Source organism: Rhizobium leguminosarum (assembly GCF_002953715.1).
Lineage (GTDB): Bacteria > Pseudomonadota > Alphaproteobacteria > Rhizobiales > Rhizobiaceae > Rhizobium > Rhizobium leguminosarum_V.
The window spans coordinates 4,305,549-4,363,219 of the sequence record NZ_CP025012.1; the positions used below are offsets into that span (position 1 = coordinate 4,305,549).

The following is a 57,671-nucleotide window of genomic DNA, read 5'->3' on the forward strand; positions in this document are numbered from 1 at the left end:
ACAGGTTGTAGAGCCCGTTGGGGCTGGCAAAGGGCAGGCCTTTTAAGCCAGGGTCATACCGCCATCGACATGAAGCTCGATCCCGTTGACAAAGCTTCCTGCATCGGAGGCGAGGAAGAGTGCGGCGCGCGCCAACTCTTCCGGTCGGCCGAGACGGCCGGCAGGGATCAGGGAAGCCATGTAATCTTCGAATGCCGGCCGCTCGGCCTCCGATACGCCCAGCTTGGCGAGGATTTCCGTCTCGACCGGTCCCGGGCTCAGGATGTTGACGCGGATCCGCCGCGACTTGAATTCGATCGCCCAGTTTTTCGCAAAGGCGGCGGTTGCTGCCTTTGAACCGGCATAGACGGTATGGTCCGGGAGGACCTTCGTGGCCGCGAGCGAGCTCGTGACGATGATGTTTCCGCCATCGCGGATCAGAGGGGCGATCGTCTGCACGCCGAAGAACACGCCGCGCGTATTGATTGCGAAATGCCGGTCGTAGTCTGCCGGAGTCACCTCGGCGGAGGTGGTGAGATTGATGATCCCAGCATTGGCCATGTAGATGTCGAGCCCGCCGAAGCGGCTCTTCACGGTGTCCGCCAGCCTGCGATGATCTTCCAGGTCGGCGGCATCACCCACGAAGCCGATGGCCGACGGACCGATTTCTTGCACGGCTCGGTCGACAGCATCCTGCCGGCGCCCGGAAATGATGACCTGCGCTCCTTCTTCCGCGAACAGCCGAGCAGTCGCCTTGCCGATGCCGCTATTGCCGCCGGTGATGACGGCGACCTTGTCTTTGAGGTGTTGCATTGTTTATCTCCTTTCAACGAGAAATTAGATAAACGCTGCCACCCTTCGTCATTAGATCATGGGCGGGCACATGATCTGTGCCGCGGAGGTGCAAATGCCGAATCTGCTCAACGAGATGCCCGGATTGATGGCTTTTGTGCGGACGGTAGAGGCCGGATCGTTCAGCGCCGCGGCCCGCGATCTGGCGACGACACCGTCAGCGGTGTCGAAGAGCGTGGCGCGGCTGGAAAAGAAGATTGGCGCCCGGCTGTTCCTGCGCTCCACGCGCGCCCTGACGCTTACCCAGGACGGGCAACTTTTCTTCGACCGCGTTGCACCGCTGTTGCGGGACCTGGATGCAAGTGAAGAGGCGATCAGGTCCGACGTTGCGCCCTCGGGTCGCTTGCGCATCAGCATGCCTAGCGAAATGGCGCCTCTACTGCTGCCGCGCCTCTTCGGAAGCTTTGCAGCCGACTATCCGAACCTGCATCTCGAAGTCGGACTCACGGATCGGTTCGTCGATCTGATCAGGGAGGACTACGACGTTGTGCTGCGCGTTGGAAATCCCGCGCCGGGGGACCTCATGGTTCGTCACCTGGCCGACCTGCCGATGGCGATCGTCGGGTCTCCGGCCTTTCTGAAGACCTGGGGCAATCCTGCAACTGCCGAAGCGCTGGCGGCTCTGCCCTTTGCCCGCTATGCACTGGGTGGTATCACGCAGCCTCTGCGCCTGCCGGACGGGACGAGCTTCATTCCCTTGGGGCGCGTCGATTGCGACTCAGGGGCCGCACTCATTCAGGCTGCGCTGAGTGGGCTGGGAGCGGCCTATCTTCTGCGATGTCTGGTCGCGAAAGACCTGGCAGACGGCACGCTTGTTACACTCGCGGCGGGGTTTGCGTTCCCTAGCGCTCCCTTTAATGCACTGCACGCCTTTGGCCGCACCGTGCCGTTGCGCGTAAAACTGGTCTGCGATTTCATCGCCCGCGAGGCAAAAGCTCTCGAAGCCATCTGAGCACCTGATGTTGGGGTTGGTCAGAATCCCGGTCCGCCGGTCTCGTGCATCGTCGGGGTAAGGTCTCCCATGCCCCGATCAGCTCACCGACGGACCGGATATATCGGATGCCGACCCTAAGGTCGAAGCAGTCGAGAACCACGTAAACGACGATCCCGAAGGCCAGGATGTCCTTGAGGATCATTGCGGGACGTTTCTCTCGCGGCTGCATCCAACAAATCGGCGAAACCCCGGGCGATTGCCGCATGCGCATGCGTCAACAGCAATTGCTCTGCAGCGGCAGCAATCGTTCTGGCGCAGCCGCAGATCGGTTTCGCTAGATCATTAGAGGACACGCCAGCAGTGAGTGTGTCGCCGATCGCTAAAGACTTCACCGCATTGACCGCGCCTCCCGCCCAGGAAGCGTAAGCCAACCAGGATTAGCACCAGGATAGAACACAGGAGTTTTCAAAGATGAACCAGATGATCAACAACACTCAGGAGGCAAGCATGAAACTGGACAACACCTCACATCCCAGTAGACCGGCACCCGAAGAACTGGTTCCGTCGCGCTACGCGGTGCGGATCGGCGAGATTGACGTGCTGGTGATCAGCGATGGCGTGCTACCGCTCCCAACCGCGATGTTGGGACACAACGCCGAGCCGGCCGCCCGGGCCGCCTGGCTGGGCGACATGTTCCTGCCGCCGGACGCCTTCGACTGGGCACTGAACGTGGTCGTGGTGCGCAGCGGCGGGCAGACCATCCTTATCGACGCTGGGCTGGGATTGGACCCGGACTTGAACTTGCCGCGGGCCGGGCAGTTGATGAAGCGACTGGAGGCCGCCGGCATCGATCTTGGATCCGTGACCGACGTGGTTCTTACACACATGCACATGGACCACGTTGGCGGGCTGCTCGTCGACGGGGTGAAGGACCAACTGCGTCCGGACCTGCGGATCCATGTGGCCGCTGCCGAGGTCAAATTTTGGGAGTCGCCCGATTTCTCCCACGTCTCGATGCCGGCGGGCTTCCCCGACGCGCTTCGGGCGGCCGCCAAGCGGTTCGCCAAAGAGTATCGCAGCCATCTCAGGCTGTTCGATGACGAGTACGAGGTGGCGCCGGGCGTGGTCGTCTCTCGTACCGGCGGGCACACCCCTGGGCACAGCGTGGTCCGCGTGGCCTCAGGCAACGACCGTCTGATGTTTGCCGGCGACGCGGTATTCGCGGTCGGGTTCGACCACCCCGACTGGTTCAACGGCTTCGAACATGACCCCGAGGAGGCTGCCCGCGTTCGGGTCCGGCTTTTGCGGGAGCTTGCGGCGACCGGCGAACTGCTGGTGGCAACGCATATGCCGTTTCCTTCCGTTGGCCATGTCGCGGTCGACGGCGACGCCTTTCGTTGGGTCCCGGTCTTCTGGGACTACTGACCGCTTGTCGAATTAAGGCCGAACCAAAGCGTGCATCCTTGAAGGCCGTGCTCGGCCTTCAAGCCCGAGCTTCAACCAGGCCTTCGCCTATCAACCTATTCAACCACGCGCACCGCATGGGCGCGCAGCAAATGGAGCGTCTTATGAAAATCGTGATTATCGGCGGAACCGGCCTGATCGGCTCCAAGACCGCAGAGCGCCTGCGCAAGAAAGGGCATGAGGTCATTGCCGCTGCCCCGAAAACCGGCGTCAATACCCTTACCGGAGAGGGCTTGGCGGAAGCACTGAAGAATACCGACGTGGTGATCGACCTCGCGAACTCGCCATCCTTCGAGGATAAGGCCGTGCTTGAGTTCTTTCAGACGGCGGGCAAGAACCTGATGGCAGCGGAAATTGAGGCCGGCGTGAAACACCACATCGCGCTTTCCATCGTCGGCACGGATCGGCTGCCGGATAGCGGCTATCTTCGAGCCAAGGTCGCCCAGGAAAAGATCATCCGGGAAGCCGGCACTCCCTACACCATCGTGCGTTCCACACAGTTCATGGAATTTCTCGGCGGCATCGCCCAGGAGGGCACGGTTGGCGACACGGCCCGCTTGTCGACAGGTTCCCTGCAGCCGATCGCGTCCGACGACGTCGCCGATTTCGTGACTGACGCGGCGCTTGCCGCGCCGGTTAACGGCATTATCGAAATCTGCGGCCCTGAGCGCGCGCGTCTCTGCGATTTCGCCGCGCGCTACCTCAAGGCGATCGGAGATTCCCGCACCGTTGTCGCAGATCCGGATGCCCGCTATTTCGGCACCAAACTGGAAGACGGTTCACTCGTCTCCGACAATCATCCTCGCATCGGCCGCATCGGTTTCGACGATTGGTTTGCGACTACGCCGAGAAAATAACGAGTTGCGCATGGGCCGCCTGATAAGCGGCCCATGCGCCTGTAGCTTTACATTTTGATGGCTACGCCAAACATATAAAAGATATATAAAACAATACGTTATATAGAAACTGCGATCGACTCCAAGTCATGAAAGGACGATAGACATGATCAAGTCATTGGCTTTTGCCGTCGCATTGGCGGCTCTGCTGTCAGGTTCGGCTCTTGCGCATGATGCGCCGGGTGGCGGGGAGGGCGCAAAGGTTACGCTGGTCTATGACCACAAACTGCCGAACGTCCCCGGCAAGAGCATGAAGGGCGTTCTCGTCGAATATGCTCCGGGCGGTTTCTCGGAGGGCCATACACATCCAGCATCCGCCTTCATATACGCGACCGTTCTCGAAGGCGCGATCCGCAGTCAGGTCAACGATGGCCCCGTCACTGTCTATAGCGCCGGTGAAAGCTTTTCGGAATTTCCGGGCGATCGCCACGGTGTCAGCGAGAACGCCAGCAAGACTAAGCCGGCAAAGCTCCTCGCTGTCTTCGTGGTCGATACCGCTGAGCAGGAACTGACCTTCCCGATCAAGAAATAGGCGATCTGGCCGGGCACACGATGCCGTGCCCGGCAGTTCATTGACACAAACCATGATCGGTGAACCCAGCTATGTCAGATGATGACAACTTCCTGCAGCTTGCCCTCATCAACACTCTGGGAATTGCCGGGATCGTCGTGTGGCACATGCAGGGCGGAAACCGTCCGACAGGCCGCCTGATCGTCCAGATCCTTTTCTTTACCGGCATGAGTCTCGTGCCTTTTATGGCAAGCATCGCGCCGCACCAGCCCGATGGTACCAGGGCGCGAGAGCCATCCGGGGCCACGGCATGCGCGAGCGCGCGCATCGGTCTGCCTGGCAGCGGCAGCGAACTGCTCGGCTCCGAGGTCACCAGTCAGCTTCGCGCTGATAGCATAGAGTTCTCTTACCACTTTCTGAACCCTATCTCTCCGACCATCGGATGATGGAGTCACGGGGCTTCGGCCTCAACCGGCTTACAGAAATAGCAGCGGACTTTCGCGATACCGGGACAATGCAACGCTTGTTTTGAGCAAATAGGGAGACCATCACGGTTCCGGTGAGAACCAGGCGGCCTGCTCCTTGCGGCACGCCTTCAAAGATTGCTTACGAGCCGAAAGCGCTCGGGAAGAAATAATCGATGAAAGATGAGTTGGGTCAGGAACAAGCCGGAATATGGCAAGCTGCGCTCTTATTCAGAGCGCAGCCTCATCTCGGGATCCGATCACAGTTTGGTCACGTGCTCCGGATCAGCTGAGGCCAGCGCAGCGGCGCGCTCGGGCTTCGGTGGATAGATCCAGACGGTGTTGATCTCCTGCTTGGTCGCCTTCGCTTTCTCGCCGACCATCTCCACCTTGCGATCCCATCCTCGCGTAAAGAGGGCTCCGGCATCGCCGAGGTCGAGGCAGGTGACATAGGCTTCCTGATGATATTGCCGTGCTGGCACGCCCAACAGTTCAGCGGCGGCATTGTTGCCCGCGAAGGCGCCCATGCGTGTGGCGTGCTGGCACGACATCAGTGCGTAGTTGCCGCAGTCGTCGCAAGCGGCGCGCGCCGCATCCCCTGTGGCAAAGACGCCGGGTACGGACGGCACGCGCAGGCAGCCATCGACCAGCAGCCGGTCGAACTTGTCACGCTCGCCGGGAATTTTGGTGGTCAGCGGATTGGCCCGTATGCCTGCCGCCCAGATCACGGTCATGGTTTCGATATGCTCGCCGGTACTCAGCGTAACTCCGGATTTATCCAGCGATGAAACGCCGGCATTGAGCCGCGTTTCCACGCCGAGCTTGCGAAGTGCTTCCTCGATGATCGGGCGCGGACCTTCGCCCATGTCGGGGGCTACCGCGCTGCTGCGGTCGACGATAATGACACGCGGATTGGCGGTTTTGTCGAACAGGGTCCGCAGCCGCGAAGGCATCTCGGTCGCCGCCTCGATACCAGTGAAACCGGCGCCGGCAACAACGATTGTGTCGCGCGCAGCCGAGGCCGGCATCTTCGCAAGCTCGTGCAGGTGGCGATCAAGGGCAATGGCGTCATCGAGGTTATCGACGCTGAAGGCGTATTCGGCGAGGCCGGGAATATTCGGACGGAACAGCCGGCTGCCGGTGGCGAGCACGAGGCGATGATACTGAAGGGACCTTCGTTCGCCCTTGGCATTGACGACGTCTACGGTGCAGGCCTTCGTGTCGACGGCTTCAACACTGCCCTGCACGTAGGCGACATCGACGGCATCAAATACATCCTGCAAAGGTGCCGTCAGGCTCTCGGGCTTCGGCTCGTAGAGCCGGGGGCGGATGACGAGCGTCGGTTCCGGGGACACCAGTGCGATTTCGAGCTCTTCGGGCGAAACGCCTTCGATATCGCGCAGGCGGGCTGCGGAAAGAGCGGCGTACATGCCGGCGAACCCGGCGCCTACAATCACAAGTCTCATGTTATTCACTCCGTGGTTTGTAGTTTCAAAGGGGCCGCGCGTCACCGTTGCCGCTCCCGATGGGCGGCGAGATGGTCGGTAACGATGGCGCGCGGATTGGTGAAGCGACGTCGCTCAGGCGGTGATGAAGGCCAGCATGTCGGCATTGACGACATCTGCATGGGTCGTGCACAGCCCATGCGGCAGTTTCTCGTAGATTTTCAGCGTGCCGGCCTGCAGGAGCTTCGCCGACAATGGAGCGGCAGCACCGATGGGAACGATCTGGTCGTCATCGCCATGCAGCACCAGCGTCGGCACGGTGATGCCCTTCAGGTCCTCGGTGAAATCCGTCTCCGAGAATGCCTTGATGCCTTCGTAATGCGCTTTCGCGCCGCCCATCATGCCCTGACGCCACCAATTTGAGATGACCGCCTGCGACGGCTCGGCACCCGGGCGGTTGTAGCCGTAGAAGGGGCCGCTCGGAAAATCGCGATAGAACTGCGAACGGTTGGCAGCGAGCTGGCTGCGCAATCCGTCGAATGCCTCGATCGGCAAACCGCCGGGATTGGCGCCGGTCTTCAACATCAATGGCGGCACGGCCGCAATCAGGATCAGTTTGGCAACGCGACCTTTGCCGTACCGCGCGACATACCGCGCGGCTTCACCGCCGCCGGTAGAGTGGCCGACATGGATCGCGTTGCGAAGATCGAGGTAGTCGATCATTGCGGCAACATCGGAGGCGTAGTGATCCATGTCATGCCCGTCGCTCACCTGGCTCGATCGGCCGTGGCCGCGGCGATCATGAGCGATCACGCGAAAGCCTTTGCCGAGGAAGAAGAGCATTTGATTGTCCCAATCGTCGGAGCTGAGGGGCCAGCCATGGTGAAAGACGATCGGCTGAGCGGACTTCGGTCCCCAGTCCTTGTAAAAAAGCTGAACACCGTCGCTGGTTGTAATGGAGGTCATTGTGCTGATCCTTTGGAGAATATTTGTTTCGGCGCCCGTCATCGCCGGACGGACAGTTGCTAAAATCGGATATACAAGCCGCTACGGGTCGCTTCCTTGCGACCGACCCGTAATCGGTGTCCCAGACCATCCTTTGTCTCCGCAGGATCCATTGGTATGGGCGCAATGGTGGTTTAGCGAAACACGTCTACGGCTGCGCCAGAGGGATTGGCGCCGTTGCAGAGCAATTGCGGTTTAGCGGGTGCGCCGCAGTTCGTCGCCCGGCGTTTTACCGGTCAGCTTCGGCAATGTGGCGGCCAAGGCTGTTTGCGAGGCGCAGTCACGTGAGGCTGCGACCAACGCCATGTCAGGGGGATTGCGCGGCATGGTCGTCGCGTAGTCGAGCCGATGGCGTGGAAGCGAAGAACGGGACCGTCCGGAATCTGAGACGAGGGCGAAAGGAGAACGCGGTCAGCCGTGGCGGCGGCGCCAATCAGTCGGTGTTTCACCGGTCAATTTTCGGAATGCAGCTGCAAATGCTGTTTGCGAGGCATAGCCGAGGGAGGCTGCGATCAACGCGATCGAATTTTGAGGATCGCGCAGCATGTTTATGGCTTGCTCGAGCCGATATTGACGCAGCCAGTTGTGAGGTGAAAGGCCCGTGCTTTCCTTGAAAGCGCGACAGAAATGAAAACGCGACAGCCCTGAATCGGCAGCGAGGGCCGCGAGGGAGACGTCCGCGTCGGCGTCCGACCGCAATCGTTCGATGGCCCGGCGCAGCACGCTCGGCGCGAGGCCGCCGAGCGCCGGCTGATAGCTCGGTGCCTTGCCTGTGTGCGCGGCCAGCAGGCGCGTGGCCAGAAGGTCGGTCAACTGCTGCCTGAACAGTGTATCCAGTGCCGTATTGCCTTCCAGGACATCGGCTGCGCTCAGGAGCAATCGGGATGTAATGAGGTCCGGATGCGCCGTTCGCTCCAAGAGATCGGTCGGCGTGAAAGTATCGGTTTCGTCGGCGATGCGCGTCAGTGTCGAGCGGGGAAGATAGAGCTGAACGACATCAACCGGTTTTGGAATATCCCATCGGGAGCTTGATCCAGCCGGGATGATGATCACAACCCCGCGACGAAACGTTCCGCTCTCGATCGATCTTCCGGACCGCCGTTCCATGCGCTGTATCGCGCCGTTATAAGCCATGATGACGTGGTCGGTCATCGGCTCGACGACATCATGCAAGGGGCCGTGATTCCAGTGGGCGATTGCACCGCCGGAGGGGTCTGCAGCAAGATGAATTGGCGCAGTCCTCAGAACGCGCGACATCTCGTTTGCAGGATTGTGGTCAGCAGCCGGCATTTCGTCCCGGCGAGCCTCGATTGCCTCATCCGGCGAGCTCTCGAGAGGATCGCTGGAGCAAGGCAAGCTCATGGTTGCGCGCTCGTTGACAGGCGCTGCCTATGTGCGGTCCCGACAACAATCGCGGGCTCATTGAGCATCCGCCTATGGTGGCCGACGTTGTCAGTCCTACTACCCATGACATGCCCCAATGTCGCGAGCGATTTCGCCGTGCTTTTGATTATTCGCGATGTGCGATGCAGGGTAAATATCAAGAACTTTCGAGGGCAAAAACCTATTCTCTAGGATAGGTTGCCTTCGCAACCGGACCTCGTTCTCACCCGATAAAATTAAATCTTTGCATAGCGCCGCGATTGACGCCCTTGCACCAACGCACGGCAAGGGACCGTTTGGGTTCCGAAACTCATGTGGAGTGGGTGGGCGCATCGACTTCCTGTTCGGCGAACCTGTCGAGCGCTTCGCTGAATTCATCAGCCAGCCGGACCCCCACCATAATCTATATAGCACTTCGGAATCCCGAAATTGGTTGCGGTATTGAAATCATTGGATGTTTCCCCGCGGCAACACCGCCCAAAACGCGACGAATTTCGGAATCCCGAAGCGGGGGGATTTCGGGATCCCGAAGTGGGATTTTTCTTCGTGGCGACGCTGACGCGTTTGTCGGCAGCAATCGGACCGCGGCATCCGACGGAAGAAACCGAGTCGGTCGGTGGCTCACCGATTACGGCACCTTCCACCTCGACGCCGGCTTAGAAGATCAAGATTGCAATTTATTTTGGTTGATTGGTTCGTTTGTAAACTTATTGTTGAGGCAAAAGGACGCGTCCTCGGATCGAATCCCGAATGTTCAGTTTATCGCAGCACAAACTCCGTCGACCGACACATATCCGCACCCGGCGCGTCGATACCGGCGCTGGAGCCGGGTTGCCAGCATCGCCCGTAACTTCCTGACTGCTCCCAACATCAACTGAGGTTTCCCATGCGCATCGCCGTCGGTGGCATTCATACCGAATGCAGCACATACAATCCCGTTCTGAACGAGGAAAAGGATTTCCGCGTCGTGCGTGGGGAGGCGCTACTGGCGTCTCCCTATTTCGCCTTCCTCAAGGATTATGACGCCGAATTTCTGCCGACGATCCATGCGCGCGCCATTGCGGGTGGCCCGGTTTCGCGTGCCACCTACGAGGCCTTCAAGGGTGAATTCCTCGAGCGGCTGAAGCCGATGCTGCCGCTTGACGGTCTCTATCTCGCCATGCATGGCGCCATGTATGTCGAGGGCATGGAGGATGCCGAAGGGGACTGGATCAGTGCGGCCCGTGCGCTGGTCGGCAAGGATTGCACGGTTTCGGCAAGCTACGACCTGCACGGCAACGTCACGCAACGCATCATCGATGCGCTCGACATCTATTCCACCTATCGTACTGCGCCGCATATCGATGTCGAGGAGACGATGCGCCGCTCCGTCTCCATGCTGGTGAAGAGCCTGAAAACCGGCGAGAGGCCGATCGTTCTCTGGGCGCCGATTCCCGTCGTGCTGCCCGGCGAGCGCACCAGCACCGTCGATGAGCCGGCAAAGGGCCTCTATGACATGCTGCCTGGGATCGATGCGATCGACGGCGTCTGGGATGCATCGCTGATGGTCGGCTATGTCTGGGCCGACGAACCGCGCGCCACCGCCGCCGCGATCATGACCGGCAGCGACCGCGCCGTGCTGGAGCGCGAGGCCAAACGCCTCGCCAAGGCCTATTGGGATGCACGGCAAGACTTTGTCTTCGGCTGCGAGACCGGCTCGGTCGAAGAATGCGTCGCCAGGGCGATCGCAAGCCCGACCGCGCCAGTGGTGCTTGCCGAATCCGGCGACAACCCGACTGGCGGCGGCGTTGGGGACCGGGCCGATGTACTGGCAGAACTGATCGCCCGGGGTGCCACGGGCGTCGTCTTTGCCGGCATTGCGGACAAGGCGGCGACCGCGGCCTGTTATGCCGCCGGCATCGGCGCGGAACTGGAGCTCAGCGTCGGCGCCTCGCTCGACACCAAGGGTAGCAAGCCCGTTCACGGCCGCTTCACCGTCAAATTCCTGCATGAGACATCAGATCCCACTGACCGCCAGGCGGTGGTTTCGATCAGTGGCATCGATCTGGTGCTTTCCGCCAAGCGTCGGCCCTATCACAACATCGCCGATTTCACCCGGCTCGGCCTCGACCCGCACCAAGCGAAGATCATCGTCGTCAAATCGGGCTATCTCTCGCCGGAACTGGCGCCGATCGCCAATCCGAACCTGATGGCGCTATCAACAGGTGTCGTCGACCAGTTCGTCGAGCGCCTGCCGCGGCTGCGCAAGCAGCATCCGACCTACCCCTTCGACAAGGATTTTGCCTTCGAGCCGCAGGTCTTTCTCTCCGCACGCTCGACGCCAGCCTGAGTTTCACCTGAACCAATTGCGTTTTTTGGGATGATATTGTCGATCGCGGCGCCGCCCTGTCGCTGCGATCGACTGCTTTCCCGTATCGCGGCAATGGCGGGATTTGAGCAAAAAACGGGCAGATTTGGATTTGCACAAAAAAGCGCTTGACGGTCGCCGCGATTTGGTTTGCACTGAACCAATAGAAAATTGGTACGGACCATTTAGCGAATGCCGATGGATGAGACGCAGGGCAATTCGAATTATGCGCTGGAGAAGCTGAGGGCTCTGCTGCGGTCCGACAGTCTCGACGCCGACGGCAAGCTGCCGACCGAGCGCACCCTTTCGGAAATGCTTGGCGTCGGCCGCCGTGCCGTCCGCCGTGCCCTCGAAGTGCTGGAGGCCGAGGGCCGCATCTGGCGCCGCCAAGGCTCCGGCACCTATGCCGGCCCGCGCCCCGACGGCTGGAGCGATCATGTCGGCTCGATCGTTGCCGGCACCGATCTCATGGAAGTCATGGAAGTGCGCCTGCGCATCGAACCGCAGCTCGCCCAGCTTGCCGCCATGCGCGCCAAGGCCGCCGATATCGAGCGCATGTATGATCTGGTGAAGAAGATCTACGAAAGCACCGATGCCGACGGGCGCGAACTCTGGGATGGGGCGCTGCACCGCCAGATCGCCCAATGCGCCGGCAACGGCTTCTTCCTCACCATCTTCGACGTCATCAACCGGGTACGACAGGACGAGGCCTGGCAGACGATCCGCGAGCGCGCTCGCAGCGCCAGCCGGACGCGGCCCGTCACCTTCGGCCAGCACACGGCGATCGTCGATGCGATCGCCGCTCGTGATCCGGCCAGGGCCGGCGAAGCGATGCGCCAGCATCTGCTGACGCTGCAGGAAAGCCTCATCCGCATCACCTCGCTCGATCATAGCGAAACGGAGGTCGACAAGACCCTCGCCTGAACAGCGAGGTGAGCAGGGAGAAGAGAGACGGGCGGGCCATAACCGCCGGAATGGAAGCCAAAACCAAACAAACAGAACAGAGGAGAATGGAATGAAGATCGCCAAATTGCTGACCGCCACCGTTGCCGGCGCGCTGTTTGCGCTTCCTGCCTTCGCCGTCGACCTGAAGATCGGCCTGCAGGACGATGCCGACGTGCTCGATCCCGCGCAGTCACGCACCTTCGTCGGCCGCATCGTCTATACTGCAATGTGCGACAAGCTGGTCGACGTCTCGCCGGATCTGAAGATCGTGCCGCAGCTTGCCACCGAATGGAGCTGGTCGGCCGACGGCAAAGAGCTCACCATGAAGCTGCGCCAAGGCGTCAAGTTCCATGACGAGACCCCCTTCAACGCCGAAGCCGTCGTCGCCACCATCGAGCGCAACATCACCCTGCCGGAATCACGCCGCAAGAGCGAGCTCAGCTCGGTCGCAAAGGTCGAGGCAACAAGCGAATACGAGGTCAAGTTCACCCTCAAGGCGCCTGACGTCACCCTTCTTGCCCAGCTTTCCGACCGCGCCGGCATGATCGTCTCGCCGAAGGCCGCCAAGGAACTCGGCGCCAAGTTCGGCGATCACCCGGTCTGCGCCGGTCCGTTCAAGTTCGTCGAGCGCGTCCAGCAGGACCGCATTGTACTCGAAAAGTTCCAGGACTACTGGAACAAGGACAAGATCTTCATCGACAAGCTCACCTATCTGCCGATCCCGGATACGACGGTGCGCCTCGCCAACCTGCGTTCCGGCGATCTCGACATGATCGAGCGTCTGGCCGCGACCGACGCTGAAGCGGTGAAAGCGGATTCGAGCCTCGTCTATGCCGACGCCGTCGGCACCGGCTACATGGCGCTCTATACCAATATCGGCAATGGTGCGCGTGCCGACAATCCTTTCGGCAAGGACAAGCGCCTGCGCCAGGCTTTCTCGCTGGCGATCGACCGCGATGCCGTCAACCAGATCGTCTATGAAGGCACGGCGGTCTCCGGCAACCAGCCCTTCCCGCCAAGCAGCCCGTGGTTCGACAAGGATATTCCCGTCCCCGCCCGCGATCTCGACAAGGCCAAGGCGCTGATCAAGGAAGCCGGCTTCGACCGCGTGCCGATCGAGCTGCAGATCCCGAACAATCCCGTTGCCATGCAGATGATGCAGATCATCCAGTCGATGGTCGGCGAAGCCGGCTTCGACGTCAGTCTGAAATCGACGGAATTCGCCACACTGCTAAGCGAGCAGACCGCCGGCAACTATCAGCTCAGCCGTTCCGACTGGTCCGGCCGCGTCGATCCCGATGGCAACATCCATCAGTTCATCACCTGCAAGGGCGGCATCAACGACACGAAATACTGCAATTCCGAAGTGGACAAGCTGCTGAACGAAGCCCGTGCATCGACCGACGATGCCGTGCGCAAGCAGAAATACGATGCCGCCGCCGTCATCCTGAACGATGATCTGCCGATCATCTATCTCGGCCATCAGTCCTGGATCTGGGCGCTGCACAAGAACATCACCGGCTTCATTCCGTCGCCGGATGGCATGATCCGTCTCGTCGGCGTCAAGAAAGCCGGCTGACCATAAGCAAATCATGCGGCGGAAACCCTCCGCCGCATGATTCTAAAGCGCGTCGCAATCTTTCAGATTCGCTTCACGCGCTTTAGCTTTTTGTTTTACGCATGTCGTTATCGCAAAACCGCTGCACACCTTTGCGCGACATGCTTTAGTCGTGTCAGGATCGCCCATGTACACTTACATTGCCAAACGGCTCTTGGTCGCCATACCGACGCTTTTGATCATTTCGATCTTCGTCTTCTCGCTGCAGAAGCTGCTGCCCGGTGATCCAATCCTCGCCATGGCCGGCGAGGAACGCGACCCGCAGGTTCTCGAATTCCTGCGCGAGAAATACCGGCTGAACGATCCCGTGCCCTATCAATATGTTCGCTGGCTCGGTGCGGCCCTTCAGGGTGATCTCGGCATTTCGCTGCGCACCAACCAGCCGGTTCTGCAGCTCGTCGGCGAAAAGCTGCCGGTCACCATCCAGCTCGCCATCATGTCGATGATCTTCGCCTTTGCGATCGGCGTGCCGATGGGCATCCTGGCGGCCGTCAAGAAGAACACGATGATCGACTATCTCGCCAACATCATCGCACTGACCGGTCTGTCGATCCCGAATTTCTGGCTCGGCATCATGCTGATCCTCCTGGTTTCGGTCAATCTCGGCTGGCTGCCGGCATCGGGCTACGAACCCTTTTTCAGCAATCCGCTGCGTTCGCTGGAAACCATGCTGATGCCCTCCTTCGTGCTCGGCAATGCGCTGGCCGCGACCCTGATGCGCCATACCCGCTCGGCGATGCTCAGTGTGCTCAGCGCCGATTACATCCGCACCGCCCGCGCCAAGGGACTGCCGGAAAGCACTGTCGTGCTCGAACACAGCTTCCGCAATGCGGTGCTGCCGATCGTGACGCTGACCGCCCTGCTCTTCGGCGAACTGCTCGCCGGCGCCGTGCTGACCGAGCAGATCTTCACCATTCCGGGTTTCGGAAAGCTCATCGTCGACGCCGTCTTCAACCGCGACTACGCCGTCGTCCAGGGCGTGGTGATCTGCACGGCGATCGGCTTCATTCTGATGAACCTCCTGGCCGACATTCTCTACGTCCTTCTCAATCCGCGCATGAGGGCCGCCCTATGACCGCGATCGGAGAGACCGGCATTCCCTCTGCGGTCGACCGCACGCCGAGCCGCGCCTGGCGCAAGCTGAAGGCCAACAAGGGCGCCCTCGTTGGCCTGGCGATCATCGCCTTCTTCGCGATCCTCGCGGTTGCCGCCCCCCTTCTTCCAATTCCCGATCCGAACGCCACAAGCTGGTCGGCGATCCGCAAGGCCCCGTCCGCCGCCCATTGGCTTGGCACCGACGACATCGGCCGCGACATTCTTTCCCGGATGATCTGGGGCGCGCAGGCTTCGTTGATGGCCGGCGTCTTCTCGGTGGCGATCGCCGTTATCATCGGCGTGCCCTTCGGCCTTATCTCCGGTTATTTCGGCGGCTGGATCGACATGGTGATCTCTCGCATCACCGAAGCCTTTCTGGCCATGCCTTTCCTCATCACCGCGATCGCGCTCGCAGCTTTTCTCGGTCCGAGCCTGACCAATGCGATGATTGCGATCGGCCTTTCGGCCATGCCGGTCTTCGTGCGGCTGACGCGCGGCCAGGTGCTTTCGGTCAAGACTGAGGAATATGTCGAGGGCGCCCGCTCGATCGGCCTCCGGTCCTCGAGCATCATCACCCGCTATATCCTGCCGAACGTCTTTGCACCGATCCTCGTGCAGGCGACGTTGACCATCGCCACCGCCATCATCGCCGAGGCGAGCCTCTCCTTTCTCGGCCTCGGGCAGCAACCGCCGGCGCCGAGCTGGGGCTCGATGCTGAACGTCGCCAAGAATTTCCTCTCCCAGGCGCCATGGATGGCGATGTGGCCGGGTGCCGCGATCTTCCTCGTCGTCATCGGTTTCAATCTTTTAGGCGACGGCCTGCGCGATGCACTTGATCCGCGCGAAGCATGATTTCTCGAAAGGACATTTGACATGACCGCATTCACGACCCGTCCCGAGATCCTCGGCACCTTCGGTGTCGTCACCTCTACGCACTGGATCGCCTCGGCCGTCGGCATGAGCATTCTCGAAAAAGGCGGCAACGCCTTCGATGCGGCAGTGGCGACGGGCTTCGTGCTGCAGATCGTCGAGCCGCATCTTTGCGGCCCGGGCGGCGACCTGCCGGCGGTGATCTATTCGAAGAAAAAGGACAAGGTCGAGGTCATCTGCGCGCAGGGTCCCGCCCCCGCCGGCGCGACGATCGAACACTACACGGCGGAAGGCCTGAGCCTGATCCCCGGCGATGGGCTGCTTGCGACCGTCATCCCCGGCTCCTTCGATGGCTGGATGCTGATGCTGCGCGACTATGGCTCGATGAGCGTGCGCGATGTGCTGGAACCGGCGATCTATTACGCCGAGCACGGCCATCCGATGCTGCCGCGCGTCTCCGCCACCATCAAGGGGCTCGCCGCCTTCTTCGAGAAGGAATGGCCGACCTCCTATGAGACCTGGCTGCCGGGCGGCAGCGCCCCCGAAGCGCATGTGAATTTCAGGAATCCGGTGCTTGCCGAAACCTGGAAGCGCATCATCGCCGAGGCCGAGGCGAAAAGCGGCCGGGAGGCGCAGGTGCAGGCGGCCCGCGACGCCTTCTACCGCGGCTTCGTCGCCGAGAAGATCGATGACTATCTGAAGACCGCCGAGGTGATGGATGCGAGCGGCAACCGCCACAAGGGCGTTTTGACCGCCAACGACATGGCGAACTGGTCGGCAACGATCGAGGAGCCGCTGACCTATGATTATCATGGCTGGACCATTGCCAAGATCGGCCCCTGGGGCCAGGGTCCGGTCTTTCTGCAGACCCTGTCGATCCTCAAAGGCTTCGATCTCGCCGCGATGGACCCTGCTGGCGCCGATTTCGTCCATACCGTCGTCGAAGCGATGAAGCTCGCCTTCGCCGACCGCGAAGTCTATTACGGCGATCCTGATTTCTCGGAGATCCCTGTCGCGCACCTGCTGTCGGAGACCTATGCCGCTGAGCGCAGCCAACTGGTCGGCGCGGACGCCTCCTTCGATCTTCGCCCCGGCATCGTGCCTGGCTTCGAAGCGCAGCATGATCTGACGATGACGATGCTCGGTGCGGATTCGAAGACCGGCGCCGTCTACGAGCCGACCATGGCGCATCTTTCCGAAAAGCGCGGTGATACCGTGCATATCGATGTGATCGACCGCGACGGCAACATGGTCTCCGTCACCCCGTCCGGCGGCTGGCTGCAATCCTCGCCGACCGTGCCCGGCCTCGGCTTCTGCCTCAATTCCCGCGCCCAGATGTTCTGGCTGAAATCAGGCCTGCCGACGTCGCTTGCGCCGGGCAAACGGCCGCGCACGACGCTGACGCCGTCGCTCGGCCTCTACGAGGGCCGCCCGACGCTCGCCTTCGGCACACCGGGCGGCGACCAGCAGGAGCAGTGGCAGCTCTCTTTCTTCCTGCGCTACGCCCATCACAAGCTGAACCTGCAGGCGGCGATCGACCAGCCGCTGTTCCACACCTCGCATTTTCCGGGCTCCTTCTATCCGCGCACCCGCGAACCCGGCAGCCTGATGGCGGAAGCGAATTTCGGCCCCGATGTCCTCGATGCCCTGCGCCGCAGGGGCCACAAGCTGACCGTCGCCGATCCCTGGACGATCGGCCGGCTGACTGCCGCGAGACGCGATGCCGACGGACTGTTGCGCGCCGCAGCCACCCCGCGCCTGATGCAGGCCTATGCGATCGGGAGATAGTCATGACCTGGTCGATCGTCGCCCGTGATCCCTTGACCGGTCATATCGGCATCGCCGTCGCGACCCGCTTCTTCGCCGTCGGCGCCCTTGTGCCGCATATTCGCGGCGGCATCGGCGCCGTCGCCACGCAGGCCTTCGTCAGCCCGCTTTACGGCGTCGACGGCCTGTCGCTGCTGGCTGCAGGCAAGGAACCAGAGGAAATCATCGCCGAGCTGACCGCGCGTGACGCCGGCCGCAATCAGCGGCAGCTGCACCTCATCGATGCGAGGGGGCACAACGCCGCCTTCACCGGCGCCGCATGCATCGACTGGGCGGGGCATCTGATCGATGAAAACGTCTCGGTCGCCGGCAACATGCTCGCGGGTCCCGACGTCGTCACTGAGACGCTTGCCACCTACAACAAGGCGATGGACAAGCCCCTGGCCGAACGCCTGCTGCTGGCGATGCAGGCAGGCGAGGATGCCGGCGGTGACAAGCGCGGCAGGCAGTCCGCCGCCCTCGTCATCCACCGCGATCAGGATTATCCGTGGCTGAGCATCCGCGCCGACGATCATCCCGATCCGCTCGCTGAACTTGTCCGCCTCCATGCAGTGGCGGGTGAACGCTACCTGCATGTCGCGGAGACGATGGCGACGCGGCAAAATCCGAACGGCATGACCGACAGGCGCGAGATCGATGAAAAGATCACGACGCTGGAAGCGGCCCGCATCGCTGAAGGCAGGCCTTCCGCCTCCTTCGCCACGCCTTTGAAGACGTGAACCAGATAAAACTAAGGGAACGACATGAGTGATGTTTCTTCGGCCCCCGCCTCTCCGGTTCTCTCCGTCCGGAACCTGACGACCTCCTTCCTCGTCGATGGCGACTGGAAGCCGGTGGTGCGCGACGTCTCCTTCGACGTCATGCCTGGCGAGACGGTGGCGATCGTCGGCGAAAGCGGCTCGGGCAAGAGCGTCACCTCCCTCTCGATCATGCGATTGCTCGCCAAGGGATCGAGCCGCATCGATGGCGCCATCACCTTGAACGGCAAGGATGTTCTCAGCCTTTCGGAAAAGGAGATGCGCCGGGTGCGCGGCAACGACGCCGCCATGATCTTCCAGGAGCCGATGACGTCCCTCAACCCGATCTTCACCATCGGCCGTCAGATCTCCGAGGCGCTCACCTGCCACGGCGATATCGGCAAGGCCGAGGCGCGGGCCGAGACCGTGCGCCTGCTGGAAAAGGTCCGCATCCCCAACGCCGCTTTGCGCTTCGACGAATATCCGCACCAGTTCTCGGGCGGCATGCGTCAGCGCGTGATGATCGCCATGGCGCTCGCCAGCCGGCCGAAATTGTTGATCGCCGACGAGCCGACGACGGCGCTCGATGTGACGATCCAGGGCCAGATCCTCGACCTGATCAAGATGCTGCAGGAAGAAGAGGGCATGTCAGTGCTCTTCATCACCCACGACATGGGCGTCGTCGCCGAAATCGCCGACCGCACCATCGTCATGTATCGCGGCGAAGCGGTGGAAACCGGCACGACCGACGACATCTTCCATCGCGGCAGGCATCCCTATACCCGCGCACTGCTCTCGGCCGTACCGCGCCTCGGCTCGATGGCCGACCGGAAATGGCCGCTGCGTTTCCCCGTCGTCGATACCACGACCGGTGAACGGCGCGAGCCGGTCGAGGTGGCCGATACCGTCGACCGCCGCCGGACGCCGATCCTCGAAGTCAAGAACCTCGTTACCCGTTTCGATATCCGCGGCGGGCTGCTTGGCCGCAAGACGGGCGCGATCCATGCGGTCGAGGACGTCTCCTTCGATCTCTTCCAGGGCGAGACGCTGTCGCTCGTCGGCGAATCCGGATGCGGCAAATCGACCACCGGCCGCTCGATCACCCGCCTCGTCCAGCCGAACGGCGGCAGTGTCAGCCTCGACGGCTATGACGTGCTGAGCCTTGACGCGGTCAGTCTCCGACGGATGCGCCGCAGCATCCAGATGATCTTTCAGGATCCATTCGCCAGCCTCAACCCGCGCATGACCGTCGGCGCCGCCGTCGCCGAACCGATTACCGAACATGGCCTCGGCACCGGCGCCCAGGCCCGCGACAAGGCGGCCGATCTTCTCGAACGCGTCGGGCTGAAACCCGACATGATGAAACGGTATCCGCACGAATTCTCCGGCGGTCAGCGCCAGCGCATCTGCATTGCCCGCGCGCTCGCACTCGATCCGAAGGTGATCGTCGCCGACGAAAGCGTTTCGGCCCTCGATGTCTCGATCAAGGCACAGGTCTGCAATTTGCTGATGGACCTGCAGCAAAGCCTCAACCTCGCTTTCCTGTTCATTTCCCACGACATGGCAGTGGTCGAGCGCGTCAGTCATCGGGTCGCGGTGATGTATCTCGGCGAAATCGTCGAGATCGGCCCGCGCGCGCAACTGTTCAGCAACCCGCAACATGCTTACACCAAGAAGCTGATGGCAGCCGTGCCTGTTCCCGATCCCTCACGGCGCGGCATCAAGCGCAACCTCGGAACCGACGAGCTCAAGAGCCCCGTTCGCCCGGTTGGCTACGTCGCGCCGCCGCGCCGATATCGGGAAGTGTCGGCAGGTCATCTGGTGCGGCTCGATGAAGCCGCCTGAACGTGAAAATCCACTCTCCAAAGCATCAGGAAAACAAGTATTGCGGGAAAATAACCCGTGCCGGTGGCGCGCGGGCCGTCTTTTTTGCTGCACCGCTTATATGACTTCTGCTAGATATTATTTTACCGATAATTATTAACGACCGATTCCACCCTTTTGTGTTCTCTTATCCCTACGAATCAAAAAGGTTTGATTTGCCCGGGGACGGCCCCCATGTTGAAGCATGGGGCGATGCAACAGTTGGGTAGGAGCCTATGCTGCAACGGATTGAAGACATTGATGCAGCGCTCGTCGACAGGCTGCAGCATTCGGCGTTCAATTACTTCCTGAAATATACCAATCCCGAAAATGGCCTGGTGGCGGATACATCGATCGGCGGGGTTCCGTGCAGCATCGCAGCCGTCGGATTTGCGCTTTCCTCCTATCCCGTCGGTGTCGAGCGTTGCTGGATCAGCCGCGAGGAAGCGGCCGAGCGCACGGTCAATACGCTGCGTTTCTTCGCCGAGGCGCGCCAGGGCGAGGAACGCCATGCGACCGGCTACCGCGGCTTCTTCTATCACTTCCTGCATATGGATACCGGCCATCGCGCCTGGAACAGCGAGCTTTCGACCATCGATACGGCGCTGCTTGTTGCCGGCATCCTGACATCAGCGCAATATTTCAATCGCGAAGACGACGAGACGGAGACTGAAATCCGTGAACTCGCCACCTTCATCTACGAGCGCGTTGACTGGCGCTGGGCGCTGAACAAGGGCGACACCATTTCCATGGGTTGGAAGCCCTCATCCGGCTTCCTGCGTTGGCGCTATCACGGCTTCGACGAGGCGATCATTCTCTATACGCTGGCGCTCGCGTCGCCGACGCACCCCATTCCGCAATCGAGCTACGACGCCTTCACGTCAAGCTATTCCTGGATGCTGCATGGCGAGCAGTCTTATCTCTATGCCGGGCCGCTCTTCATCCACCTCTTCTCGCATGCCTGGATCGATTTCCGTACCATTCAGGACAAGCCGATGGCGGAGCGGAACTGGGACTATTTCCGCAACACGCAGGTGATGATCAAGGTCCAGCGTGACTATGCCGAACGCAATCCCGGCCAGTTCGTCGGCTACAACAGGAATATCTGGGGTTTCTCCGCCTGTGACGGCCCGCCGCCGACACGGCGCATGCGCGGCGGCCGCCAGCCGAAGGTTCTGGGTTATGCCGCCCGCGGCGCACCGCTCGGCCCGGATGACGGCACGATCGCACCTTGGGCAGCACTTGCCTGCCTGCCCTACGACCGGCAGGCGGCTCTCGACGGCACCAAGGCGCTTCTGACCACCTATCCGAACCTGCTGTTGGAAGGCGGCTTCCCCGGCGGCTTCAACCCGACGGTCAAGACCAAGCGGCCGGAAGGCTGGGTCGACGACCGCACCGTCGGCATCGACCAGGGCCTTGTCGTCATGACCATCGAGAACGAGCGCTCCGACTTCATCTGGAAACTGATGCGGCAATCGCCGGTCATCCGCCTCGGGCTTGAGCGCGCCGGCTTTACCGGCGGCTGGCTCGAAGGCATCGAGCCGGAAGAAGTGGTGCGCAAGTTCGGCTAGCGCATAACCCCAGAAATCGAAATCGATTTTAGAGCCCGCGCGTCCAATAGGAGGTGCGGGCTCTTGGTTTAGTTTTCGAAGACATGCGCCTTGCCGGCGATATCGAGGCGAACGAGATCGCCTCGCGCGGGAAGCGCCACGCTCGAGGTCTTGATCAGGATCGGCGGCAAGGCAACGCCGTCGAGCGAAACCGCAACGGTGCAAACCGCGCCGCCAAATTCCACCTCGACGACACGTCCGCCATAGTTACGATCGCTTTCATCGGCGACGACGCGAATCTGCTCGGGCCGCAGCATGATCTCCGCCTTGCCCTGACGACTGCCCTCGACGGCGACGCGGCCGAGGGCGCAGTCTGCCAAACCGTTGCGAATGATGGCGGGAAGCAGCACCGCATCGCCGAGGAACAGCGCCGTCTCGCGATCGCGCGGATGCAGATACAATGATTGCGGCGACCCGGCCTGGATCAGCCGTCCTTCCCTGAGCACCGCGACCTGATCGGCAAAGGTCAGAGCCTCTTCCTGGTCATGGGTGACCAGAATGGTGGTGATGCCGGCCGCCTGCAGCACGCGCGCAACCGCCTTGCGCATGTTTTCACGCAGGCCGGTATCGAGTGCCGAGAAAGGTTCGTCAAGCAGCATCAGCCGCGGCTTGCGGCCGAGTGCGCGGGCCAGCGCCACACGCTGCTGCTGCCCGCCGGAAAGCTGATGCGGGCGCCGCACCAGCATGCCGCGGTCGAGTTCGACCATATCGAGCAACTCGACGATGCGTTTCTCGCGATCGGCTGCGCCTCGTTCGAAGCCGAAGCCGATATTCTCGGCAACGCTTAAGTGAGGAAACAGCGCGCCGTCCTGCGAGACGATGCCGATGCCGCGCTTGTGTGCCGGTACTATCGCCGGACCGTCCGCCAGCAGGTCGCCATCCAGCGTCACTCTGCCGACATCGGGTTGCTCGAAGCCGGCAATGATGCGCAGCAGCGTCGTCTTGCCTGAACCGGACGGGCCGACGACGGCCGTGCGGCTGCCCGCCGCGACGTCGAGCGAAATATCCTTCAGCGCCTGGACGGGGCCATAGCGCTTGCTGATGTTCTCGATCGTAAGCAGCGTCATTGTCCGGCGGTCCGTTTCGATTGGGTATAGAGCATCAGGGTGAGCGGCAGCGACAGCACGACCATCATGAAGGCGTAAGGGGCGGCCGAGACATAATCGATCTCGCTGGTCAGCGACCAGAATTTCGTCGCCAGCGTATCGACGCCATTGGGCGACAGCATCAGTGTCGCCGTGAGTTCATTGGTGATGCCGAGTGCGGCCAGCGCAACGCTGGCGGCGGCTCCCGGTGCTGCAAGCCGCATGGTGATCTGCCGCACTGCCTGACCCGGAGTGCGGCCGAGACCCATCGCGGCGCGCTCCAGCTCCACCGGCGCCTGGGCGATGCTGGCGCGCAGCCCGACCATGGCTCGCGGCAGGAAAAGCATCACATAGGCGACGAGCAGCGTTGCGAAGGTCTGATAGAGCGGCAATACGAGACGCACGGTGATCGTCACCAGCGCCAGCGCCACGACGACGCCCGGCAGCGAGCCGACATAATAATGGCAGGCTTCAAGCACACGCTGGAGGCGGCCGGGCGCACGCACGGAAAGCCAGGCCATCGGTGCTGCGGCAATCGTCGCCAGCACGCCGCCGACAACGGCAAGCACGATCGTCTGCAGGAAGGCGCTGCCGACTTCGATGCGCCAGATAGCGGTGCCGCCGAGATAGAGCCAGCGGCCAAGCGTCACCAGCGGCACGCCGAGCGTCAGTACAGCCAGGATGACAGGCAGCAAAACGGCGGGCACCACGAACCAGCCCAGCCGGCGACGGTCCGTGGGACGTGGCGAGCCGGCGCCGACGCGGGCATAACGTTCGTTGCCGCGCACCAGCACCTCGAAGCCGAGCAGAAAAAGACAGCAGGCGACAAGCACGCCGCCGAGCATGTTGGAGGCCGGGCTGTTGTAGGAGGACTGGAACTGGTCGACGATCGCAGTCGCGAACGTGTCGAACCGGATCATGACGAACAGGCCGTACTCCGAAAGCAGATGCAGAGCGATCAGCAGCGAACCGCCGCAGATGGCAAGCCTCAACTGCGGCAGCACGGCGCGGAAGAAGACGCGCCAGGGATTGAGGCCCAGCGAGGCCGCGGCATCCTCGATGGCCGGATCGAGACGGCGCAGCGCTGCGGCGACCGGCAGGTAGAGGAACGGATAGTAGGCGATGACCGAGACGAAGACGCCGCTCTGCAGGCCGCGCATGCCGGGAACGAGGCTAACCCAGGCATAGCTGTGTACGAAGGCAGGCACGGCGAGCGGAGCGATTGCCAGCCAGGCCCAGAGCCGCGCAAAGGGAATGTCCGTCCGTTCGGTCAGCCAGGCGAGCGTCACGGCGAGCGCGATCGACAGTGGAATGGTAATCGATTCCAGGAGAACCGTATTGACGAGAAGTTCGCCGACACGCGGCCGGAAGACCAGGGCCTTCACTGTTTCCCAGCCGACATCGTAGGTTACCCAGCCGATGAAGCCGAGCGGCACGAGACTGAAGATCGCGACGACGGTTGCAAGCAGGACCACGGAAGCGTGCGGCATGCGTCCGCGCGGCAAAACCATTCGCGTGGCCCTCGGCGCGACCGGCGCCTGGTTGCCGGATGCGAGCAATCTGTTGTCCTGCAGCAAGGCCGATGCCTTTACACGCTGAAAAAGGAAGGCAACCGCCTTTGAAGGGCGGTTGCCGGATATCGTCATGCCCTAAGGTTTTCTTGAGCCAAATGCAATAGTTTTGGCCGGAAGACGCCTGCGGCAGAAAGGTTAGATCAAGCCGGCGGCCGTCATCAGCTCGACGACCTTCTTGCTGTCGAGGGTCGAAGCTTCGACCTTCGGAGCATTGAGATCGGCAAGCGGAGTGAGCTTGTCGTTGGAAGGCGCATCCTTGCCGACGGCATATTCATAGGAATCGCCGTCCTTGAGGACTGCCTGGCCGGCCTTGCTGGTGAGGAACTTCAGGAAAGCCTGGGCTTCCTTCATGTGCTGTGTGGACTTCAGGACGCCGCCGCCCGAAACGCTGACGAAAGCGCCCGGATCCTGGTTCTTGAAGTAGCGCAGGCCGACATTCTTGCTGTTCTCGCCTGTTTTGGCCTGATCGCCGAACCAATAATAGTGATAGATAACAGCGCCTTCGACTTCGCCGGCGTTGACGGCTTTCATCGCGACGCTGTTGCCCTTGTAGGGCGTGGCATTGTCTTTCAGGCCCTTCAGCCATGCCTTGGTGGCGTCTTCGCCCTTGAGCTGCAGCAGGGCGGCGACGATGGCCTGGAAGTCGGCACCGGCAGGTGCTGCACCCCAGCGGCCCTTCCAGGCGGGATCTGCAAGGTCGAGCATCGACTTCGGCAGCTTGTCTTCAGTCAGCTTGGTCTTGTCATAGGCAAAAACGGTGGTACGGGCGGCAATGCCGGTCCACATGCCGTCAGCCGGGCGATACTGATCCGGAACCTGATCCAGCGTTTCCTTTTCGATGGGGGCGAAGAGGCCCGCGCCATCGACCAGCGTCATTGCCGGCGAATTCTCGGTCAGGAAGACATCCGCCGGAGAGGCGTCGCCTTCCTGGATGATCTGGTTGGCGAATTGCATGTCGCTGCCCTGGCGCATGGTGACCTTGATGCCGGTCTCCTTGGTGAAGGCATCGATCCATTCACGGCCCAGGCTTTCGTGCTGGGCATTGTAAACGACGAGACCTTCGTCCTGCGCACTGGCGCTGCCTGCGAGCGCGGTGGCGGAGAGAAACGAAGCGGCAAGCGCGAGGGAAAAACGGTTAAGAGCAATGTTCATGATGGCCTCCGTGGCGATGTCACCCGAGCTCTCCAAGGGCGATGAGAGGCGTATATTTTTCCTGACTGCGGATTTCAAGTTTGGCTTGCCCGGAAAAGCCATCACAATATCTTGACTAAATATTTCATATTACAGGGGAATAAATCTCGATTTGGCAAAAAAGGCGACGCTTCCCGAGCGCCGCCTCTCTTTTGCAGCCTTTTGCCGCCGGCTTATCCGACGTCGAACTTGACGCCCTGCGCAAGCGGCAGCGTCCTGCCGTAATTGATCGTGTTGGTGGAGCGGCGCATATAGGCCTTCCAGGAATCCGAGCCGGATTCGCGACCGCCGCCGGTTTCCTTCTCGCCACCGAAGGCGCCGCCGATCTCGGCACCGGATGGTCCGAGGTTGACGTTGGCGATGCCGCAATCCGAACCTCGGGCGGAGACGAAGGTTTCGGCCTCGCGCATGTCGTTGGTGAAGATCGACGACGACAGTCCCTGCGGCACGGCATTGTGCAGCGCCAGCACGTCGTCGAAATCGCTATACTTCATCACATAGAGGATCGGCGCGAAGGTCTCGTGCTCGACCGGTCCGGTCTGATCGGGCATTTCGACAAGCGCCGGGCGAACGTAGAAGGCGTCAGCCGAACCATTGTCGACGCGGTCACCGCCGGTCACCGTGCCGCCGGCCGACTTCGCCTCGCCAAGCGCTGCCTGCATCTTCTCGAAAGCGTGGCCGTCGATCAGCGGTCCCACAAGCGTCCCGGCCTCGAGCGGATTGCCGATGGTGACGGAGCCGTAGGCCTTCTGCAGGCGCGGCACCAGCTGGTCGTAGACGCTCTCATGGACGAAGAGACGGCGCAGCGTCGTGCAGCGCTGGCCGGCCGTGCCCATGGCGGAGAAGGCAACGCCGCGCAGCGTCAGGTCGAGATCGGCCGTCGGGCAGACGATCGCCGCATTGTTGCCGCCGAGTTCGAGAATGGCGCGGGCAAAACGCTGCGACAGGCGCGGACCGACGGCGCGGCCCATGGCCGTCGAGCCTGTGGCGGAAACCAGCGGGATCTTCGCATGATCGACCAGCACTTCGCCGACCTCGCGGCCGCCGATGATCAGCGTCGACAGATTGGCCGGTGCGCTACCGCCCTCGGCGACGAAACGCTTCAGCGCCTTCTCGAACAGCGCCTGCACGGCAAGCGCCGTCAACGGCGTCTTTTCCGAGGGCTTCCAGACGGTGGAATTGCCGCAGACCATCGCAAGCGCCGCATTCCACGACCAGACGGCAACAGGGAAGTTGAAGGCGGAGATGATGCCGATCACGCCGAGCGGGTGCCAGCTTTCCATCATCCGGTGCTCGGAGCGTTCGGTGGCTATCGTCAGGCCATAGAGCTGACGGGAAAGGCCGACGGCGAAATCGCAGATGTCGATCATCTCCTGCACTTCGCCGAGGCCTTCGGAGGTGATCTTGCCGACCTCGATCGAGACGAGACGTCCGAGCGCCGTCTTTGCGGCGCGCAGCTCCTCGCCGAGCAGGCGGACCAGTTCGCCGCGCTTCGGCGCTGGCACGGCACGCCATTCGAGGAAAGCCTGGTGGGCCGCTTCGATCGCCGCCTTCGTCTCGGAAACGGAATGTTCCCTGAGTTTGCCGATTTCCTTGCCGGTGACCGGCGAGGTGACGGAAAGCGTGCCGCCGTGATAGCGGCTGGCATCGACGCCGAGTTCGGCAAGCAGCTTGGCGGTTTCAGTGGCGAGATCGAGGACGGCGATGGTCATTGTCGTGTTTCCAATCTTATTGTGCTTAGAAGCGTGCATCGGCGAAATGGGCGACCTGAGCGCCGGCTTCGTACCATATTTCCTTGAGCGCACGGAAGCTCGGCTCGCTGGGTGCCGTCAGCGGCAGCGGCAGATCGGCTTCGCCAATCCGGCCAAGGATATGCTCCGCCAGCGTGCGGCCGAAGACCGTGCCGGGCGCAATGCCGCGGCCATTGTAACCCGAAAAGCCGACGACATTCGGGGCGAACTTGTGGAAGCGCGGCAGCGCATTGTCGGTCATGCCGATCTGGCCATACCATTCACACTCGAATTCGACATCGCCGATCACAGGGAAAAGCCGCTTCAATGCGCGTTTGGCCCAGCCCTTGTGTACGGCCAACCCGGTATTGCGCAGCGCCCCGACACTGCCGAAAACGAGACGGCCGGCCTGATCCATGCGGAAGGAGGAGAGAATTTCCTTGGTATCCCATGCGCCTTCCCGTCCTGGCAGGATCGACTGACGCAGATTGTGGCCGAGCGGCACGGTGGCAAAATTGAAATAGGGCAGATGCACCTGTTCGCTGCGCACCTGCTCCCACGGGCCGGTGCTGTAGGCATCCGTCGCGACGATGATCCACTCGGCGCTGACTTCGCCGCTTGATGTCTTCACGGTCCAGCGGCTGCCGTTACGCTCCGTTGCGATGACCGGGCTGGACGTATGAATGGCGACACCGGCCTTGACGGCGGCATCGGCAAGGCCGCGCGCATAGGCAAGCGGCTGCAGCGTGCCGGCGCGTTTGTCGAGCAGCGAACCGGTATAGGCATCGCTGCCGATGCGTTTTGCCGTTTCCGCCGCATCGAGCAGCGTCACGGCTGCGCCGCGGGCGGACCATTGCGCCGCGCGATCCTCGATCTCCTTCAGCCCGTCCGCGCCGACCGCGCAATGCAGCGTGCCGTTCCGTTCGAGTTCGCAGGCAATCTGATGTTTGTCGATCAGCTCCATGACCAGCTTCGGCGCATTGCCGAGCAGATCGAGCAGGCGTTCGCCATGCACCGGGCCGAGCACGCCAGGCAGATCGTTCGGCATCACCCACATGCCGGCATTGATCAGTCCGACATTGCGCCCCGCACCGCCGAAGCCGATCTCCTTCGCCTCCAGCAGCACCACCTTCGACCCGGCTTCGGCAAGATGCAGGGCGGAAGAGAGGCCGGTGTAACCGCCGCCGACGATGACGACGTCGGCCGAAATCGCGCCGTCGAGAGGCGAGGTCGCCGGCGCTTCGGGCGCTGTCTTTTCCCAGAGGCCGTGGGAGCGCGGATCATTCAGCATGGCTCAGTCCGATCAGAGCGAAATCGCGGATACTCTAATGCAAAAAAGAAAGTGTTGAACCTGCCATTCACGCAACGGTCTTCAGCGGCAGGCCCGCAAGGCCGAGCGCGGCCAGCGCCGAATCCAGCGATGCAGCCTGGCGTTCGGCGTAAAGTGCCAGCTCGTCCTGAACGGTAGCACCCAGTGCTGCCTCGAAGGCGTCACGGTTCGAGCGGGTCGCGTAGTTCTGCTGCTGGTCGGTGCCGAGGTTCGACTGGAAGATGCCGGCCGCGCTGACGGGCAGGAAGTCTTCGTAGACGATCGGGGTGACGGCGAGGTAACCCTTGGCGATCAGCGCCGCCGGATCGCTGGACAGCCTGCTGCCGTCCGCGGCGGCAATGCCCGCAGGCGTCGCGGAATAGCGGAAGAAGGCCAGACCCTCGTCGCGCAACTCATCCCAGCTGTCCGGCAGTGCCTTGAAACGCGCGGCAAGTTCATCGTCGTAGGCGCCGGCCTTGGCGCCGCCGGCGCCGACCTGCACCTCGCCGCGAACCGAGGCAAGCAGCCGGTCGTAGAGCGCCCGGCCCTTAGCCGTCAGCGCCACACCGCGTTGTTCGATCTCCCCGAAGCGGGCGGTATGCGTGCCTTGAATCGCACCGTCATCATCGGAAAAGGCGATCGTTTCCTCCAGCGCCTTGAAACTCGTCTGCCGCAGCAGGATATCGCAATGACGGCGCGGCGGCCCTTCGATGACAGCCTTCGGCGTGATGCCGCATTCCGGCATGCGGGCCTGGACTGCATCGATATCGAGCGTGCGCGGCGTCAGATGGTTGATGTGCGGTCCCTTGAAGCTGACGACGTCGGCGATCAGCCGATGCGCATCATGCAGCCGCTTGTAGGTGTCGGCGCTGACTGTCGCTTCGCCATGCCAGCGGAAGGTTTCCAGCGCCTCGGCGACGAATTCCGTCGCCTCTGCATCGGTCAGGCCGCCGTTCTGCTCGTGGCGCTCGATCAGCGTGACGGCGCGCGGCGTATAGATCCGCCGTTTCGCCAGAATGGCTTCGGCTTCGCCGCGCAACCCCTCGTCCTCGATCAGCTCCAATCGCAGCAGCGAGGTGAAGACCCGGAATGGATTGACGTTGAGCGCTGCCTCGTCGATTGGCCGGAAGCTGGTGGAATGAACCGGCACACCGGCGACCGAAAGATCGTAATAGCCAACCGGCTGCATGCCCATGACCGCAAACAGCCGGCGAATGGTGAAGAGCTCGTCAGCCGTACCGAGCCGGATGGCGCCGTGACGCTCGACATCGATGCGCTCCAGCTCGCCGGCTTGGGCCAGGCGATCGCGCAGATCGGGATCGTTTTCGAGGCAGCCGGCATTCACATCCGCCACCAGTTCGATCAGCGTGCCGTATTGCGGCACCTCCGTCCGGTACATCTGCGACATCGCCTCGGTGAACAGCGATCGGATGCGGTCTGGGGAAACGAAGGCTTGCGGCATTGGGAAACTCCGGCTCATTCCGTTTTTGCAGGATGAACCTCTTTACACGCGCGACAAAGCCGCAAATATCGCTATTTCGGAAATAGCCCATTCTGAAACGGAATGACCATGCTGACGTCTAGACGTTTTCTACCATCGATTTCGCATCTCGCCGCCTTCGAGGCGGTCGCCCGCACCGGCAGCGTGACGGCAGCGGCGCGCGAACTCGACTTGACACAGAGCGCCGTCAGCCGCCAGGTGAGTGCGCTGGAGGAGCAGCTTGGCGTCGAGCTCTTCCTGCGTGAACGCCAGACCATGCGGCTGACGCTTGCCGGCGACGGGTATGCCCGCGAGATTCGCGAGGCGCTGCGGCGGATATCAAGCGCCTCGCTGAACCTACGCGCCAATCCGCATGGCGGCACGCTCAATCTCGCCATCCTGCCGACCTTCGGCACACGCTGGCTGGCGCCGCGCCTGGGACGCTTTCTCGCCGACAATGCCGGCGTGACCATCAATCTGGTGACCCGGCTTTCGCCCTTCGATTTCCGCCTTGATTCGATCGACGCCGCCATCCATTTCGGCCACCCGCACTGGCCGGGCGCCGAACTCGCGCTTCTGATGTCGGAGCGCACGGTGCCGGCCTGCAGTCCGGATTTTCTGAAGCAATATGCGATCAAAGCGCCAGAGGATCTGCTCGCCGCTCCGCTTCTGCACCTGACGACACGTCCCGACGCCTGGGAGCAATGGTTCGCCGGCAACGGCGTTTCTTTCGAAAACGTGCACGGCATGCTCTTCGACCAGTTCGCCACGGCGGCGCAGGCGGCAATCGCCGGCCTCGGCGTCGCCCTGCTGCCGACATTCCTGATGCAGGAGGAGATCAGGCGCGGCGATCTCGTCGCCGCTGTCGACCGTGAAATGGAAAGCCGCGAGCGCTATTATCTCGCCTTTCCGCCCGAGCGCGCCGATTATGCGCCGCTTGCCGCCTTTCGCGATTGGATCGTCGCCGAAGCGACCGCCAATCCGGCTGCGTGACGAACGGCTTGCATCGGCAGGGCGCTTTCGACCATTATGCGATCCAAACAACTTTGCAGGAAATCTTCATGAAGCCGATCTTCGTCCAGCTCCAATGCGCACCCGGCAAGACCTATGATGTCGCCGACGCCATCTACCAGACCGAACTGGTCTCGGAGCTCTATTCCACCAGCGGCGACTACGATCTGCTGCTGAAGGTCTATATCGAGGAAGGCCAGGATATCGGCAAATTCATCAACGACAACATCGCCAATATTCCCGGCATCGTCCGCTCGCTGACGACGCTGACCTTCAAGGCATTCTAGAGCAATTCCAGCAAAAGTGCGCAGCGGTTTTGCGTCCGGAATTGCGTGAAAACAAAAGAGATAGAGCGTTTCCGTGATTCGAGAAAAACGGAAACGCTCTGAATTCCCATCAGACACGGTTAACCTTTTTCGCGAAGATTGGCCCTCGCAAGCGGTCGCCTAAACTGCGCCTTAACGCCGGGCATATCTGGTCGTTGTTATCACAGGCCCGCATCAGCGCGGGCCGGCACGTGCAGCGATAGGTGAAAAATGTCGATCGTCGAGGCAGAGAGGGCGCGCGCGATGCCGCAGTTGGAAACGGCTCCGCTGATCGTCCATGTCGTGCGCCAGTTCCTGCCCAATCGCGGCGGCCTGGAAGACGTGGTCGCCAATCTCGCCCGCCAGACCGTGCGCCGCGGTTATCGCGTGCGCGTCGTCACGCTGGATTCGCTCTTCACCGCGCCTGAAGACAAGCTGCCGCTTCGCGAAGATATCGATGGCATCGAGGTGGTGCGCATTCCCTGGTTCGGCACCAGCCGCTATCCGCTGGCACCGCAGGTTTTCCGCCATCTCGCCGATGCCGATCTCGTCCATGTCCATGCCATCGACTTCTTCTTCGACGCGCTCGCCTGGGGCCGGCTGCTGCACGGCAAGCCGATGATCGTCACCACCCATGGCGGCTTCTTCCACACGCGGAAATACGCGACGATCAAGAAGATCTGGTTCCGGACATTGACCCGTGCTTCGGCGATGGCCTACCGCCGCGTCGTCTGCTGCAGCGCCTCCGACCTCAAGCAGTTTTCCGAGATCGTGCCCGACAGCCTCCTGATCGAAAACGGCGCCGATATCGGCAAATTCGCCGACATCGCTTCGCGCCGGGCAAAGCGCCGCGTCGTCACGATCGGCCGGTTCTCGGTGAACAAGCGCATCGACCATCTGCTCGATGCAATGGCCGCGCTGAAGACCCGCGACCCGGAATGGCATCTCGACATCGTCGGCGCCGAATCCGACCTGGACCGGGCGGATGTCGAAGGCGCAATCGAAAGCCGCCATCTTTCCGGCCGCGTCACCCTGCATGTGTCGCCCGACAACGACACCATCCGGCGCATCATCGCAGAAGCCTCGATTTTCGCCTCCGCCTCGGAATATGAAGGTTTCGGCCTGGTGGCGCTGGAGGCGATGAGCGCCGGTCTCCTGCCGGTGCTGAACGCCAATGATGCCTTTGCGACGCTTGCCGCCCGCCATCCCGTTCTCATGCTTGCCGATTTCACGAATCCTGAGAGTGCCGCCACGGCGCTCGAAACGGCCTATGAACACCTTTCGCGCCAACCGGACACCGTTCGAGCCGAGCTTCTCGACGCCACCCGCGGCTATTCCTGGGATATCGTCGCCGGACGTTATATCGATCTCTACAGATCGCTTGATGTCGTTGCCGCAGAAAGCATCTGATCCCGCCTAAAGCGCGTCGCGATCTTTCAGATTCGCTTGCCGGACTTCAGGTCTTCGTTTTCCGCATGTCTTCGGCGCAAAACCGCTGCACACTTTTGCGCGACATGCTTTCGCTGAAATCCCGGTCATGCTCTGGCGAGACGGATGATCTCGTCGAGCACGAATTTGCGCGACTGCGGCGGCGTCAGATTGTGGTCGGCATCCGGCAGCATCAGCAGGCGCACGTTCGGATAGCGCGAAAGCCTGGCGCCGCGCGGCCCGAAGTGGAAATAGACGTGGTCGAGCCCGACATCGCCCTCGCTGTAGATCAGCGTCAGCGGCACCTTGCGCTTGCCGAACAGCGCGAAGGAGTGCCGGACCTCACGGGCGATATGGCGCCGGTCGGGAAGTAGCTCAAGCACCGGCGCGATCCACGGCGACAGCCGGCGGCCGGCGGCGATGACGATATTCTGCAGCGCCGAAACAACATCCACCTGGCCGCGCAGCAGCCGCTTCAATGTGTCGAGCCGCGCCAGGCGCTGGCTGTAATCATCCAGGCTGCGGGGGACGGAGACGACATGCTCTCTCCGCACCGGCATGTCAGGATCCCAGTAATAAACGAAGGGATTGATCGACACGACAGCCTTCAAGCGCTCGTCGGCGACGCCGGCGCGGAAGGCGACGTAGCCGCCGCTGCATCGGCCGGCGACCATGACGGGGCCGGCGACGACGCCTTCGAGCAGATCGAGCGCGGCAACCGCATCTCCGGTCTGCGTATCCGAATAAAGTACCTGTTCCGGTGCATCCGGCCGCGGCGGGCTGTCGCCGACATTGGCGGAATCGAAACGCAGCGAAACGACGCCTTGGCGGGCGAGCTCGCGCGCCATATCAACCGTCGTCCGCCCCCAGCCGGCATGCCGGTCATAGGCCGTCGACAGGAAAAGCACGGCATTGCCCTTGATCTCGCCGAGCGGCCGGCTGACGACACCGACCAGATGATTATGGCTTCCGAAACGGACCGGCGTTTCCGCAAAATCATCGCCGGCAAGCAGCGGGTTGTCGATCGCCGCCGAGGAATGGGCGGCGGATGTCTCCGCCGTCGTTGCCTCCAGCCACGTCGTCAGCAGCGCGACGACAGCCATCGGTGTCTTGGCAAACAGCGGATTGGTGGCGAGCTCGTCATAGCCTTCGAAGGCCGTCTGCTCGACATCGGCGCCAAGCGCCTTCAGCGCATCGGCAAAGCCGGTATCGTCGGCCTTGGCAGGACGCTCGAGGATCAGATAGCGGGAGGCCGCAAGCCCCTGCGGCGAGGCGATGTTGAGCTTGCCGAGCTCGGCAGCGATTTCCTCCGGCATGACGAGCCCGGCGATCTGCACCTTCGCGGTCTGGACATGCTCCTTGCCGAGGCCGAGATCGGCATCGATGATCTTGGACCACATGTTGAGTTCGCGCAGATAGGCCCTGCCGCTCAGCACCGGCGCCAGCATGACGAGGCTGTCGACGCCTTCGATCGAGGAACCGACGCGATGGGCAAGCGTCGCGCCGAGGCCCTGTGCGATGAGGATGATACGGTCGCAGCCGCTCAACGACTTCAGCTTGTCGGCGGCCGCACGGATCGAGTTTTCCCAGGTTTCCAGCCTTGCCGGCAGCGCCCCGAAATCGAGCGCGTCGCCGGTGCCACGATAGTCGAAGCGCAGGCTCGGCACGCCGATATCCGAGAAATGCTCGGCCGCGACGCGGAAGAATTTGCGGCTGCACATCTCCTCGAAACCCCAGGGGCTGACGAAGAGCACGGCGGCCGAACGTTTCTTCGCGTGCGGATTCTCAGGCATGAACAGCCCGATCGTTCCGTCGAAGACGACAGGCAGGGCAGCGTTGCGCCCCGCACCCTCGGCCGGTTCCAGCGAGAATTCGCCAGGCGCGACCTTGGCACGATCGGGATCGCCGGGAAGCCGCGGCGCGATGAAATTGATCGCATGGCCAACCGGCCGCCGCAGCAGGGACGGCATCTTGTCGAGAATGGAGCGCATGACTTCGACATCCTCGCCCGGCACGGCGCGCAGCACCCGGAGCGCTGCGAAATAGGCGAATGCGCCGGCGATGATCGCGCCGACCAATCCGGCCGGACCCTGGACGAATTCCAGCACGGAGATCGCTCCGCAAGCACAGAGGACGGAGGCGAGCGTCACCTTCGTCAGGCTTGTGTAGAGACCCGAAAGCTGGGATCCGAATCCTGTCTGTCTGATCATCATCACCGACATTGCAACGAATACGAGGATGCGCACGAGTGCGGCACCCTCGGCCGCAAGCCTAGGTACGATCAGTAAACAACCCGCTACCATCAGTAGGCCACCTATCACACTGATGTTCAGCCGGGAGCGGGCCCTGTCCATCGACAGCAGGTAGAGGCTGAGGATCTGCATGAAGGTATAGGCGGGAGCGACGAGTGCAAGCAGCGCCACCACTGTTCCGCTGCGGCGGAACGCTTCGCCGAACACCACGAGCACCAGTTCGCTGGAAATCGCGGCAAGCCCGAGGCTCATCGGCAGCACGATATAGGCCATGCTGCGGGTGACGGCGGCAAAGACCTCGACCGGCAATGTTGAATCGTCGCTGCTGTGGCGCCGCTCGGAATAATAGGGCAGCAGGCTGCCGGTCATCTGGATCGGCAATTGCAGCGCGATGTTCGCGATCGACAGGCCGACGGCATAATAGCCGACCATCTCCACCGACCAGAACTGCTGCAGAAAGAGCAGCTCGAGCCGGTTGAGGAAGATGGAATCGATGATGAACTGGATCGACAGGATGACGGAGGAGGAGGCGAGATACTTCAGCGAGACCCCGCACCAGTCGCGCCGCGCCAGAAGGATCGGCAACGTGGCGAAAAACAGCACCAGCTGGCCGAGCGCATAACCGACGAGAACACCCTCGACACCATAGAAAACGGCGCCGACGGCAACGCCGGCAAGCTGCACGATCGAGACGGCGACCGTCAGCTTAAAGAAGGCGCCAAGCTTCTTTTCGCCGATCAGGTAGAATTTGACGAAGGATCCGATCGCCTGGACGAAGAACAGCACGCCCGTGACCAGAGCGACGGATGGCGCGGTGTCGGCCCAGTGCATCCTTTCGGAGGTCAGGAAGAACAGCGCGTAGAGCGCCAGCAGCACGACGGTCGAGAACATCATGAAGCTGACGAGGATGGCGGCAAAACCCCGCCGGCGGCGCGCATCGAAGCCCTCCGCCGAAAGTTGCGGCAACGTCTTCAGCAGCGTGATGCTGGAGCCGAGCTCGGCGATCGAGGCGCCGGTCACCACCAGCCAGAGCGAAAAGGCGACGATGCCGTTGGCTTCCGGCCCGAGCAACCGCGCGGTTATGATCGAGGAAACGAAGCCCGTCAGAAGCAGCAGCATGCCTGCCGCCGCGTTCATCACCGAGTTTGCGATAATACCCTTCGACATCTGTCCATCCGTCAGGATCGGCCTAAAGCGCGCCGCGATCTTCAGATCGCTCCTCGCACTTTAGGTTTCTGTTTTTACGCATGTCGTTATCGCAAAACCGCTGCGCACTTTTGCGCGACATGCTCTAAAGCCGCATACCCGCCATCTCTAATGCGAAAATGTTAAAATAAAGCGGAGTGACGACCTCAGCTTAGCTGGCTTGCATCGCCGCCAGCGTCTGAAGCGCCTTCTCGTAGGTGTTTTCTGCGAGGTAACGCAGCAGGAACTCTCGCGCCTTCTCGGCCTTCTCTCGCGCGCGCTCTGGCGCGCGGAAAATTTCCCTCAAGTACCCGGCCGCCGCCTCTGGAGAGGGATCGGCCCAGACCGCGCCCTTGAGCCCGGCAAATTCCGGATGGGTATCGACCACCGGAATGAGGGGAGAGGCAACCAGCCAGCTATTGTCGGGATCGCAGAAATCCACTGTTCCCGACCAGTCCGTGGAAACGACGGGCGTATGCTGCATGATCGCCTCGGCAACCGTCAGCCCGAAACCTTCGGAACGATGCAGCGAAAGATAGGCGTCCGAACAGCGGATGAGGCCGTTGATCTCGGCGTTCGACAGCCTGTCGGTGACGATCCTGATCCGGCTGTCGCCCTTAACCGAAGCGACCAGGTCGCGCAGGACCTCATCCTTGCCGATATCGCCGCTGGCCTTCATCAACAGGAAGGCGCTGGGGCATTCGGCGGCAAATATCCGGAAGGCCTCGATGACGGCCTGCGGATTCTTCCGGTTGATCGAGGAGCCGGCGCTGAAGATGAAGCTGACGAGAAAGGCGTCTTCGTCGATGCCGAATTTCTGGCGCATGCCTTCGGTCGCCGGCTTCTCGGTGACGGGGTGCGGAACGACGATGACCGGAGCCGTGGTGAGAGGCGCAATCGCCCGCCTGGTGAATTCCGACGGCACGAAGACGGCATTCATGTAGTGCATCGCATTGCGCCACTCCGCCGGAACGACTTCGAGCTCCCAGGCGAAATAGCCGATGTTGAAGGCGCGGGTGAAATTCGCAACGCCCTTCTTCAGGATGGCGCGCGGCAGCATCGGCGGATTGAGATGCCAGATCCGGCTTCCCGCAGGTTCGGTGGAAAGATGCGACGGCGTCCATCCGGCGAAGGAATTCTCGTCAGGATGCGTGCTGACGTCGGAGAGCGAAATCACCCGCCCCGCCTCCGACAATGCGTCGGCGCAGAGCCTTGCCGACTCGCCGACACCGACCGCCATCGAGAGATAACCGACGACTTCCACCGGCCTGCGTGGGTTGAAGGCAAGACGCGACCGCGGGATCAGCCGCTGCAGGACATGGGCGCGCAGAAGGCGGTATATCGTTCTCAAATCACGGTCTTTCCCAATGGATCGGCATCATCCTTCGCAGGGGCATCAGCCCTCGATTGCGACGCGATGCGAACTGCCTAGACTTCTGATCTCGCCCGCAGGCGGAATATCGCTCTCCGCGCCGGACAGCGCGTGGAGCTTCACGCGCCGCATCGCGCCGGGGGCAAGATGGAACCAGTCGTCGTCGGCCCGATAACCTTCGACGTCGATATGCACCGATTGCGCCAGCCGGTCGGTCCTGAGATCGACGAACCAGTCGCTGTCGTCTCTGACGAATGATGCTTCGATCCCTGCATCATGCAGCGCCTTCCCCCGTCCGCAGGGGAAGTGGAAGCTCTCGGCGAGAATGGCGCCGTCCGCCAGCGAGCGCAGGCGCGCCACACTTGCATCATGCGCCGGCGGCCCGAAACGGAAAGCATAGGTCGTATCGAAGAAGGCGCCGAACAGCGCGGTGCAGGCAAGGCGCTCCGTGTCCCTTGCCGCCAGCTTGAAGGCCCTGCTGCCGCTGACGACCTGCTGTTTTCCCCCGCGCAGGCAGACGACCTCGAGCTCGACGTCGAGCGCGGCATCCGTCTCGTTGACGACATGCACGTCGAGACCGTTCGTTCCCTCGTCGGTGAAGACTGCCTGAACCGGCCGGAATGCACGGCGCATCGCATACCAGACGGGCTTCGGCTCTCCGGTGGAATCGATCACCCCCCAGCCGGGGCCGGGCAGCAGGTCCTGCAGCGTCCAGACGAGCGCGCCATTGCAGGCCGAGCCCTTGCGCCGCCATTCGGCAAAAGTCTCTTCGATCACCTCGCCGGTAACGGCGCGGGAGAGATCGAGATAACGTTCCGGATCTTCGCGGCGCAGCTCAGCCGGATCGAAACCGTAGAGAAGCTGCAGGTAGAAGTCGCGAACATCCTCGAAATCCCATGATGCGCTGCGGTCGCGGGGCACACGGGCCTTCCATAGCGGGCTGTGGACGGCGGGCACGTCGAGATGACGTTGCAGCGTCCTTTGCTGCGGGACATGCGCGAAGGCGAGGCTTTCGGAGGCAAAACGCACATCGGCGCGGCGCGCATCGGCAATCGGCAGCATATAGGCGCCGACGCCGTAATAATGGGCGATACCGGCATTCGGCGAAAAGGGCATCGCTCCGCCATAGGGCGAGTTCGGGACATAGGGCACGTCGGGGCGCATGCGCGCGACGACCGCCGGAATGATCTCATCGGTGACCGGCCCGCTCCAGAATTCCGCCGGCAGACCGAGCATTGCCGCCTGCTGGTGGATTTCGCTGCCGCCGCAGAGCACGGCCAGCGAAGGCGACGCCTGCGCGCCGTGCAGGAATTCCTCGACCTCTGCATGTACGTGACCGAGAAAAGCCTTGTCGTTGCGCGGATAATCGAAATTGGCGAACATGAAATCCTGCCAGACGAGCAGACCGAGCTCGTCGCAGAGCGCGAAGAAATCAGGCGTTTCGTAGGCCATGGTGCCGCCGATGCGGATCATGTTCATGCCGGCTCCGGCGGCAAGCCGCAGGAACGGCTCATAATCCGCCCGCCCGCCCGGCAATCGCGCGATATCGGCCGTCGTCCACACCGCGCCGCGGCAGAAGATCCGTTCGCCGTTGACGAGGAGCGCGAAGTCATCGCCATCCGCACCGCGGTCGACGTCGATGCGGCGGAAACCGGTCCTGCCGAGCGGATATTCCACGCCGTCGGAAACCAGCGTCAGCTCATAGAGACGCGGAGCGCCATGCGTGTGCGGCCACCAGGACTCGATGTCGGAAAGTTTGAGGATAGCCGAGTAATGACTGTCGCCGACCTTCTCGAAGGGCTGCTCCATCCCAGCGCAGCGCAGCAGCATTGAGGGATCCTCGGCATTGCTATGCAGGGAAACGCTGAGGCGGCCGACACCACTCTCCTCGAATACGGCGCGGATGGAAACATTGTCGATCGAGACGGGATTGCGCCGCACCATCGAAATCGGCCGCCATGGCCCGACGGCATGGATATCGGGGCACCAGCCCGGCATATGGCCAAGCAGCGTCGTGCGGAAATTCTTCAAGCCCGCCGGCGTGATCATCTGCGGCCGCCAGCGCGCACGCGGGCCCGGCTCCGACAGGCGGGGGCCGAGCGCCCGGAAGCACAAAGCCAGTTCGTCGCCGCCCGAAAGCGTCACCGGAATCTCGTGTGCCGTGAACATGCTCTCGGAAAACAGGATTTCCTGACCGTTCAGGAAGACATGGCAGAGCGTCGCCAGTCCTTCGAAACGCAGGATCGCGTCGCCGGGCTCGGCATCGAAAAGCCGGCAGAGATACCAGGCATCCCGCGTGTTCAGCGGCTCGGGATTTTCACGGTCGAAGAGCCCGGCTTTTTCAAGCGCTGCGGCGACGGTGCCGGGAACGGGTGCGGGAATGAGCTGTGCGGAGAGCGGGATGTCGTGCGGCACGGCGCAAGCGCCCGGCTCCGTCAGGATCAGGTTCCAGCCTTCGGAAAGTAAACTTTCCTCGGCACCGATGCTCGCCAAACGCCCCCGCATGGTCAGATCTCCGGCCTCAGATTCGCCCCGCAAGCGACGCCATCATGGAATCCCATGCATCGGCGGCCGGATCAAGTGCTGCCTGCAACGGCTCGAACTTCCTGCGGGTGACGGCGCGGGCAAGCTGGAACTGCACCGATTTCGCCACCTCCGAAATGCGCCTGGCATGCTCGGCGGCGGCCGCGAATTCATCCGGGGAGAGCCAGGTGAGATGATCGGCTGCCAGCTCGAAATTGGCGCCGACCTGGCGAAGCGTGTTGAAAGCGTATTTGTGGAAGAAGCCGAACGGCCGTTCCGCCACCGCCTCGACCTGTTGCGGAAAAACGCTTGCAAAGGCGCGGATCGGGTTTTCGCGGGGACGCCTGATGAAGTGAAAGCCGGCCAGCCGCCGCGCGGTCGAACGCAGATGCGCTACATCAGCCGGTTTTTCCGGGAATCGGGCAAATTCCGTGTAGGGCAGGAACGGCGGGTCGTTTTCCGTCAGTTGCAGCTGGAACAAACCGTCAAAATCTTCGCCTTCGAGACGGAAATAACCGGCATTGTGGAAATAATCGACGCGCTTGGCCGCAACGTCCAGCCGGTTGATTGCGACCGTCGTCTTGCCGTGCTCCTGCCGGTAGGCGGTGCCACGGGTATCCGGCATGTAGAAGGAATCCATTTCGATCAGGCAGAGACGGCCCCGCGCGATCTGAACCTCAACATGGCGTTCGACACGGTCGTAGATGGCAAGCTCGGTCGCACGAATGCCGTAGAGCGCTTCGAGATCCTCGAGCGGCACCTTGAAGAAGGTAAACTGGTCGCCCTCGAAATCCTGCGTCAGGGTAAAACCCAGCATCGCCTCTGGCGCAACGCCTGATGTCGCCAGAACCTCGATCCAGAGATCGACATAGCAATTGGTTTCCGGCCAGGCGCGCTCGCCGGAATGCAGCGCATGCGCCCGGTAGGTTTCCGGGTCGATTCCCGAAAATACCCCCGAAAATAGCGATGTCATCGATTTGCTCAGCCCCACAACGCTTTCCGTACGCTGGCCGGCCATTGCTTCACATCGAGCCCATGATGATGGAAGAGGGCAAGGGCGATGCGCTCCAGTCCGAAGCCGACGCAGGCGGTGTGTGCGACACTGCCGTCTTCGAGATTGAGACCCCATTTCGTGCCGAAGGCATCCTGATGGTAGTTGAAGCTCATGCAGGCGGTCGGATTGGCAGCCGAGGTGATCGGGATCAGCAGCTCGAACTTCAGGTTCTGGTCGCGCTGATTATTGGCGAGCATCTTGCCGGCGCGGCCGAAGAACGGATCATTGGCGACGTCGATCGTCACGTCGAGACCGACAGCCTTCATCATCTCGACGCCGCGATCCATCCAGCGCTGGCGGAAATCGGTGACGTGCAGCTCGGTGCCCATGCAGACATATTCACGCATGCGGAACAACTGCTGGCGGGCCGGGTCTTTCGACGGCTCATGGCGGAAGCAATAGGATTGCAGGTCGAAGAGGCCGCCCGTCTTCGGCAGGTTGCCGCGTTTGGCAATCGTCGGATAGAGCGGATAGCAGGCAGCCGGCGTCAGCACGATGTCGGTCGCCTCCTGCCCCTTGGTCCAGTCTTCGCCGACTTCCATGCATTGCAGCAGGCTGACATGATCGAGCTCGCTGCCGCAGAAGCTGTGCACCGTGCCGGCGAGCTGTGGAAAGCTCTTCATATAGCCGCTCTTTTCGAAGAAGGCGCGATTCATGCCGGGCGGAAAGCGCATGGCTTCGGCACCATCGGCGCCGCCGAACGTGTCGATCAGGCGCTCGAAGGCAGCGATCACGTCTTCGAACTGGCCGCTACGGCCGTAGAGCCCGTCGATGCCGGTATCGATCAGCAGACCGGATTCGAAAAGCCGGTCCAGAAACGAGGTCTGCATATCCATGACTGTCACCCCAGTAGGCTAGTGTCCTGCTTATGGACAAGAAGCATGCTCGACGTGTTGCCGAGGATGCGGTCATTTGAGATCATGAGCTGTGCGGAATGCGCGTCGCGCAGATGGCGTCCGAGGCTGAAGGGCGTGCCGTTCTTGTAGCCCATGATGCCGCAGATCAGCATGGCATGGTTGACGATCTCCAGGATCGTCTCGGACGAGGCGATTTTGACGTTGTTCATCGCCACCGCAAATCCCATCGAAGACAGCCTGTCGGCATCGGCCTTGGCATCCTCATAGGCCTTGAGTCCGGCAACCACGTTGGATTTCACCATCTGCAGCAGGTTCGAAACCTCGGCAAGGCGCAGCGCGCCCGGCGGCTGGGAATCCGGCGCCTTGCGGGCGGCGGCGCGCACGAAAGCCTGGGCGCGCACAACGGCATCGACGGCGATGCCGTACCAGACGCCGCTCCACAAGAGGTGCGAGGAGGCAAGCATGGATTGCGCCGCGATCTCCGCGAAAGGCTTCGGCAGGATCTGATGGGCCGGCGCTTCACCCTTGAACAGGAAGCCGTCGGAGCAGGTTCCGCGCATGCCGAGCGTATTCCAGACATGCGTTTTCTCGAGCGTGTACTGGTCCTTGAGGAAGGCCGTCAGCACCTGATCGGAGGAAGCCGCCTGCGCGTGGGCACGCGAGGTGATGAGAATGGCGTCGGCATGCGAGCCATAGGAAATGACGGTCGCATCCTTTTCGAGACGGCACATGTCGCCATCGACCTCGACCGCACAGATGCTGTTGCGCAGGTTTCCGCCGATACCGCCTTCGGTGGTGGCGGATGCGATCAACAGCTGCTCGGCGGCGATGCGGCGCATGAAACCGCGATGCCATTCGCTGTCGGCGCCGTGTTCAACGAGGCTCGACAGCTTGATGTGATGCATGGCGAAGACCATGGCGCTTGCGGCGCAAACCTGGCCGAGCAGCGAGCACAATTCGGCGATCTCGGTGATCGAGGCGGATTCGCCGCCGAGATGGCGCGGCACCTGGATGCCGAGCAGCCTTTCGGCCTTCAACGCATCCACGGCTTCTCGGGGGAAACGGGCTTCAGCATCGACGGCATCCGCGTGCTTCGCAGCGATTTCGGCGACGCGGGCCACCCTTGCGACAAGACCGTCCTGCATGATCTTGACGGGGAAATTCATCACGCGACCTTCCGGCTGTCCCGGATGAGATCGACGGTCCTGGCGATGGCCGAGATGCTCGCGAAGGATTTGCGGTTCAGGAGATTGTCGGGAAATTCGATGTCGAAGGCCTCTTCGAGGCCAAGCATCAACTGCACAGAAGCAAAGGACGTCAAACCTGCCGCATAAAGATCGGCGTCGTCGGCGACCTGGTCGATCGACCCAGGAAGCTTGCCGAATTTGGCTATGAGGTCGCGGATTGCCTTATTCATCCCATCACTCCAAGATTCTCATGATCCCGAACCGGCGTTCATCGCCTTGTCATGAGCGTTCTTTTAGTGCGGAAAACAGAACATTCCGCTAATTAATTGAGTTAAATATGACTGAGGCTCACAGTTAGGATTTTAGCGATCCTTCCCGCACTGTCGCAAATAACAATTTTATATCAATGACTTAAGATAATTTCGACGCTGCGACACACTCTGGTTTCTGGAGTGGCGAGTACAGAAATGACACGCAAAACGCCGCCTTTTGTCTTAATCGGTGGGCGGATAGGAATGCTCGCCACCGCGATAATCGGTGACGGAATAACATCCGTCGCCTGTCGCCCTGATCGCGCTCCCACTGACGACGGCCTTGCCGTGACCGCCTGGGATATCGAGGATGTAGGCCGGCTGGCAGAGCCCGGAAATCCGCCCGCGCAGCGCCGCGATGATCTCCTGCCCCTCTTCGATCGTCACTCTGAAATGACTGGTGCCGGGCGCCAGATCCGGATGATGCAGGTAATAGGGTTTGACGCGGATCTCGACGAAAGCCTTCATCAATTCCGCAAGCACGGCGGGATCGTCGTTGACGTCCTTGAGCAGCACCGACTGGCTGACCATGGCGATGCCGGCATCGACGAGGCGGCCGCAGGCCGCCCGCGCTTCCGGCGTCAGTTCGCGCGGATGATTGGCGTGCAGCGCCACATAGACCGTCTTGCCGCTTGCCCTCAGCGCGTCGATCAGCGCCGCATCAATCTTCTCGGGATCGACGACCGGAACGCGCGTGTGGAAACGCACGATCTTCACATGCGCGATCCCGGCAAGCGCCTCCATGATCTCGTGGAGCCGGCGCGGCGAAAGCACCAGCGGATCGCCGCCGGTGAGGATGACCTCCCAGATCTCCTCGTGACCGCGGATATAATCGAAAGCGGCTTGCATCGCCGCGGCATCGAGCGTGCCGAGGCCCTGTGGCCCGACCATTTCGCGCCGGAAGCAGAAGCGGCAATAGACCGGGCAGACATGCACGGCCTTGAGCAACACACGATCGGGATAGCGGTGAACGATGCCTTCGACGGGGCTGTGGGCATGATCGCCGATCGGATCGGCGCGTTCTTCTGGGGCAACCGTGAGTTCGGCTGCATCAGGCACGAATTGCCGAGCGATCGGATCACCGGGATCGGTGCGGTCGATGAGCTTGCTGATCGCAGGCGTCAGCGCAATCGCGTACCGCGCGGCAACCTCCTCGAGGGTTGCGCGATCGGCAGGCGCGATCAGCCCTGCCTTGACGAGATCATCGACGCTTTTGATCGGTTTGACGACATTCATCTTCCATACTCCGCAACCGGTGCCCAGAGCACCTGGTCGATGCGCGATGCTCCCGTTGCCAGCATCACCAACCGGTCGAAGCCGAGCGCGATGCCGCTTGCCTCAGGCATCAGCGCCAGTGCGGCGAGGAAATCCTCGTCGATCGGATAGGTCTCGCCGTAGATCCGGGCCTTCTCGGCCATTTCGATCTCGAAGCGTCGCCGCTGTTCGGCAGCGTTGGTCAGTTCGCCGAAGCCGTTCGCCAGCTCGACGCCGCAGGCATAGAGCTCGAAACGCTCGGCAACCCCGGGGTCGCGTGCCGAGGGGCGCGCAAGTGCCGCCTCCGAGATCGGATATTCGTCGAGGATGGTGATGCGGCCGAAGCCGAGATGCGGCTCGATCTTTTCGACCAGCACCCGGCTGAAGAGATCGGCCCAGCCGTCGTCATCGGCAACACGCATGCCGACGCGCCTGAGCTCGGCCGCCAGATGGTCGCGATCGGTCGAACCGTCGGCGGCGACCGAGGCGAGAAGATCGATGCCGGCATGGCGCTCGAACGCTTCGGCTACGCTGATCCGCTCCGGCCCGGCAAAGGGATCGCTCTCGGCGCCGCGATAGGCAAGCTTCCCGGTCTTTGCCGTCTCAGTCGCAAGCGCCAGGATCCGCACGCAATCCATCATCAGGCTCTCATAGCTTTCGCCGGCCCGATACCATTCGAGCATGGTGAATTCGGGATGGTGCAGCGGCCCACGCTCGCGATTGCGATAGACATGGGCAAAACACGAGATGCGTTTCTCGCCCGCCGCAAGCAGCTTCTTGCAGGCGAATTCCGGTGAGGTGTGCAGGTAAAATGGCGCCTTTTGCCCGTCCGTCGTCAGCGCTTCCGTGGCGAAGGCATGCAGATGTGCCTCATTGCCGGGAGAGACCTGCAGTACCGCCGTATCCACCTCGATGAAATCCTCGCGCGCGAAAAACCCGCGCAACGCCGCCTGGATCGCATTGCGCCCGATCAGGAACGGACGGCGGTCGGCATGCACGGACGGGGTCCACCAGGGGGACGCTTTCGCCGAAGAGTTCATTCCAAGCTTTCTTCGCCGGAGAAGCCGGTATGGGGGGTGGCTATTTCCCGGATTTTAGGTTAGTTGCGCCCCAAAGAAAAACATTTGCGTCTTCGGAGCGTCTCGGCAGTCATCTACGACGCCGAAAGCCGAGTTACAAGGAAGTCTTATGGTCAAGGTCATCGCCTCTTCGGTCCGCAAGGGCAACGTTCTCGATGTCGACGGCAAGCTCTACGTCGTTCTCACCGCCCAGAACTTTCATCCGGGCAAGGGCACGCCGGTCACCCAGGTCGACATGCGCCGCATCGTCGACGGCGTGAAGGTTTCCGAGCGCTGGCGCACCACCGAACAGGTCGAGCGCGCCTTCGTCGAAGACGTGAACCATCAGTTCCTCTACGAGGACGGCGAAGGCTTTCACTTCATGAACCCTGGAAACTACGATCAGGTCGTCGTCGATGTCGACACGATGGGTGACGACAAGGCTTATCTGCAGGAAGGCATGACCTGCGTTCTGTCAATGCATGAAGGCATTGCGCTGGCGATCCAGATGCCGCGCCACGTCACGCTCGAAATCATGGAGACGGAACCGGTCGTCAAGGGCCAGACGGCATCGTCTTCCTACAAGCCGGCCATGCTGTCGAACGGCGTGCGCACCCTGGTGCCGCCGCATATCAATGCCGGCACCCGCGTCGTCATCGCGACGGAAGACAATTCCTACGTCGAACGCGCCAAGGACTGATCCTGGCTTCAGCCTATCCAAGAGGCCGGCTCACGCCGGCCTTTTTTGTATCCGCGCCACACTATTCGGCATCACGCTCTAGAGATGCGGGTTGCGCGGCCGGTATTTCTTGACGAGCTTCTGGTTGATCTCGGCAGCGCCCGGCATGTTGGCGCTGAGATAAATTGGCGCATCGCCGGATTTCGAAAGCTCCGAGGCGACTTCGGCGAAGATCGCATTGATGACCGTCACCCCGACCGCCGTCGAGACTGGCCCAACCCGAAGCCCCGTGCCTTCGAGATCGACAACGGCGTCACCCGGTGGCAGCCCGTTGTCGAGCACCACATCGGCCACGTCGGCGAGCCGCCGGCGGCCATTGGCGATCGCGGAGGAATAGGCGATCGAAGTGATGGCAATCACCTTTGCGCCGATTTCGCGCGCATAGTCGGCGGCCTCGATCGGCGCGGCGTTCACGCCCGAATTGGAGGCGATGATGATGACATCGCCCGGCTGCATGCCGTAACGCTCCAGCATCGGCCGCACCAGGCCCTGCGTGCGCTCATAGACCGAACTGATGACCGCACCCTCGTGCAGCATGGCCGAGCCGACGAGCACCGGCACGGTGAAGGCGAGCCCGCCGGCACGATAGTGCACCTCTTCCGCCAGCATATGCGAATGGCCGGTGCCAAAGACATAGACGCGCTTGTCGCCGTGGGCGGCATCGAGGATGACGGCTGCTGCCTGCGCCATCGGCTCGGCAAGCGTCCGCTTGAGTTCTTCCAGCCGGCCGATCAGATTGGAGAAGTAGGCATCGGTGATATCAGTCATCCGGCTTATCCTTGATTTCAGGTCACTTCGCCGCTGAGCCAGGTGGCGGTGACGGCAAGCGCATCGGTGAGATGCACGAGATCGGCACGCGTACCCGGCGAGAGATGGCCGCGATCGGCAAGCCGGAGGAACCGGGCCGGATAAAGCGTCGCCATGCGCAAAGCCTCGGCGAGCGTCAGGTCGAGATAGGTGACGCCGTAACGGATCGTCGAGATCATGTCGACGTCGGAACCGGCCAGCGTGCCGTCGGACAGCACCAGCTTCGAGCAGAAGCCGCCCCTTTCGCGCCGGACCGTGCGCCCGTTCAGCGTGAACGAATCCTTCTCCGACCCGACGAGCGACATCGCATCGGTGACGAAAAACAGCTTGCCTTCGCCGCGTTTGGCGCGGAGCGCCGTGCGCAGGGCCTTCGGATCGACATGATGGCCATCGGCGATGATGCCGCACCAGGTCGAGGGATGATCGATCGCCGCACCGACGAGACCGGGCGCACGGTGTCCGAGCTGGCTCATGGCGTTGAAGAGATGCGTGACGCCCCGCGCGCCGGCATCGAAACGTTCTTCCGCCGCCTCGCTCGAACAATCGGAATGGCCGACGCTGATGGTGACGCCGGCTTCTGCAAGTTCGCGCACCTGGGCAACCGTCACCTGCTCGGCGGCCATGGTCACGAGCAGCGTGCCGATCGCCTCGCGCGCCCGGATGAAGGCCTTGACGTCGCGGTCCTCCACCGGTCGCATCAGCTCGGCCAGATGCGCTCCCTTCCTCGCAGGCGCCAGATGCGGACCTTCGAGATGCAGACCGGCGACGCCGCGGTTCGCCTTGACAGCCTCCTTGGCGGCCTCGATGGCGGCAATGGATGCTTCTGATGTATCGGTGATCAGCGTCGGCAGCAGCGACGTCGTGCCATAGGGCCGGTGCCCGCCGGCGATAATATCCATCGAGGCGGCGGAAGGCTCGTCGTTCAGCATCCGCCCGGCGCCGCCATTGACCTGCGCATCGATGAAACCGGCCGACAGAACGCCGCCTGCAAGTGTCACGACCTCGCCATCCGGCAGATCGTTTCTGGCACCGATCGCTTCGACGCGGCCATCGGCAACGATGAGCGCCTTGTCGCCATGGAAACGCTCGCCGTCGAAGATGCGGGCGCCGACGAAGATCTTGCGGACCATCAGACCGTCTCCGTCACCTTGAGCAGGTTCGCCGGCTTGTCGGGATCAAAGCCCTTGCGGCGCGTCACCGACTCGATCAGCCGGTAATAGACGAGCAGCGACACCAGCGGGTCGACGAGGCCGTTGCCCGTCGTCGGCACGCGCAGATGAACACCGGAAAGCGGCTGCGCCGAGAAGCCGACGGTGGTGGCGCCGAGCTTCTGCAGGCGCTCCAACGCCTGGACATTGTTGGCGAAGGCCGCATCGTCGGGTGCGAAGGCGACGATCGGGAAGCCCGGCTGCACCAGGCGCATGGGGCCGTGCATCAGTTCTGCCAGCGAGAAGGCCTCGGCATGTAGGCCGGAGGTTTCCTTGGCCTTCAGCGCCGCTTCGAGCGCGATCGCGAAGGCCGGGCCGCGGCCGGCTGTATAGAGAGAGGTCGCGTTGAACAGCACCTCCTCGGCTGCTGCCGTGTCGGTCCCGGCGGTCGCCGACAGTGCCGCCGGCAGCTTGTCGAGTGCGGCCTGCAGGTCGGACGCGCCGCCGATCGCAGCCGTCACGCCGGCAAGCGCGGCGACCGAGGCGATGAAGGATTTTGTCGCCGCGACGCTCTTTTCCGCGCCGGCATTGAGGCCGAGAACGATATCGGCCTGTTTCGCAAGCGGGCTGTCGGTAACGTTGACGACGGCGATCGTCGTCGCTCCGCCCTTCTTCGCCGCCTCCTGCAACGCGACGATATCGGGGCTGGCACCCGACTGCGAGACGGTGAAATGGACGCCGCCCTTCAGATGCAGCGCCGCACCATAGACGGAAGCGATCGACGGACCGACCGAGGCGACCGGAACGCCGCAGGTAATCTCGAAAAGATATTTGAAAAAGGTGGCGGCGTGGTCCGAGGAGCCGCGCGCCGCCGTCGTCACCACGCTCGGGCGGGCGGACGAAAACAGCCGGGCAATCTCGGCAAAGACCGGTTTTTCCTTTTCTAGAAGCGTGGCCACCACCTCTGGCGATTGGCCGGCTTCTTGCAGCATCAGTGACTGGTTGTCATTCATAGGTCATCTCCGATTCTCAATTCGGCTACGAAATCATAGGCATCGCCGCGATAATGCGAGCGGGTGTATTCGACGACGCGCTGGTCTTCCAGGCGCGAGACACGTTCGATCAGGAGCGCCGGCGCGCCCGATTTGACGTTCAGAATTGCGGCGGAGGACGGGTCGAGCGTGACCGCCGTCAGCCGCTGCAGCGCGCGCACGGGCCTGTGGCCGCTGGCCGTCAGCGCATCGTAGAGCGATCCCTCGCCACCGGCATCGTGCCCGAGGAACTTGATCGGCACCACGGCGCGTTCAATCGCCAGCGGCAGGCCGTCGGCAAGGCGCAAGCGGTCGAGTCTCAGCACCGGCTCGTCGCCGCCAAGGCCGAGCAGAAAGGATTCCTCCGGCGATGGCGTATTGACCGCCCGCGACAATATCCGTGCGGCCGGCAGACGCCCGCGTGAACGCATGTCGGCGGAGAAGGAGGAAAGCCGCCAGAGCGACTGTTCCATGCGCTCTACTCTGTTCGACACGAAAGTACCGCTTCCGTGGCGCGATTCCAGTGCGCCGGATGCCATCAGATCGCGATAGGCGGTGCGCACGGTCACACGGCCGAGCTTCAGAGCTTCGGCAAGGTCGCGCTCGCCCGGAAGTGCGGTGCCGGGCTTCAGCAGCCCTTCCTGAATGAGGCCGGTCAGCGTCTGCGCCAGCCGCTTGTAGAGCGGCCCGGTCAATGCCTTGTCACGCAGGCCGCGGCTGTTCAGTTCCGCTATCAGACTGGTTCTATCCATGGACACACAATAGAACCTATATAGAACCAATCGGCAAGACAGAATCGCGTGCCGAAAGAAAAAACCCTCGCCGGCGGGCCGTCGAGGGTTTCATAACGATCAAATTTGACAACCGTGCGTCCGCAGGGCGCTCAGTTCTTGGTGAAGATATAATCCGTCTCCTGGCGCAGCACTTCGCCGGGGCGCAGAACCGCATTCGGAAAACCTTGGTGATTGATGGCATCCGGCCAGACCTGCGTCTCCAGGCAGAAGCCGGCGAATGGACCGTATTTGCGCCCGCCGATGCCGGGAGCCCCGGTATCAAGCTTGAAGCCGGCATAGAATTGTACGCCTGGCTCGGTGCTGCGCACCTCCAGCGACACACCGGAATAAAGGCTGCGGGCAAGCGCGACGCTCCGTTTGGCGGTGCGCTCGCCGGACAGGCAGAAATTATGGTCGTAGAACACCTGTTCGCTGCCGACGAAACGCTTCATCGGCGCCATCTCGCGGAAATCGAATTCGGTGCCCTCGACGGAACGGATTTCGCCGGTCGGCACCTGCTTCTCATCGGTCGGCAGATAATGATCGGCGGCAATCATGATATCGTGGCCAAGCGCATCTTCGCGACCGTCGAGATTGAAATAGGCGTGCTGGCAAACATTGGCGAGCGTCGGCTGGTCGCTGGTCGATTCGTAGGTGACCGACAGTTCACCGTTGCCATGCACCCGGAAAGTCGCCTGGATGGTGCAATTGCCGGGATAGCCGGCGCGGCCATCGGGATCGACGATCTTCAGCACCACGCGCTCGATGTCATGTTCGACGATCGTCCAGTTGCGTTTGGCGATATTGTCGCTGCCGCCATGCAGATGCGTCACGCCGTTTTCATTCAGTTCGAGCTGATAGTCCTTGTCGTCAAGCGCAAACTTGCCGCCGCCGACGCGGTTGGCGCAGCGGCCGGGTGTCGCGCCGAAATAGGACGAATAGAGGGGGTAGCTGTCGAAATCGTCAAAGCCGAGTTGCAGCGGCGCGTCATGTCCCTCGAGGCGCAGATCCTGGATGACCGCACCCCAGGTTATGATCTTGGCCGTCAGTCCACCGCCCCTGATCACGACGCGATAAACGGTCTCGCCCGCTTTCGTCTGCCCGAAAACGTCCCGTTCCAACTTATCCGACATCATTGACCGTCCATTCTATCCCTGCTGCAAATTCCTCAATTCGGAATCGATTTGAGGAATTTGCAGCGATTCAAAGTGTGCATTGCACGTCCGATGAAGACGCGCGGTGTGGTAGGGTTCAGGACAGGAACCTGCCCGCATTTGCTTCAATCCGCAACCGGCGGATCGGAAAGAAAATGCCGCAGCGGTGATGCGGCGGCCGGCTCGAGGGGCGATCGGCAACGGTCAGAGGTCCGTGCCGATCTCTTCCACATCAAAGGGCGTCGTCTGGTAGATTTCGTTGATCCAGTTGCCGAACAAGAGATGCGCATGGCTGCGCCAGCGGTTCTGCGGCGCAAGCGCCGGATCGTTATGCGGGAAGTAATTGTGCGGCATCTTGATCGGCACGCCGGTATTGACGTCGCGGAAATACTCGTCGGAAAGCGAGGTGGAATCATATTCGACATGGTTGAACATGTAGAGCCGCCGGCCTCTCTTCTCGTGCACGAGGCACACACCCATCTCGGCTGATTCCATCAGGATCTCCAGGCTTTCGGATTTCTCGATATCGGCGCGACGCACTTCGGTCCAGCGCGACACCGGCACTTCGAAATTGTCGGAAAAGCCGTTGAGATAGATCGAGGAAGGTTTCAGGTTCCGGTGACGGTAGACCCCGAAGGCCTTCTCTTTCAGCTCGTATTTCGGAACGCCGTGAAAATGATAGATCGCCGCCATCGCGCCCCAGCAGACGTTCATCGTCGAATGGACATTCGTTTCCGTCCAGTCGAGAATCTCCTGCATCTCCGGCCAATAGGTGACGTCCTCATAGGGCAAAAGCTCGATCGGCGCCCCAGTGATGATGAAGCCGTCGAACTTGCGGTGTTTTACCTCCTCCCAGGTCTGGTAGAAGGCAAGCAGATGATCCTCGGACGTGTTTTTCGCCTTATGGCCGCCGATGCGGATGAGCGACAGTTCCACCTGCAGCGGCGAGGCGCCGACGAGACGCGCCATCTGCAGTTCGGTCTTGATCTTGTTCGGCATGAGGTTGAGCAGCCCGATCTGCAACGGTCGGATATCCTGACGGATCGCCAACGTCTCGGTCATCACCCGCACACCTTCCTGAACCAGGGTTTCGAAGGCGGGCAGCGTATCGGGGATCTTGATGGGCATAGCGGTCACTCGATCAAAAACAAAAACCGGCGGCGAAAAAAATCGCTACCGGTCCGCACGCGGCCCTTTAGCGACTTTTTTAACGTGGCTGCAAGCCGGCCGGCCAAATCACCACGGAGCGCTTTAATTAGACCCAGTCGGGTCGCGAATCAACTGTCGACTGCAGTCAAGTGACCTCTGCTGCATCATCACAGTTTAATGAATGATAGAATCTGTTGATAGACCCGTAACGCCACCATGTTATTTATAGGGGCATGGGCGATTTGGAAAAGCGTAATGGCAGATAAGATCGAGGGGAGGCCGGGCATCCGGAGGCAGGATAGGGTAGGGTATGATTTCAGCCTGACATATCGCCTCGGCGTCATGTTCTCAGCATTCTGGAATTCGGAAGTACGTGGCAGGGTGCTGTTTCTGGCGACCGTGCTGATCCTCGTTATCCTGGCGACGTCCTACGGCCAGGTCATCTTGAACGAGTGGAATGCGCCCTTCTATGACTCGCTGGAGCGCCGCGACCTCGGCGAATTCTTCCACCAACTCGAAATCTTTGCGATGATCGCCGGCACACTGCTGCTGCTCAACGTGCTGCAGGCCTGGCTGAACCAGATGACGGCGCTCTATATGCGCGAAGGCCTGTCACGCGATCTCGTCGACCAGTGGCTGAAGCGCAAGCGGGCGCTGCGGCTCGCTTCCAGCGGCCTGATCGGCGTCAATCCGGACCAGCGTCTGCACGAGGATTCCCGCAACCTTGCCGAAAGCACGACAGGGCTGGTTCTCGGCCTGCTGCAGTCGACCATTCTTCTGGTGAGCTTCATCGGCGTTCTCTGGGAGCTTTCGAGCGGCTTCATCTTCCGCATCAGCGGCCATAGCTTCTCCATTCCGGGCTACATGGTCTGGGCGGCGATTTTCTATGCCGCTTCTGCCTCGGTGCTGAGCCAGGTCGTCGGTCGCAAGCTGGTCAAGCTCAATGCCGACCGCTTTTCGAAGGAGGCCGAGCTTCGCTTCACGCTGATGCATGCCAATGAGAACATGCCGGCGATCACCGTCGCCCGCGGCGAGGAGAACGAGCGCCGGCGCATCAACACCGATATCAGCTCGGTGCTGACAGTCGTCAAGCGGCTTGCCATGGCCAATACCAATCTCACCTGGGTTTCGGCCGGTTATGGCTGGCTGGTGCTCGTCATCCCGATCATCGTGGCCGCCCCCGCTTATTTCTCCGGCGGTCTCACCCTCGGCCAGTTGATGATGTCCGTCGGTGCCTTCAACCAGGTCAACACGGCGCTGCGCTGGTATGTCTCCAATTTCGGCCCGATCGCCGAATGGCGCGCCACGCTGATGCGCGTCACCGATTTCCGCCAGGCGCTGGTCGACATGGAAGAGGACGTCGACCTCAAGGACAGCATCGCCTATGAAAACGCCGCGCCCGACACGCTGACGCTGAAGGACGTGGTGATCGTCGCCAAGATCGGCGAAGACATCGAGGAATGCGGCGGTTTCCGTCTGCGTGAAACCAATGTCGTGATCAAGGCCGGCGAAAAAATCATGATCAACGGCGATCACAGCGTCAATCGCAAGCTGCTCTTCCAGGCGATGGCCGGCCTCTGGCCGTGCGGCAGCGGCACGATAGGCCTGCCGCCAATCGACGACATGCTCTTTGTTCCCCAGCTCGCCTATGTCCCCGGCGGCTCACTGCGCGAGGCGCTGGCCTTTCCCGAACGTCCCGAAGCCTACGAGAAAGCCGCCGTCGAGGCGGCCCTCGACAAGGTTGGTCTCCATTCGCTGATCGCAAGGCTCGAAACCCGCGCCCGCTGGGACAAGCTGCTCGACAGCGACCAGCAGAAAGCGATCGGATTTGCCCGCCTCCTACTCGTGCGCCCGCGCTGGATCATCTTCGACGAAGTGCTGGAAGGCATGGAGCCGGAATTGCAGGAAACAATGGCCAAACTGCTCACCTTGATGCCCGAAAGCGGCATGATCTATATCGGCCGCTCCGAGGCCTTTCTCGAGGCGCTGAAGCCGCGCGTGCTGCATCTGCAGGCGCTGCCGTCAGCATCCGAGGAGTCGCCTGTCGTCCAGACCGGCGCCAGCGCCAGTGCGGGCGCTGCCGCCGTGCCCGCACCGGCGCTTTAATGCATGCCGCCCAAAAAGTGTGGAGCGGTTTTGGGATGACGGCATGCATAAGACAAGGATTTGAGCCGCTGGTCACATCGGCGGCGTGATGCCGTTGAGGCCTACGGCGATCTGGCTGGCCGAGATGCTGCCGTCCGCCGCCTTCTCGCCGGTGATGACGACGCCGGCGCCGGGCTTCAGATCATCCTTGGTCGCAGGCGCCAACGTCACGATCGGCGTGCCATCGGCAATCGCGATGGTCTTTTCCTTGCCCTGATAGGTCAGCGTGATCGTGTGGCCGTCCACGGACTTGACGGCATTGCTGACGGTCGCATTGGTCATCTGGCTGTTCGGCTGCGCATCCCAGGGACGGTTGCCCTCACCGGTTCCCTTCATCGACGCCGGAAAGATCAGCACCTCGATCGCCCCGTCCGGGCCTGTGCCCTTCGGAAGTGAAGCGACGCCGACGAAATCGCCGGGCTTGATATCCTCGACCGAGGCTTTCTTGATGCCGCCGACCTTCCAGCCAGATTTCAGCGTGATCGTCGCATCGCTGCCCTCGCGCGTCTTGACGACGAGCGTATCGCCGCTGAGGCTTTCGATTGCGCCGCGAACACGAATGCGCTGGGCATCCTGCGCCTGTGCGGCTTGCGACAGGGCAAGCGTCGCGAGGCTGCCGGCGACAAACGCCGTGAAAATTCCGGAATAGGGCTTGCGAGACATATGACTTTTCCTTGTCGCCATTGCGATCGGCAATATCCCCGGCTGCCGGACGGCACCTTATGCCGCAGGACGACACACTGACGAATCAAGGAAAAGTGAGCCTTCAGCCTCGAGAAAATCTCAGCCTTCCAGCTCTTCCCGCAGCATTTCGAGCTCCAGCCACTCCTCTTCCATCTTTGTCAGGCCGGCGCGCAGTTTTTCCATCTCGCTGGCAAGCCGGTTGAAGGCTGCCGGATCGCGCGTGAAAAGATTGGGATCTGCCATCACCTGTTCGCGCTTGGCGATTTCGGCTTCGGCCTTCGCCATTTCCTTCGGCAGGTTTTCCAGTGCGAATTTCTGCTTGAAGGAGAGCTTGACCTTCGAGCTGCCTGACGCTGGTGCCTCCTGCGTCTTCGGCTTCTCCGCCGCCCTCTCGGCTTTTCTGCGCTCCTCGAGTGCGCCCTTGCGTTGCACAAGCATGTCCGAGTAGCCGCCGGCATATTCGATCCAGCGGCCATCAGGCGCATCCGGCACGGCGGGTGCGATCGTCGAGGTCACGGTGCGGTCGAGAAAATCGCGGTCATGGCTGACGAGAATGACGGTGCCGGGAAAGCCGGCGACAATCTCCTGCAGGAGATCGAGCGTTTCGATATCGAGATCGTTGGTCGGCTCGTCGAGGATCAAGAGGTTCGTCGGGCGCGAAAGGATGCGCGCCAGCATCAGCCGGGCGCGTTCGCCGCCGGAGAGGTTTCTGATCGGCGTACGCGCCTGTTCCGGCTGGAACAGAAATTCCTTCATGTAGCCGGTGACGTGGCGCTGCTCGCCGTTGACGAGCAGGTTTTCGCCGCGCCCGTCCGTCAGATAATTGGCAAGCGTATCCTCGGGGTCGAGATCCTCGCGTTTCTGGTCGAGCGTCGCGATCTCCAGATTGGTGCCGAGCTTCACCGTGCCGCTATCGGGCGAAAGCTGCCCGGTCAGCATCTTCAGCAGCGTCGTCTTGCCCGCGCCGTTCGGTCCGACGAGACCAATGCAGTCGCCGCGATGCACACGGATCGAAAACGGCGTGACGATTGCCCGCTCGCCGAAGCTCTTGGTGATCTTGTCGGCCTCGATCACCAGCTTGCCGGATTCCTGCGCGTCCGAAACCGTCGCCTGCACCGTGCCCTGCGGCCCCTTATGGCCGCGATAGTTCGAGCGCATCGTCTGCAGCTCGCCGAGACGGCGCATGTTGCGCTTGCGCCGCGCCGTGACGCCATAGCGCAGCCAGTGCTCCTCGCGCTCGATCGACTTGCCGAGCTTGTGCTGCTCCAGTTCCTCGGCCTCCAACACCTGGTCGCGCCAGGCTTCGAAATGCGCAAAGCCACGGTCGAGCCGGCGCGAGGTGCCGCGGTCGAGCCAGACGGTTGCCGTCGAGACCTTTTCGAGGAAACGCCGGTCGTGCGAGATCAGCACCAAGGCGCTGCGCGTCTTTTGCAGCTCGCCTTCCAGCCATTCGATGGTCGGCAGGTCGAGATGGTTGGTCGGTTCGTCGAGCAGAAGAATGTCCGGCTCCGGTGCCATAACCCGGGCAAGGGCAGCGCGCCGCGATTCGCCACCGGACAGCATTCTGGGGTCTTCATCGCCGGTCAGCCCGAGATGCGACAGCAGATAGGTGACACGATAGGGGTCATCGCCCGGCCCGAGGCCGGCCTCGGCATAGGCCTGCACCGTGTTGAAGCCGGCAAAATCCGGGGCCTGTTCGAGATAGCGCACCGTCGAGGACGGATGACGGAAGACCTCGCCGGACTGCGCCTCGACCAGGCCGGCGGCAATCTTCAGCAGCGTCGATTTTCCCGAGCCGTTACGCCCGACGAGACAGATTTTGTCACCGGCCTCGATCTGCAGGCCAGCACCGGCCAGAAGCGGTGCGCCGCCGAAGCTCAGGAAGATATCGTCGAGTTTCAGGATGGGAGGGGCCAAAAATCAGACTCCGGAAAGATCATAGGGCCGGGCGAGCACGATTGCCCGGCCGCTGCGGAGCGAAAAGCGAACCTTGCCTTCCGCAACATTGGAAATGGTGCGCGACGAGCCGA

47 protein-coding genes, 1 pseudogene and 1 riboswitch (2 of these 49 cut by a window edge) are annotated in these 57,671 nt (G+C 62.0%); of the genes and pseudogenes, 19 read left to right on the plus strand and 29 right to left on the minus strand.

Going from position 1 to position 57,671, the window contains the following annotated elements; all coding sequences use genetic code 11:
- Nucleotides 1-40, minus strand: a pseudogene (locus tag CUJ84_RS38820) (IS481 family transposase) (its annotated part extends 354 nt beyond the left edge of the window); the annotation flags it as partial.
- A gap of 2 nt (nt 41-42) precedes the next feature.
- The gene (locus tag CUJ84_RS21425) at nt 43-792 is read right to left on the minus strand and encodes an SDR family NAD(P)-dependent oxidoreductase (protein ID WP_017962475.1); all 750 of its coding nucleotides are present in this window, start codon (nt 790-792) and stop codon (nt 43-45) included.
- A gap of 58 nt (nt 793-850) precedes the next feature.
- On the opposite strand from CUJ84_RS21425, the gene CUJ84_RS21430 reads away from it, so the two are divergent.
- The 5 genes from CUJ84_RS21430 (at nt 851) to CUJ84_RS39385 (ending at nt 5,082) form a co-directional block, all read left to right on the plus strand.
- Nucleotides 851-1,783: a LysR family transcriptional regulator gene (locus tag CUJ84_RS21430; RefSeq protein WP_199788743.1), complete on the plus strand. Its 933-nt coding sequence runs from the start codon at nt 851-853 to the stop codon at nt 1,781-1,783.
- Nucleotides 1,784-2,236: 453 nt separating this feature from the next.
- Nucleotides 2,237-3,190 (plus strand): MBL fold metallo-hydrolase, encoded by a 954-nt coding sequence (locus CUJ84_RS21440; RefSeq protein WP_075224959.1) that lies wholly within the window; start codon nt 2,237-2,239, stop codon nt 3,188-3,190.
- 143 nt (nt 3,191-3,333) lie between these two features.
- Nucleotides 3,334-4,086, plus strand: a complete 753-nt coding sequence (locus tag CUJ84_RS21445) for an SDR family oxidoreductase (RefSeq protein WP_105007664.1) — start codon at nt 3,334-3,336, stop codon at nt 4,084-4,086.
- Between the two features lie 145 nt (nt 4,087-4,231).
- Nucleotides 4,232-4,657 (plus strand): cupin domain-containing protein, encoded by a 426-nt coding sequence (locus tag CUJ84_RS21450; RefSeq protein ID WP_075224957.1) that lies wholly within the window; start codon nt 4,232-4,234, stop codon nt 4,655-4,657.
- A gap of 71 nt (nt 4,658-4,728) precedes the next feature.
- Nucleotides 4,729-5,082: a hypothetical protein gene (locus CUJ84_RS39385; protein WP_245457499.1), complete on the plus strand. Its 354-nt coding sequence runs from the start codon at nt 4,729-4,731 to the stop codon at nt 5,080-5,082.
- Nucleotides 5,083-5,360: 278 nt separating this feature from the next.
- Here CUJ84_RS39385 and CUJ84_RS21460 read toward each other — a convergent pair whose 3' ends face one another.
- The 3 genes from CUJ84_RS21460 to CUJ84_RS21470 all read right to left on the minus strand — a co-directional run bounded on the left by CUJ84_RS21460 (nt 5,361) and on the right by CUJ84_RS21470 (nt 8,912).
- Nucleotides 5,361-6,566, minus strand: coding sequence for an NAD(P)/FAD-dependent oxidoreductase (locus CUJ84_RS21460; protein ID WP_105007665.1), 1,206 nt, complete (start codon nt 6,564-6,566; stop codon nt 5,361-5,363).
- A 114-nt stretch (nt 6,567-6,680) separates the two neighbouring features.
- Complete coding sequence (locus CUJ84_RS21465) at nt 6,681-7,511, minus strand: alpha/beta fold hydrolase (protein ID WP_075225002.1); 831 nt, start codon at nt 7,509-7,511, stop codon at nt 6,681-6,683.
- 450 nt (nt 7,512-7,961) lie between these two features.
- The gene (locus tag CUJ84_RS21470; protein ID WP_105007666.1) at nt 7,962-8,912 is read right to left on the minus strand and encodes a helix-turn-helix domain-containing protein; all 951 of its coding nucleotides are present in this window, start codon (nt 8,910-8,912) and stop codon (nt 7,962-7,964) included.
- Nucleotides 8,913-9,819: 907 nt separating this feature from the next.
- On the opposite strand from CUJ84_RS21470, the gene CUJ84_RS21475 reads away from it, so the two are divergent.
- From CUJ84_RS21475 to CUJ84_RS21515, 9 genes are all read left to right on the plus strand, one after another.
- Entirely contained in the window at nt 9,820-11,262 is a 1,443-nt protein-coding gene (locus tag CUJ84_RS21475) for a M81 family metallopeptidase (RefSeq protein WP_105007667.1), read from the plus strand.
- A 210-nt stretch (nt 11,263-11,472) separates the two neighbouring features.
- On the plus strand, nt 11,473-12,204 hold the full coding sequence (locus CUJ84_RS21480) for a FadR/GntR family transcriptional regulator (protein WP_105007668.1): 732 nt from the start codon (nt 11,473-11,475) through the stop codon (nt 12,202-12,204).
- 91 nt (nt 12,205-12,295) lie between these two features.
- A complete protein-coding gene (locus CUJ84_RS21485; protein ID WP_105007669.1) occupies nt 12,296-13,804 on the plus strand; it encodes an ABC transporter substrate-binding protein in 1,509 nt (502 codons plus the stop codon).
- Between the two features lie 166 nt (nt 13,805-13,970).
- A complete protein-coding gene (locus tag CUJ84_RS21490; RefSeq protein WP_024320455.1) occupies nt 13,971-14,918 on the plus strand; it encodes an ABC transporter permease in 948 nt (315 codons plus the stop codon).
- The gene (locus tag CUJ84_RS21495) at nt 14,915-15,790 is read left to right on the plus strand and encodes an ABC transporter permease (RefSeq protein ID WP_029870867.1); all 876 of its coding nucleotides are present in this window, start codon (nt 14,915-14,917) and stop codon (nt 15,788-15,790) included. The genes CUJ84_RS21490 and CUJ84_RS21495 overlap by 4 nt, the downstream gene beginning before the upstream one ends.
- A gap of 21 nt (nt 15,791-15,811) precedes the next feature.
- Nucleotides 15,812-17,596 (plus strand): gamma-glutamyltransferase family protein, encoded by a 1,785-nt coding sequence (locus CUJ84_RS21500; RefSeq protein WP_105007670.1) that lies wholly within the window; start codon nt 15,812-15,814, stop codon nt 17,594-17,596.
- Between the two features lie 2 nt (nt 17,597-17,598).
- Complete coding sequence (locus CUJ84_RS21505; protein WP_105007671.1) at nt 17,599-18,354, plus strand: DUF1028 domain-containing protein; 756 nt, start codon at nt 17,599-17,601, stop codon at nt 18,352-18,354.
- Nucleotides 18,355-18,378: 24 nt separating this feature from the next.
- Nucleotides 18,379-20,217 carry an ABC transporter ATP-binding protein gene (locus tag CUJ84_RS21510; RefSeq protein WP_105007672.1) on the plus strand — a complete coding sequence of 613 codons (1,839 nt, stop codon included), beginning with the start codon at nt 18,379-18,381 and terminating at the stop codon, nt 20,215-20,217.
- Between the two features lie 254 nt (nt 20,218-20,471).
- Entirely contained in the window at nt 20,472-21,806 is a 1,335-nt protein-coding gene (locus CUJ84_RS21515) for a glucoamylase family protein (RefSeq protein ID WP_105007673.1), read from the plus strand.
- Between the two features lie 68 nt (nt 21,807-21,874).
- Here CUJ84_RS21515 and CUJ84_RS21520 read toward each other — a convergent pair whose 3' ends face one another.
- The 6 genes from CUJ84_RS21520 to hglS form a co-directional block, all read right to left on the minus strand.
- On the minus strand, nt 21,875-22,912 hold the full coding sequence (locus CUJ84_RS21520; protein WP_105007674.1) for an ABC transporter ATP-binding protein: 1,038 nt from the start codon (nt 22,910-22,912) through the stop codon (nt 21,875-21,877).
- Nucleotides 22,909-24,576: an ABC transporter permease gene (locus CUJ84_RS21525; protein WP_105007675.1), complete on the minus strand. Its 1,668-nt coding sequence runs from the start codon at nt 24,574-24,576 to the stop codon at nt 22,909-22,911. The genes CUJ84_RS21520 and CUJ84_RS21525 overlap by 4 nt, the downstream gene beginning before the upstream one ends.
- A 63-nt stretch (nt 24,577-24,639) precedes the next feature.
- Nucleotides 24,640-25,656 carry an iron ABC transporter substrate-binding protein gene (locus tag CUJ84_RS21530; protein WP_105007676.1) on the minus strand — a complete coding sequence of 339 codons (1,017 nt, stop codon included), beginning with the start codon at nt 25,654-25,656 and terminating at the stop codon, nt 24,640-24,642.
- 212 nt (nt 25,657-25,868) lie between these two features.
- Nucleotides 25,869-27,407, minus strand: a complete 1,539-nt coding sequence (amaB, locus tag CUJ84_RS21535; protein ID WP_105007677.1) for an L-piperidine-6-carboxylate dehydrogenase — start codon at nt 27,405-27,407, stop codon at nt 25,869-25,871.
- A 25-nt stretch (nt 27,408-27,432) separates the two neighbouring features.
- Complete coding sequence (locus CUJ84_RS21540) at nt 27,433-28,716, minus strand: NAD(P)/FAD-dependent oxidoreductase (protein WP_105007678.1); 1,284 nt, start codon at nt 28,714-28,716, stop codon at nt 27,433-27,435.
- 67 nt (nt 28,717-28,783) lie between these two features.
- Nucleotides 28,784-30,214: a 2-oxoadipate dioxygenase/decarboxylase HglS gene (gene hglS, locus CUJ84_RS21545; protein WP_105007679.1), complete on the minus strand. Its 1,431-nt coding sequence runs from the start codon at nt 30,212-30,214 to the stop codon at nt 28,784-28,786.
- Nucleotides 30,215-30,298: 84 nt separating this feature from the next.
- Here hglS and CUJ84_RS21550 point away from each other — a divergent pair, with 84 nt between their 5' ends.
- The 3 genes from CUJ84_RS21550 to CUJ84_RS21560 all read left to right on the plus strand — a co-directional run bounded on the left by CUJ84_RS21550 (nt 30,299) and on the right by CUJ84_RS21560 (nt 32,940).
- Nucleotides 30,299-31,207, plus strand: coding sequence for a LysR family transcriptional regulator (locus tag CUJ84_RS21550; RefSeq protein ID WP_105007680.1), 909 nt, complete (start codon nt 30,299-30,301; stop codon nt 31,205-31,207).
- 68 nt (nt 31,208-31,275) lie between these two features.
- Complete coding sequence (locus CUJ84_RS21555; protein ID WP_003543721.1) at nt 31,276-31,512, plus strand: Lrp/AsnC ligand binding domain-containing protein; 237 nt, start codon at nt 31,276-31,278, stop codon at nt 31,510-31,512.
- Between the two features lie 249 nt (nt 31,513-31,761).
- Nucleotides 31,762-32,940 carry a glycosyltransferase family 4 protein gene (locus CUJ84_RS21560; protein WP_105007681.1) on the plus strand — a complete coding sequence of 393 codons (1,179 nt, stop codon included), beginning with the start codon at nt 31,762-31,764 and terminating at the stop codon, nt 32,938-32,940.
- Between the two features lie 125 nt (nt 32,941-33,065).
- Here CUJ84_RS21560 and CUJ84_RS21565 read toward each other — a convergent pair whose 3' ends face one another.
- From CUJ84_RS21565 to epmA, 9 genes are all read right to left on the minus strand, one after another.
- The gene (locus CUJ84_RS21565) at nt 33,066-36,377 is read right to left on the minus strand and encodes an oligosaccharide flippase family protein (protein ID WP_105007682.1); all 3,312 of its coding nucleotides are present in this window, start codon (nt 36,375-36,377) and stop codon (nt 33,066-33,068) included.
- A gap of 190 nt (nt 36,378-36,567) precedes the next feature.
- The gene (locus CUJ84_RS21570) at nt 36,568-37,746 is read right to left on the minus strand and encodes a glycosyltransferase family 4 protein (RefSeq protein WP_105007683.1); all 1,179 of its coding nucleotides are present in this window, start codon (nt 37,744-37,746) and stop codon (nt 36,568-36,570) included.
- Between the two features lie 45 nt (nt 37,747-37,791).
- Complete coding sequence (locus tag CUJ84_RS21575; RefSeq protein ID WP_105007684.1) at nt 37,792-40,272, minus strand: glycoside hydrolase family 2 protein; 2,481 nt, start codon at nt 40,270-40,272, stop codon at nt 37,792-37,794.
- 16 nt (nt 40,273-40,288) lie between these two features.
- Nucleotides 40,289-41,281, minus strand: a complete 993-nt coding sequence (locus CUJ84_RS21580) for a DUF1839 family protein (RefSeq protein ID WP_199788744.1) — start codon at nt 41,279-41,281, stop codon at nt 40,289-40,291.
- The gene (locus CUJ84_RS21585; RefSeq protein ID WP_025396393.1) at nt 41,272-42,180 is read right to left on the minus strand and encodes an amino acid--[acyl-carrier-protein] ligase; all 909 of its coding nucleotides are present in this window, start codon (nt 42,178-42,180) and stop codon (nt 41,272-41,274) included. The genes CUJ84_RS21580 and CUJ84_RS21585 overlap by 10 nt, the downstream gene beginning before the upstream one ends.
- 5 nt (nt 42,181-42,185) lie before the next feature.
- The gene (locus CUJ84_RS21590) at nt 42,186-43,367 is read right to left on the minus strand and encodes an acyl-CoA dehydrogenase family protein (RefSeq protein ID WP_105007685.1); all 1,182 of its coding nucleotides are present in this window, start codon (nt 43,365-43,367) and stop codon (nt 42,186-42,188) included.
- Nucleotides 43,367-43,618 (minus strand): acyl carrier protein, encoded by a 252-nt coding sequence (locus CUJ84_RS21595; RefSeq protein ID WP_105007686.1) that lies wholly within the window; start codon nt 43,616-43,618, stop codon nt 43,367-43,369. The genes CUJ84_RS21590 and CUJ84_RS21595 overlap by 1 nt, the downstream gene beginning before the upstream one ends.
- A 264-nt stretch (nt 43,619-43,882) precedes the next feature.
- Nucleotides 43,883-44,935, minus strand: a complete 1,053-nt coding sequence (locus CUJ84_RS21600) for a lysine-2,3-aminomutase-like protein (protein WP_105007687.1) — start codon at nt 44,933-44,935, stop codon at nt 43,883-43,885.
- Nucleotides 44,932-45,993 (minus strand): EF-P lysine aminoacylase EpmA, encoded by a 1,062-nt coding sequence (epmA, locus tag CUJ84_RS21605; RefSeq protein ID WP_105007688.1) that lies wholly within the window; start codon nt 45,991-45,993, stop codon nt 44,932-44,934. Before epmA ends, CUJ84_RS21600 begins: the two co-directional genes overlap by 4 nt.
- Nucleotides 45,994-46,141: 148 nt before the next feature.
- Here epmA and efp point away from each other — a divergent pair, with 148 nt between their 5' ends.
- Entirely contained in the window at nt 46,142-46,711 is a 570-nt protein-coding gene (gene efp, locus CUJ84_RS21610) for an elongation factor P (RefSeq protein ID WP_018244036.1), read from the plus strand.
- A 78-nt stretch (nt 46,712-46,789) separates the two neighbouring features.
- Here the strand turns inward: efp and CUJ84_RS21615 are convergent, their stop codons facing one another.
- The 6 genes from CUJ84_RS21615 to metA form a co-directional block, all read right to left on the minus strand.
- The gene (locus CUJ84_RS21615; RefSeq protein ID WP_105007689.1) at nt 46,790-47,518 is read right to left on the minus strand and encodes an SIS domain-containing protein; all 729 of its coding nucleotides are present in this window, start codon (nt 47,516-47,518) and stop codon (nt 46,790-46,792) included.
- A gap of 17 nt (nt 47,519-47,535) precedes the next feature.
- Nucleotides 47,536-48,687: an N-acetylglucosamine-6-phosphate deacetylase gene (nagA, locus tag CUJ84_RS21620; RefSeq protein ID WP_105007690.1), complete on the minus strand. Its 1,152-nt coding sequence runs from the start codon at nt 48,685-48,687 to the stop codon at nt 47,536-47,538.
- Entirely contained in the window at nt 48,687-49,718 is a 1,032-nt protein-coding gene (locus CUJ84_RS21625; protein ID WP_105007691.1) for an SIS domain-containing protein, read from the minus strand. The genes nagA and CUJ84_RS21625 overlap by 1 nt, the downstream gene beginning before the upstream one ends.
- On the minus strand, nt 49,715-50,488 hold the full coding sequence (locus CUJ84_RS21630) for a GntR family transcriptional regulator (RefSeq protein ID WP_105007692.1): 774 nt from the start codon (nt 50,486-50,488) through the stop codon (nt 49,715-49,717). The genes CUJ84_RS21625 and CUJ84_RS21630 overlap by 4 nt, the downstream gene beginning before the upstream one ends.
- A 131-nt stretch (nt 50,489-50,619) precedes the next feature.
- Nucleotides 50,620-51,642 carry an aldose epimerase family protein gene (locus tag CUJ84_RS21635; protein WP_105008271.1) on the minus strand — a complete coding sequence of 341 codons (1,023 nt, stop codon included), beginning with the start codon at nt 51,640-51,642 and terminating at the stop codon, nt 50,620-50,622.
- A 225-nt stretch (nt 51,643-51,867) separates the two neighbouring features.
- Complete coding sequence (gene metA / locus CUJ84_RS21640) at nt 51,868-52,791, minus strand: homoserine O-acetyltransferase MetA (RefSeq protein WP_027682436.1); 924 nt, start codon at nt 52,789-52,791, stop codon at nt 51,868-51,870.
- Nucleotides 52,792-52,838: 47 nt separating this feature from the next.
- Nucleotides 52,839-52,916: riboswitch (SAM riboswitch) on the minus strand.
- A gap of 112 nt (nt 52,917-53,028) precedes the next feature.
- Between metA and CUJ84_RS21645 the strand changes: the two genes are divergently transcribed.
- The gene (locus CUJ84_RS21645) at nt 53,029-54,918 is read left to right on the plus strand and encodes an ABC transporter ATP-binding protein/permease (RefSeq protein ID WP_174826394.1); all 1,890 of its coding nucleotides are present in this window, start codon (nt 53,029-53,031) and stop codon (nt 54,916-54,918) included.
- A gap of 72 nt (nt 54,919-54,990) precedes the next feature.
- Here CUJ84_RS21645 and CUJ84_RS21650 read toward each other — a convergent pair whose 3' ends face one another.
- The 3 genes from CUJ84_RS21650 to CUJ84_RS21660 all read right to left on the minus strand — a co-directional run.
- Entirely contained in the window at nt 54,991-55,620 is a 630-nt protein-coding gene (locus tag CUJ84_RS21650) for a hypothetical protein (protein WP_105007694.1), read from the minus strand.
- A gap of 120 nt (nt 55,621-55,740) precedes the next feature.
- A complete protein-coding gene (locus CUJ84_RS21655; RefSeq protein WP_105007695.1) occupies nt 55,741-57,558 on the minus strand; it encodes an ABC-F family ATP-binding cassette domain-containing protein in 1,818 nt (605 codons plus the stop codon).
- A gap of 3 nt (nt 57,559-57,561) precedes the next feature.
- Nucleotides 57,562-57,671: the end of a thiamine diphosphokinase gene (locus tag CUJ84_RS21660; RefSeq protein WP_199788745.1), read on the minus strand. 547 nt of this gene lie beyond the right edge of the window; only the last 110 of its 657 coding nucleotides appear in the window; its start codon lies off the right edge, out of view; its stop codon occupies nt 57,562-57,564.

Coding starts and splice junctions, on each gene's coding strand:
- CUJ84_RS21425 (WP_017962475.1), bottom strand. CDS start 792: ATGCAACACCTCAAAGACAAGGTCGCCGTCATCACCGGCGGCAATAGC.
- CUJ84_RS21430 (WP_199788743.1), top strand. CDS start 851: ATGGGCGGGCACATGATCTGTGCCGCGGAGGTGCAAATGCCGAATCTG.
- CUJ84_RS21440 (WP_075224959.1), top strand. CDS start 2,237: ATGAACCAGATGATCAACAACACTCAGGAGGCAAGCATGAAACTGGAC.
- CUJ84_RS21445 (WP_105007664.1), top strand. CDS start 3,334: ATGAAAATCGTGATTATCGGCGGAACCGGCCTGATCGGCTCCAAGACC.
- CUJ84_RS21450 (WP_075224957.1), top strand. CDS start 4,232: ATGATCAAGTCATTGGCTTTTGCCGTCGCATTGGCGGCTCTGCTGTCA.
- CUJ84_RS39385 (WP_245457499.1), top strand. CDS start 4,729: ATGTCAGATGATGACAACTTCCTGCAGCTTGCCCTCATCAACACTCTG.
- CUJ84_RS21460 (WP_105007665.1), bottom strand. CDS start 6,566: ATGAGACTTGTGATTGTAGGCGCCGGGTTCGCCGGCATGTACGCCGCT.
- CUJ84_RS21465 (WP_075225002.1), bottom strand. CDS start 7,511: ATGACCTCCATTACAACCAGCGACGGTGTTCAGCTTTTTTACAAGGAC.
- CUJ84_RS21470 (WP_105007666.1), bottom strand. CDS start 8,912: ATGAGCTTGCCTTGCTCCAGCGATCCTCTCGAGAGCTCGCCGGATGAG.
- CUJ84_RS21475 (WP_105007667.1), top strand. CDS start 9,820: ATGCGCATCGCCGTCGGTGGCATTCATACCGAATGCAGCACATACAAT.
- CUJ84_RS21480 (WP_105007668.1), top strand. CDS start 11,473: ATGCCGATGGATGAGACGCAGGGCAATTCGAATTATGCGCTGGAGAAG.
- CUJ84_RS21485 (WP_105007669.1), top strand. CDS start 12,296: ATGAAGATCGCCAAATTGCTGACCGCCACCGTTGCCGGCGCGCTGTTT.
- CUJ84_RS21490 (WP_024320455.1), top strand. CDS start 13,971: ATGTACACTTACATTGCCAAACGGCTCTTGGTCGCCATACCGACGCTT.
- CUJ84_RS21495 (WP_029870867.1), top strand. CDS start 14,915: ATGACCGCGATCGGAGAGACCGGCATTCCCTCTGCGGTCGACCGCACG.
- CUJ84_RS21500 (WP_105007670.1), top strand. CDS start 15,812: ATGACCGCATTCACGACCCGTCCCGAGATCCTCGGCACCTTCGGTGTC.
- CUJ84_RS21505 (WP_105007671.1), top strand. CDS start 17,599: ATGACCTGGTCGATCGTCGCCCGTGATCCCTTGACCGGTCATATCGGC.
- CUJ84_RS21510 (WP_105007672.1), top strand. CDS start 18,379: ATGAGTGATGTTTCTTCGGCCCCCGCCTCTCCGGTTCTCTCCGTCCGG.
- CUJ84_RS21515 (WP_105007673.1), top strand. CDS start 20,472: ATGCTGCAACGGATTGAAGACATTGATGCAGCGCTCGTCGACAGGCTG.
- CUJ84_RS21520 (WP_105007674.1), bottom strand. CDS start 22,912: ATGACGCTGCTTACGATCGAGAACATCAGCAAGCGCTATGGCCCCGTC.
- CUJ84_RS21525 (WP_105007675.1), bottom strand. CDS start 24,576: ATGACGATATCCGGCAACCGCCCTTCAAAGGCGGTTGCCTTCCTTTTT.
- CUJ84_RS21530 (WP_105007676.1), bottom strand. CDS start 25,656: ATGAACATTGCTCTTAACCGTTTTTCCCTCGCGCTTGCCGCTTCGTTT.
- amaB (WP_105007677.1), bottom strand. CDS start 27,407: ATGACCATCGCCGTCCTCGATCTCGCCACTGAAACCGCCAAGCTGCTT.
- CUJ84_RS21540 (WP_105007678.1), bottom strand. CDS start 28,716: ATGCTGAATGATCCGCGCTCCCACGGCCTCTGGGAAAAGACAGCGCCC.
- hglS (WP_105007679.1), bottom strand. CDS start 30,214: ATGAGCCGGAGTTTCCCAATGCCGCAAGCCTTCGTTTCCCCAGACCGC.
- CUJ84_RS21550 (WP_105007680.1), top strand. CDS start 30,299: ATGACCATGCTGACGTCTAGACGTTTTCTACCATCGATTTCGCATCTC.
- CUJ84_RS21555 (WP_003543721.1), top strand. CDS start 31,276: ATGAAGCCGATCTTCGTCCAGCTCCAATGCGCACCCGGCAAGACCTAT.
- CUJ84_RS21560 (WP_105007681.1), top strand. CDS start 31,762: ATGTCGATCGTCGAGGCAGAGAGGGCGCGCGCGATGCCGCAGTTGGAA.
- CUJ84_RS21565 (WP_105007682.1), bottom strand. CDS start 36,377: ATGTCGAAGGGTATTATCGCAAACTCGGTGATGAACGCGGCGGCAGGC.
- CUJ84_RS21575 (WP_105007684.1), bottom strand. CDS start 40,272: ATGCGGGGGCGTTTGGCGAGCATCGGTGCCGAGGAAAGTTTACTTTCC.
- CUJ84_RS21585 (WP_025396393.1), bottom strand. CDS start 42,180: ATGGATATGCAGACCTCGTTTCTGGACCGGCTTTTCGAATCCGGTCTG.
- CUJ84_RS21590 (WP_105007685.1), bottom strand. CDS start 43,367: ATGAATTTCCCCGTCAAGATCATGCAGGACGGTCTTGTCGCAAGGGTG.
- CUJ84_RS21595 (WP_105007686.1), bottom strand. CDS start 43,618: ATGAATAAGGCAATCCGCGACCTCATAGCCAAATTCGGCAAGCTTCCT.
- CUJ84_RS21600 (WP_105007687.1), bottom strand. CDS start 44,935: ATGAATGTCGTCAAACCGATCAAAAGCGTCGATGATCTCGTCAAGGCA.
- epmA (WP_105007688.1), bottom strand. CDS start 45,993: ATGAACTCTTCGGCGAAAGCGTCCCCCTGGTGGACCCCGTCCGTGCAT.
- efp (WP_018244036.1), top strand. CDS start 46,142: ATGGTCAAGGTCATCGCCTCTTCGGTCCGCAAGGGCAACGTTCTCGAT.
- CUJ84_RS21615 (WP_105007689.1), bottom strand. CDS start 47,518: ATGACTGATATCACCGATGCCTACTTCTCCAATCTGATCGGCCGGCTG.
- nagA (WP_105007690.1), bottom strand. CDS start 48,687: ATGGTCCGCAAGATCTTCGTCGGCGCCCGCATCTTCGACGGCGAGCGT.
- CUJ84_RS21625 (WP_105007691.1), bottom strand. CDS start 49,718: ATGAATGACAACCAGTCACTGATGCTGCAAGAAGCCGGCCAATCGCCA.
- CUJ84_RS21630 (WP_105007692.1), bottom strand. CDS start 50,488: ATGGATAGAACCAGTCTGATAGCGGAACTGAACAGCCGCGGCCTGCGT.
- CUJ84_RS21635 (WP_105008271.1), bottom strand. CDS start 51,642: ATGTCGGATAAGTTGGAACGGGACGTTTTCGGGCAGACGAAAGCGGGC.
- metA (WP_027682436.1), bottom strand. CDS start 52,791: ATGCCCATCAAGATCCCCGATACGCTGCCCGCCTTCGAAACCCTGGTT.
- CUJ84_RS21645 (WP_174826394.1), top strand. CDS start 53,029: ATGTTATTTATAGGGGCATGGGCGATTTGGAAAAGCGTAATGGCAGAT.
- CUJ84_RS21650 (WP_105007694.1), bottom strand. CDS start 55,620: ATGTCTCGCAAGCCCTATTCCGGAATTTTCACGGCGTTTGTCGCCGGC.